The organism is Rhodococcus sp. NPDC060090, assembly GCF_042729855.1.
GTDB lineage: Bacteria > Actinomycetota > Actinomycetes > Mycobacteriales > Mycobacteriaceae > Rhodococcus.
Genome location: NZ_JBHWXB010000015.1, coordinates 57,672 through 114,739 on the forward strand (window position 1 = coordinate 57,672; position 57,068 = coordinate 114,739).

The 57,068-nt window shown below is 65.5% G+C and carries 53 protein-coding genes and 3 tRNA genes (2 of these 56 cut by a window edge); 28 read left to right on the forward strand and 28 right to left on the reverse strand.

The annotated features are described in order from the left end of the window. On the forward strand, positions 1-133 hold the final stretch of the coding sequence (locus ACFWCF_RS20240) for a L,D-transpeptidase family protein (protein ID WP_378565109.1). It extends 635 nt beyond the left edge of the window; 133 of the gene's 768 nt are visible here — the last part of the coding sequence; its start codon lies off the left edge, out of view; it ends in the stop codon at positions 131-133. A gap of 64 nt (positions 134-197) precedes the next feature. On the opposite strand, the gene ACFWCF_RS20245 is transcribed toward ACFWCF_RS20240, so the two are convergent. Continuing rightward, positions 198-270: transfer RNA gene (locus ACFWCF_RS20245), tRNA-Lys, on the reverse strand. Between the two features lie 324 nt (positions 271-594). Between ACFWCF_RS20245 and ACFWCF_RS20250 the strand changes: the two genes are divergently transcribed. Together ACFWCF_RS20250 and ACFWCF_RS20255 are read left to right on the forward strand one after the other, a co-directional pair. After that, on the forward strand, positions 595-1,749 hold the full coding sequence (locus tag ACFWCF_RS20250) for an Ig-like domain-containing protein (protein ID WP_378565353.1): 1,155 nt from the start codon (positions 595-597) through the stop codon (positions 1,747-1,749). Between the two features lie 3 nt (positions 1,750-1,752). Then, a complete protein-coding gene (locus tag ACFWCF_RS20255) occupies positions 1,753-2,907 on the forward strand; it encodes an alpha/beta fold hydrolase (protein ID WP_378565112.1) in 1,155 nt (384 codons plus the stop codon). 74 nt (positions 2,908-2,981) lie between these two features. Here ACFWCF_RS20255 and ACFWCF_RS20260 read toward each other — a convergent pair. Next, positions 2,982-3,054, reverse strand: a tRNA-His gene (locus tag ACFWCF_RS20260). A gap of 85 nt (positions 3,055-3,139) precedes the next feature. Further along, the gene (orn, locus tag ACFWCF_RS20265) at positions 3,140-3,739 is read right to left on the reverse strand and encodes an oligoribonuclease (protein ID WP_378565115.1); all 600 of its coding nucleotides are present in this window, start codon (positions 3,737-3,739) and stop codon (positions 3,140-3,142) included. Positions 3,740-3,824: 85 nt separating this feature from the next. On the opposite strand from orn, the gene ACFWCF_RS20270 reads away from it, so the two are divergent. Next, positions 3,825-5,393, forward strand: coding sequence for a helicase HerA-like domain-containing protein (locus tag ACFWCF_RS20270; protein WP_378565118.1), 1,569 nt, complete (start codon positions 3,825-3,827; stop codon positions 5,391-5,393). Positions 5,394-5,396: 3 nt separating this feature from the next. Here the strand turns inward: ACFWCF_RS20270 and ACFWCF_RS20275 are convergent, their stop codons facing one another. The 8 genes from ACFWCF_RS20275 to ACFWCF_RS20310 form a co-directional block, all read right to left on the reverse strand. Next, positions 5,397-6,857: a flavin-containing monooxygenase gene (locus ACFWCF_RS20275; RefSeq protein WP_378565121.1), complete on the reverse strand. Its 1,461-nt coding sequence runs from the start codon at positions 6,855-6,857 to the stop codon at positions 5,397-5,399. A gap of 238 nt (positions 6,858-7,095) precedes the next feature. After that, a complete protein-coding gene (gene cmrA, locus ACFWCF_RS20280; RefSeq protein ID WP_378565124.1) occupies positions 7,096-7,899 on the reverse strand; it encodes a mycolate reductase in 804 nt (267 codons plus the stop codon). A gap of 61 nt (positions 7,900-7,960) precedes the next feature. Then, entirely contained in the window at positions 7,961-8,467 is a 507-nt protein-coding gene (locus tag ACFWCF_RS20285) for a hypothetical protein (RefSeq protein WP_378565127.1), read from the reverse strand. 171 nt (positions 8,468-8,638) lie between these two features. Further along, complete coding sequence (locus ACFWCF_RS20290; RefSeq protein WP_378565129.1) at positions 8,639-9,901, reverse strand: ABC transporter substrate-binding protein; 1,263 nt, start codon at positions 9,899-9,901, stop codon at positions 8,639-8,641. Further along, positions 9,898-11,010 (reverse strand): branched-chain amino acid ABC transporter permease, encoded by a 1,113-nt coding sequence (locus ACFWCF_RS20295; RefSeq protein WP_378565132.1) that lies wholly within the window; start codon positions 11,008-11,010, stop codon positions 9,898-9,900. Before ACFWCF_RS20295 ends, ACFWCF_RS20290 begins: the two co-directional genes overlap by 4 nt. Before the next feature lie 3 nt (positions 11,011-11,013). Then, positions 11,014-11,892, reverse strand: coding sequence for a branched-chain amino acid ABC transporter permease (locus tag ACFWCF_RS20300; RefSeq protein ID WP_378492956.1), 879 nt, complete (start codon positions 11,890-11,892; stop codon positions 11,014-11,016). A 9-nt stretch (positions 11,893-11,901) separates the two neighbouring features. Beyond that, positions 11,902-12,621, reverse strand: coding sequence for an ABC transporter ATP-binding protein (locus tag ACFWCF_RS20305; protein WP_378492955.1), 720 nt, complete (start codon positions 12,619-12,621; stop codon positions 11,902-11,904). After that, a complete protein-coding gene (locus ACFWCF_RS20310) occupies positions 12,618-13,430 on the reverse strand; it encodes an ABC transporter ATP-binding protein (RefSeq protein WP_378565135.1) in 813 nt (270 codons plus the stop codon). Before ACFWCF_RS20310 ends, ACFWCF_RS20305 begins: the two co-directional genes overlap by 4 nt. 229 nt (positions 13,431-13,659) lie before the next feature. Between ACFWCF_RS20310 and ACFWCF_RS20315 the strand changes: the two genes are divergently transcribed. Further along, a complete protein-coding gene (locus ACFWCF_RS20315; protein WP_378565138.1) occupies positions 13,660-14,271 on the forward strand; it encodes a TetR/AcrR family transcriptional regulator in 612 nt (203 codons plus the stop codon). A gap of 17 nt (positions 14,272-14,288) precedes the next feature. Here the strand turns inward: ACFWCF_RS20315 and ACFWCF_RS20320 are convergent, their stop codons facing one another. The 3 genes from ACFWCF_RS20320 to ACFWCF_RS20330 all read right to left on the reverse strand — a co-directional run bounded on the left by ACFWCF_RS20320 (position 14,289) and on the right by ACFWCF_RS20330 (position 17,340). Further along, entirely contained in the window at positions 14,289-15,119 is an 831-nt protein-coding gene (locus tag ACFWCF_RS20320) for an SDR family oxidoreductase (RefSeq protein ID WP_378565141.1), read from the reverse strand. After that, positions 15,116-16,252, reverse strand: a complete 1,137-nt coding sequence (locus tag ACFWCF_RS20325) for a hypothetical protein (protein ID WP_378565144.1) — start codon at positions 16,250-16,252, stop codon at positions 15,116-15,118. The genes ACFWCF_RS20320 and ACFWCF_RS20325 overlap by 4 nt, the downstream gene beginning before the upstream one ends. A 65-nt stretch (positions 16,253-16,317) precedes the next feature. Then, positions 16,318-17,340, reverse strand: coding sequence for an AraC family transcriptional regulator (locus ACFWCF_RS20330; RefSeq protein WP_378565147.1), 1,023 nt, complete (start codon positions 17,338-17,340; stop codon positions 16,318-16,320). Positions 17,341-17,406: 66 nt separating this feature from the next. Here ACFWCF_RS20330 and ACFWCF_RS20335 point away from each other — a divergent pair, with 66 nt between their 5' ends. Further along, complete coding sequence (locus ACFWCF_RS20335) at positions 17,407-18,738, forward strand: MFS transporter (RefSeq protein ID WP_378565150.1); 1,332 nt, start codon at positions 17,407-17,409, stop codon at positions 18,736-18,738. On the opposite strand, the gene ACFWCF_RS20340 is transcribed toward ACFWCF_RS20335, so the two are convergent. The 5 genes from ACFWCF_RS20340 to ACFWCF_RS20360 all read right to left on the reverse strand — a co-directional run bounded on the left by ACFWCF_RS20340 (position 18,724) and on the right by ACFWCF_RS20360 (position 22,469). Then, positions 18,724-19,539: an SGNH/GDSL hydrolase family protein gene (locus tag ACFWCF_RS20340; protein WP_378565153.1), complete on the reverse strand. Its 816-nt coding sequence runs from the start codon at positions 19,537-19,539 to the stop codon at positions 18,724-18,726. The genes ACFWCF_RS20335 and ACFWCF_RS20340 overlap by 15 nt on opposite strands. 132 nt (positions 19,540-19,671) lie before the next feature. Further along, positions 19,672-20,493: an acyl-CoA thioesterase gene (locus tag ACFWCF_RS20345; protein ID WP_378565156.1), complete on the reverse strand. Its 822-nt coding sequence runs from the start codon at positions 20,491-20,493 to the stop codon at positions 19,672-19,674. Between the two features lie 75 nt (positions 20,494-20,568). Next, on the reverse strand, positions 20,569-21,009 hold the full coding sequence (locus ACFWCF_RS20350) for a hypothetical protein (RefSeq protein WP_378565159.1): 441 nt from the start codon (positions 21,007-21,009) through the stop codon (positions 20,569-20,571). A 13-nt stretch (positions 21,010-21,022) separates the two neighbouring features. After that, positions 21,023-21,715 carry an alpha/beta fold hydrolase gene (locus tag ACFWCF_RS20355; protein WP_378565356.1) on the reverse strand — a complete coding sequence of 231 codons (693 nt, stop codon included), beginning with the start codon at positions 21,713-21,715 and terminating at the stop codon, positions 21,023-21,025. A gap of 115 nt (positions 21,716-21,830) precedes the next feature. After that, a complete protein-coding gene (locus tag ACFWCF_RS20360) occupies positions 21,831-22,469 on the reverse strand; it encodes a TetR family transcriptional regulator (protein ID WP_378565162.1) in 639 nt (212 codons plus the stop codon). Positions 22,470-22,634: 165 nt separating this feature from the next. Here ACFWCF_RS20360 and ACFWCF_RS20365 point away from each other — a divergent pair, with 165 nt between their 5' ends. From ACFWCF_RS20365 to ACFWCF_RS20375, 3 genes are read left to right on the forward strand one after another with little or no spacing between them, the layout of a single operon-like run. After that, positions 22,635-23,741, forward strand: a complete 1,107-nt coding sequence (locus ACFWCF_RS20365; RefSeq protein ID WP_378565165.1) for a ferredoxin reductase — start codon at positions 22,635-22,637, stop codon at positions 23,739-23,741. Between the two features lie 39 nt (positions 23,742-23,780). After that, positions 23,781-24,998 (forward strand): fatty acid desaturase family protein, encoded by a 1,218-nt coding sequence (locus tag ACFWCF_RS20370; protein WP_378565168.1) that lies wholly within the window; start codon positions 23,781-23,783, stop codon positions 24,996-24,998. A 13-nt stretch (positions 24,999-25,011) separates the two neighbouring features. Then, positions 25,012-25,236, forward strand: a complete 225-nt coding sequence (locus ACFWCF_RS20375) for a hypothetical protein (protein WP_378565170.1) — start codon at positions 25,012-25,014, stop codon at positions 25,234-25,236. A gap of 76 nt (positions 25,237-25,312) precedes the next feature. Here the strand turns inward: ACFWCF_RS20375 and gdhA are convergent, their stop codons facing one another. From gdhA to ACFWCF_RS20395, 4 genes are all read right to left on the reverse strand, one after another. Then, entirely contained in the window at positions 25,313-26,656 is a 1,344-nt protein-coding gene (gene gdhA / locus ACFWCF_RS20380) for an NADP-specific glutamate dehydrogenase (RefSeq protein ID WP_378489989.1), read from the reverse strand. Between the two features lie 290 nt (positions 26,657-26,946). Further along, entirely contained in the window at positions 26,947-27,375 is a 429-nt protein-coding gene (locus tag ACFWCF_RS20385; protein WP_378565173.1) for a DUF1801 domain-containing protein, read from the reverse strand. Between the two features lie 104 nt (positions 27,376-27,479). Then, positions 27,480-27,553 (reverse strand) — tRNA-Arg (locus ACFWCF_RS20390). Between the two features lie 49 nt (positions 27,554-27,602). Continuing rightward, positions 27,603-28,298 (reverse strand): DedA family protein, encoded by a 696-nt coding sequence (locus tag ACFWCF_RS20395; protein WP_378565176.1) that lies wholly within the window; start codon positions 28,296-28,298, stop codon positions 27,603-27,605. Between the two features lie 288 nt (positions 28,299-28,586). Here ACFWCF_RS20395 and ACFWCF_RS20400 point away from each other — a divergent pair, with 288 nt between their 5' ends. The 7 genes from ACFWCF_RS20400 to ACFWCF_RS20430 all read left to right on the forward strand — a co-directional run bounded on the left by ACFWCF_RS20400 (position 28,587) and on the right by ACFWCF_RS20430 (position 37,513). Continuing rightward, complete coding sequence (locus ACFWCF_RS20400; protein ID WP_378565179.1) at positions 28,587-29,477, forward strand: FAD binding domain-containing protein; 891 nt, start codon at positions 28,587-28,589, stop codon at positions 29,475-29,477. Beyond that, on the forward strand, positions 29,474-29,962 hold the full coding sequence (locus ACFWCF_RS20405; RefSeq protein ID WP_378565182.1) for a (2Fe-2S)-binding protein: 489 nt from the start codon (positions 29,474-29,476) through the stop codon (positions 29,960-29,962). Before ACFWCF_RS20400 ends, ACFWCF_RS20405 begins: the two co-directional genes overlap by 4 nt. Next, the gene (locus tag ACFWCF_RS20410; protein ID WP_378565185.1) at positions 29,959-32,370 is read left to right on the forward strand and encodes an aerobic carbon-monoxide dehydrogenase large subunit; all 2,412 of its coding nucleotides are present in this window, start codon (positions 29,959-29,961) and stop codon (positions 32,368-32,370) included. The genes ACFWCF_RS20405 and ACFWCF_RS20410 overlap by 4 nt, the downstream gene beginning before the upstream one ends. Positions 32,371-32,404: 34 nt before the next feature. Beyond that, positions 32,405-33,286 (forward strand): XdhC family protein, encoded by an 882-nt coding sequence (locus tag ACFWCF_RS20415; protein ID WP_378565188.1) that lies wholly within the window; start codon positions 32,405-32,407, stop codon positions 33,284-33,286. Then, positions 33,283-34,182 carry an AAA family ATPase gene (locus tag ACFWCF_RS20420; RefSeq protein WP_378565191.1) on the forward strand — a complete coding sequence of 300 codons (900 nt, stop codon included), beginning with the start codon at positions 33,283-33,285 and terminating at the stop codon, positions 34,180-34,182. The genes ACFWCF_RS20415 and ACFWCF_RS20420 overlap by 4 nt, the downstream gene beginning before the upstream one ends. Next, positions 34,176-35,384: a VWA domain-containing protein gene (locus ACFWCF_RS20425; protein WP_378565359.1), complete on the forward strand. Its 1,209-nt coding sequence runs from the start codon at positions 34,176-34,178 to the stop codon at positions 35,382-35,384. Before ACFWCF_RS20420 ends, ACFWCF_RS20425 begins: the two co-directional genes overlap by 7 nt. A 95-nt stretch (positions 35,385-35,479) precedes the next feature. After that, positions 35,480-37,513 (forward strand): cytochrome c oxidase assembly protein, encoded by a 2,034-nt coding sequence (locus tag ACFWCF_RS20430; RefSeq protein ID WP_378565194.1) that lies wholly within the window; start codon positions 35,480-35,482, stop codon positions 37,511-37,513. A gap of 67 nt (positions 37,514-37,580) precedes the next feature. Here ACFWCF_RS20430 and ACFWCF_RS20435 read toward each other — a convergent pair whose 3' ends face one another. Beyond that, complete coding sequence (locus ACFWCF_RS20435) at positions 37,581-38,417, reverse strand: tryptophan-rich sensory protein (RefSeq protein ID WP_378565197.1); 837 nt, start codon at positions 38,415-38,417, stop codon at positions 37,581-37,583. A gap of 155 nt (positions 38,418-38,572) precedes the next feature. On the opposite strand from ACFWCF_RS20435, the gene ACFWCF_RS20440 reads away from it, so the two are divergent. The 6 genes from ACFWCF_RS20440 (at position 38,573) to ACFWCF_RS20465 (ending at position 48,006) form a co-directional block, all read left to right on the forward strand. Then, positions 38,573-39,667: a lipase family protein gene (locus tag ACFWCF_RS20440; RefSeq protein ID WP_378565362.1), complete on the forward strand. Its 1,095-nt coding sequence runs from the start codon at positions 38,573-38,575 to the stop codon at positions 39,665-39,667. A gap of 129 nt (positions 39,668-39,796) precedes the next feature. Next, complete coding sequence (gene ettA, locus ACFWCF_RS20445) at positions 39,797-41,470, forward strand: energy-dependent translational throttle protein EttA (protein WP_378565200.1); 1,674 nt, start codon at positions 39,797-39,799, stop codon at positions 41,468-41,470. 79 nt (positions 41,471-41,549) lie between these two features. Then, entirely contained in the window at positions 41,550-41,930 is a 381-nt protein-coding gene (locus ACFWCF_RS20450; protein WP_378565365.1) for an acyl-CoA thioesterase, read from the forward strand. A gap of 125 nt (positions 41,931-42,055) precedes the next feature. Then, positions 42,056-46,846 (forward strand): NAD-glutamate dehydrogenase, encoded by a 4,791-nt coding sequence (locus tag ACFWCF_RS20455; protein WP_378565205.1) that lies wholly within the window; start codon positions 42,056-42,058, stop codon positions 46,844-46,846. 4 nt (positions 46,847-46,850) lie between these two features. After that, positions 46,851-47,285, forward strand: coding sequence for an acyl-CoA thioesterase (locus ACFWCF_RS20460; protein WP_378565208.1), 435 nt, complete (start codon positions 46,851-46,853; stop codon positions 47,283-47,285). Further along, on the forward strand, positions 47,278-48,006 hold the full coding sequence (locus ACFWCF_RS20465) for a hypothetical protein (RefSeq protein ID WP_378565211.1): 729 nt from the start codon (positions 47,278-47,280) through the stop codon (positions 48,004-48,006). The genes ACFWCF_RS20460 and ACFWCF_RS20465 overlap by 8 nt, the downstream gene beginning before the upstream one ends. Positions 48,007-48,027: 21 nt before the next feature. Here ACFWCF_RS20465 and ACFWCF_RS20470 read toward each other — a convergent pair whose 3' ends face one another. Continuing rightward, positions 48,028-48,420, reverse strand: a complete 393-nt coding sequence (locus ACFWCF_RS20470; RefSeq protein ID WP_378565214.1) for a globin — start codon at positions 48,418-48,420, stop codon at positions 48,028-48,030. A 181-nt stretch (positions 48,421-48,601) separates the two neighbouring features. Here ACFWCF_RS20470 and ACFWCF_RS20475 point away from each other — a divergent pair, with 181 nt between their 5' ends. The 3 genes from ACFWCF_RS20475 to ACFWCF_RS20485 all read left to right on the forward strand — a co-directional run bounded on the left by ACFWCF_RS20475 (position 48,602) and on the right by ACFWCF_RS20485 (position 50,039). Further along, the gene (locus tag ACFWCF_RS20475; RefSeq protein WP_378489973.1) at positions 48,602-49,228 is read left to right on the forward strand and encodes an HNH endonuclease; all 627 of its coding nucleotides are present in this window, start codon (positions 48,602-48,604) and stop codon (positions 49,226-49,228) included. Positions 49,229-49,315: 87 nt separating this feature from the next. After that, positions 49,316-49,582, forward strand: coding sequence for a hypothetical protein (locus ACFWCF_RS20480; RefSeq protein ID WP_378565217.1), 267 nt, complete (start codon positions 49,316-49,318; stop codon positions 49,580-49,582). After that, a complete protein-coding gene (locus tag ACFWCF_RS20485) occupies positions 49,569-50,039 on the forward strand; it encodes a DUF5130 family protein (protein ID WP_378565220.1) in 471 nt (156 codons plus the stop codon). Before ACFWCF_RS20480 ends, ACFWCF_RS20485 begins: the two co-directional genes overlap by 14 nt. 79 nt (positions 50,040-50,118) lie before the next feature. Here the strand turns inward: ACFWCF_RS20485 and pepN are convergent, their stop codons facing one another. Together pepN and ACFWCF_RS20495 are read right to left on the reverse strand one after the other, a co-directional pair. Further along, positions 50,119-52,701 (reverse strand): aminopeptidase N, encoded by a 2,583-nt coding sequence (gene pepN, locus ACFWCF_RS20490; RefSeq protein WP_378565223.1) that lies wholly within the window; start codon positions 52,699-52,701, stop codon positions 50,119-50,121. 62 nt (positions 52,702-52,763) lie between these two features. Continuing rightward, on the reverse strand, positions 52,764-54,005 hold the full coding sequence (locus tag ACFWCF_RS20495; RefSeq protein WP_378565226.1) for an NAD(P)/FAD-dependent oxidoreductase: 1,242 nt from the start codon (positions 54,003-54,005) through the stop codon (positions 52,764-52,766). A 158-nt stretch (positions 54,006-54,163) separates the two neighbouring features. Here ACFWCF_RS20495 and ACFWCF_RS20500 point away from each other — a divergent pair, with 158 nt between their 5' ends. Further along, complete coding sequence (locus ACFWCF_RS20500) at positions 54,164-54,793, forward strand: DsbA family protein (RefSeq protein WP_378565229.1); 630 nt, start codon at positions 54,164-54,166, stop codon at positions 54,791-54,793. 81 nt (positions 54,794-54,874) lie between these two features. Here ACFWCF_RS20500 and ACFWCF_RS20505 read toward each other — a convergent pair whose 3' ends face one another. Next, positions 54,875-55,831, reverse strand: a complete 957-nt coding sequence (locus tag ACFWCF_RS20505) for an ABC transporter substrate-binding protein (protein ID WP_378565232.1) — start codon at positions 55,829-55,831, stop codon at positions 54,875-54,877. Between the two features lie 98 nt (positions 55,832-55,929). On the opposite strand from ACFWCF_RS20505, the gene ACFWCF_RS20510 reads away from it, so the two are divergent. Further along, positions 55,930-56,406, forward strand: a complete 477-nt coding sequence (locus ACFWCF_RS20510; RefSeq protein WP_378489966.1) for a ribose-5-phosphate isomerase — start codon at positions 55,930-55,932, stop codon at positions 56,404-56,406. A gap of 3 nt (positions 56,407-56,409) precedes the next feature. Continuing rightward, a protein-coding gene (locus ACFWCF_RS20515; RefSeq protein ID WP_378565235.1) for an Fpg/Nei family DNA glycosylase crosses the window boundary here: on the forward strand, positions 56,410-57,068 show its 5' portion. Its footprint extends 139 nt past the window's final position; 659 of the gene's 798 nt are visible here — the first part of the coding sequence; the start codon lies at positions 56,410-56,412; its stop codon lies beyond the right edge, outside the window.

Genomic DNA, 57,068 nt, shown 5'->3' on the forward strand with positions numbered 1-57,068 from the left:
CGCCGCGCCGTGGTCGGTGGATTCGCAGGGATACGCGAACGTCAGCCACGGCTGCATCAACCTCAGCACCGAGAACGCCGGCTGGTACTACGGGAACGTCAAGCTCGGGGATCCCGTGATCGTGGAAGGGTGATTCTTTCTACAGTGCCGAAAAAGCCCCACCCCGGTAGTGTTTCCCGGTGTGAGGCTCTTCGCTGTGCGCCATCAGGGACTCGAACCCCGAACCCGCTGATTAAGAGTCAGCTGCTCTGCCAATTGAGCTAATGGCGCTTGGTGTTTCTGTCTCCGGGCTTGTTGTCTCGGCGACGAAGAGAAGATTACACACCTTCGAAGATCGCGCCAAATCGCCTGGTCAGCCTCGATTTGGGCTGCTTCAGCTGTAACGGGCGGGCGGGCAGAGGCGATTCGGTATTCGAACGTTACCGGCGTCGGGGGGCGTCGAGAAGCCTGTTCGAAATACAGGCTGGCAAAATCGTTTTGCATAGGTTACCTGCAGTTTTGGCGTCTGCGGGGAGGCAGGAGCGGAGAGTGGCAGTGCAAAAAGAACAAGTGGTCGGTCCGCGTCGTCGGCGGACCGGGACTGTGCTGGGGTTGATGATCGTCGGATTTATGGCCTTCGTCACTGCCTGCTCGCCCGGCTCGGGCGGCGGGGCGGACGAGGTGCCGATCGACTCGAATCCGCTCGCAGCACTCATCAAGCCGACCGTGTCGGCCAGCGTGGAGGACGGCGGCGTCGGCTTCTCACCGATCGATCCGGTGACGGTCTCGGTGGTCAACGGCAAGCTCGAATCGGTGACCCTGCTCAATCCCGCTGGGGAACCGGTCGGCGGCGTGATCGAGGACGACGACGCAACCTGGGTCAACACCGAGCCGCTCGGGTACAACCGTCAGTACGTACTCGAAGCCGTCGCTTACGGACTCGGAGGTGCCACCACCTCGACCCTGTCGTTCACGACCTCGTCTCCTTCCAACCTCACCCAGCCGTACGTGATGCCCGGCGAAGGTTCGGTCGTCGGTATCGGTCAGCCGGTCGCGGTGCAGTTCGACGAGAACATCCCGAACCGTCTTGCCGCCGAGGAAGCGATCACGATCACGACGAACCCTCCGGTGGAGGGTGCGTTCTACTGGGTCAACAACAGAGAGGTGCGTTGGCGGCCCGAACACTATTGGGCTCCCGGCACCACCGTCTCCGTCGACGTGAAGGCGTACGGCAAGGACATGGGCGACGGCCTGTTCGGTCAGTCCGACGTCAACACCTCGTTCACGATCGGCGACTCGGTGATCATTCGGGTCGACGACAACACCAAGCAGGTGGTCGTCAACCGCAACGGTGCCGACGTGATCACGATGCCCACGTCGATGGGTAAGAACGACACGCCCACGCCCAACGGCGTCTACACGATCGGCGACCGGTTCGATCACATGGTCATGGACTCGTCGACGTACGGGGTGGCCGTGGACTCGTCGGAGGGTTACCGCACACCGGTGGACTGGGCGACCCGCATGTCCTACAGCGGCATCTTCTTCCACTCGGCTCCGTGGTCGCTCGGCGACCAGGGCTACCGCAACACCAGCCACGGCTGCCTGAATCTGAGTCCCGCGAACGCCAAGTGGATCTTCGACAACACCAAGCGCGGCGACATCGTCATCGTGAGCAACACGGTCGGCGGGGTCCTGTCCGGCACCGATGGGCTCGGTGACTGGAACATTCCATGGTCAACCTGGAAAGCCGGTAATGCGAATGCATAGCCGGTGAGCCGTCTTCGAACGTGGCTCAGCGCCGTCGTGGCGCTGGGCCTCGTTGCTCCGCAGCTGATCGGGTCGCAGACCGCGGCCGCCGCGCCCGCCCCGGGCGCGTCCGTGGGATCGGATCCGGGCACCCTCGTGGCGGTCGAATCGCTTCCCGCTGAGCTTTCCCTTCCCGGCGTGGCCGTCGCCGAGAAGATCGAATACCGCACCCAGTGGCGCTCCGGTGAACCCACGGTCGCGACCGGTGCGCTGTTCGTGCCGGAAGGCGACGTACCCGACGGTGGCTGGCCGGTCGTCGCGTGGGCCCACGGGACCACAGGAGTTGGCGACGACTGTTCGCTGACGACACGCACCCCGCGGTCCGACGTCGAGAAGATGTATCTCGGACACTGGCTCGAGCAGGGCTATGCCGTGGTGGCAGCCGACTATCCGGGGCTCGGTTCGGAGGGGCTCCACCGCTATCTCGACGGTCAGAGCGCCGCGAACAGCGTCGTCGACAGCGTCCGCGCCGGCCGTGCCGCCGACCCGTCCCTGTCTGATCGATGGGTGGTGATCGGGCACTCCCAGGGCGGTCACGCGGCCCTGCACACCGCCGATATCGCTACCTCCCGCGCGCCGGAACTCGACTTCCGGGGCACTGTCGCAACCGGAGCACCGGCCAACCTCGAGTCGGCATTCACGCTCGGCGTTCCTGGACTCCCGGATCCGGGCCTGTGGGGGCTCGTGGCGTTCAGTGGCTACCTGTTCTCCGGAGTGCGCGATGCGTATCCCGATGTCGATATCGACAGCTATTTCACTCCCGCAGGCAGGGAGATCCTGGATCAGGCAGAGCAACTCTGCTACGACGACCTCGATGACGTCGCGCGGAGCGTGCCTGTCGGGGAACTCCCGGCACGTCCGATGTTCGAGGGCCAGTTGCCTGCCGTCCTCGCCGACTACCTGGCTGTCCCCACCTCCGGCTACGACCGACCGATCTTTCTCGGCCACGGCGTGCACGATGTGATGGTGCCGATCCCGTTGTCGGCGAAACTGGCGGCGGACATGACGGCGTCGGGTACCGATGTGGACTATCGCGTGTACATGGCGGGGCACTTCACCAGCATCGAACGGTCGATGCCCGACACGACACCGTTCGTGGCACGGCTCTTCACGCACTAGAGCGACGTGTGAGTGCAGTAAGGACGACAGACGAGTAAGGCCCCGACCGGAATCTGGTCGGGGCCTTACTTCGGGGTGAGTGACGGGACTCGAACCCGCGACAGCCAGGATCACAACCTGGTGCTCTACCAACTGAACTACACTCACCATCGCATTCGCGTACGGTCTTCGACCGCGTGCGCCTGCGGTACAGATACTAGCGTGACTTTGATGGAAAAGCCGAATCGCCTGGTCAGGCGGGTCCGAGGTCCTTCACGGTGGCGGCGATATCGGCCGACGACGGTCCGGGTTCGGCGACGAACACCGTGCGCCGGTAGTAGCGCAATTCGCGGATCGATTCCTTGATATCGGCCAGCGCACGGTGCGACAGGCCCTTCTCCGGCTGGCCGAAGTAGATCCGCGGGAACCAGCGGCGGGTCAGTTCCTTGATCGAGCTGACATCCACCATGCGGTAGTGCAGGAAGCTGTCGAGTTCGGGCATGTCCCTGGCGATGAAAGTGCGATCGGTTCCGATCGAGTTGCCCGCCAGGGGCGCGGTGCCCGGTTCGGTGACATGCTCACGGATGTAATCGAGCACCAGTTTCTCTGCTTCGGCGAGGCTGACGGTCGAGCGTCGCACCTCCTCGGTGAGTCCGGACTTCGCGTGCATCTGCTGCACCACGTCCGGCATGGAGGCCAGCGCCTCATCGTCGGCATGGATGACGATGTCCACTCCGTCGCCGAGCACATTGAGGTCGCTATCGGTGACCAGCGCAGCAATCTCGATCAGCTTGTCGCTGCCGATCCGTAGCCCGGTCATCTCACAATCGATCCATACGAGTTTGTCCTGCACGACACACAGAGTAGCCAGACACTGGAACGGTTAAGGTCGTCGGTGGGTGCGCCGAGGTCTGTCACACGTCGATAGGGGAGATCGCATGGCCGAAACTTCGCGACCGAGTACGACCATTGCCGACGGATATGCCGTCGCAGGGAACGCCCTGGAACTGGGGGCCGTCCTGCACGACGGCACGGTCGATCCGGCGGCCCACGTCCGGATACCTCTGGCGACTCTGAACCGGCACGGCCTGGTCGCCGGTGCTACCGGCACCGGCAAGACCAAGACGATCCAGCTCATTGCGGAACAACTCTCCTCCGCGGGAGTGCCGGTTGTCGTGGCCGACGTGAAGGGCGACCTGTCGGGTCTGTCGGCGGCAGGGGAGGTCGACGATGCGCTCGCGGCCCGTGCGGTGGAGACCGGCGACGACGACTGGGATCCGACCGGCTTTCCCGTACGTTTCTATTCGCTGGGCACCGAGGGGGTAGGTATCCCCGTTCGCGCGACCGTCACCGCGTTCGGCCCTATCCTGTTGAGCAAGGTGCTCGAACTCAACGCGACCCAGGAATCCACGCTGGGGCTGATCTTCCACTGGGCCGACAAGAACGGTCTCGCGTTACTCGACCTGAAGGATCTCCGCCAGACCATCGCGCACCTGACCAGCGACGAGGGGCAGGCGGAACTCCAGGGAATCGGCGGAGTCTCCAAGGCAACAGCAGGTGTCATCCTGCGGGCGATCGTCAACTTGGAAGCCGCGGGCGGCGACACGTTCTTCGGAGAGCCCGAGCTCGAAACCGAGGATCTGCTCGAAGTCATCGGGGGGCACGGGATGCTCAATCTGATCGAGCTCGGCGATCAGGCGATGCGCCCACAGTTGTTCTCCACGTTCCTGATGTGGTTGTTGGCAGACCTGTTCCAGGCACTTCCGGAGGTCGGCGACCTCGACGAACCGAAGCTGGTGTTCCTCTTCGACGAGGCCCACCTGCTGTTCGCGGATGCGTCGAAGGCGTTCCTGCAGCAGATCGAACAGACGGTGAAGTTGATCAGATCGAAGGGTGTCGGCGTGATCTTCTGCACCCAGCTACCGACCGATATTCCGAACGCGGTGCTCTCACAGCTCGGCGCACGCGTCCAGCATGCACTGCGCGCGTTCACCCCCGACGACCAGAAGGCGCTCACGAAGACAGTTCGTACCTACCCGACGACTGAGTTCTACGACCTCGAGGAAGCCCTCACGACATTGGGGACGGGCGAGGCGATCGTGACGGTGTTGTCCGAAATGGGGGCTCCCACGCCGGTCGCGTGGACGCGGATGCGCCCGCCGAGGTCGCTGATGAACACGGTCGGCGAGAACGCAATGCGTGCGTCCGCGCAGGCGAGCCCGATGTACGGGAAGTACGGCCGCACCATCGATCGGGAGTCGGCATACGAAAAGCTCACCGCCACGGTGTCGGGTGCACCGAACAATGATCCGGAATTCGAGGTGCCTCCGCTGCCGGAGCGCCCCGGCGAGCAGGCACCGGCGGCGCCGGCCGAGGACGGGGCGACCCTCGTCGAGCAGGTGCTCGGCAACAGTGCAGTGAAGGGGTTCCTGCGTTCGGCAGCGTCGGCCGCCGGTCGTGAGATCTCGCGAAGCATCTTCGGGACCGGCCGCCGACGCCGCAGGTAGCTCCTAGACCTTCGCGGCGACGCGGGGAGCTGCGGATCGTGGCTTGCTGGAAGCCCGCGGACGATCGGGCCGCTCGACAACGATCTTCTCGTCGGAACCGCCGCTCGGAGTCGTCTCGAAATCGTTGCGCAGGAACGATTCCCGGGAGTCGTCCAGGATCTCCATCCACGGTGCGGGGAGCGGCGGGGCGGTGGTTCCGGTGAGGGTCGAGGCGTAGCTGCGGTTCCGGTAGCCCATGATGTCGTTCTTCTTGTCCTTCTTCCACTGCTTGAACACCTCGCCCTGGCGCTCGACGTGGAATTCGGGGTAGTCCGTCCGATCGACGAGGTCGCGGATGTACGCGGCCTGGAAGTCGATGTCGTCGATCGGAGTGCTCAGGGCTTCTTCGCGGGTCCGCCACGACTCGATGTCCGCGTCGCGTGCGTCGAAGTCGGGCAACGAGATCCGCCCCAGTATCACGTCGCGTGCGTACCAGGCCTGCGCGTCGAACATGTTGAAGGTGAAGTACTGGTCCTGCATCCCGAGGTACATCAGACGCGGGTTGTCCTGGAAGAAGATGCCCTTGTAGATATTTCGCGGGTAGAGCCGGTTGTTGGTGCGCAGTTGCAGGTCGTCGGGCAGGAATGGGAAATGGTGCTGATAGCCGGTGCAGAGCACGATGGCGTCGACCTCGCGGGTGCTGCCGTCCTTGAAGTGCGCGGTGTTGCCGTCCACGTGGGTGAGGAGCGGAACTTCGGAGAACGCTTCGGGCCAGTTGTGTCCCATCGGCCCGGAGCGGTAACTGAAGGTGATCTCCTTCGCGCCGTACTTGTAGCACTGCGTTCCGATGTCCTCGGCCGAGTAGCTGCTTCCGACGAGAAGCAGTCGCTTGCCTTCGAATTCGGAGGCGTCGCGGAAATCGTGCGCGTGCAGGATACGGCCGGGGAATCGGTCGAGGCCGTCGAAATCCGGCACGTTCGGAGTCGAAAAGTGTCCGGTGGCAACGACGACGTGGTCGAATTCGTCCGATTCGAGTGTGCCTTTGTCGTGGTCCATCACGGTGACGGTGAACTTCTCGCTCTGCTCGGAGTAGTCGACCCACCGGACCGTTGTGTTGAACCGGACGTACTTGCGCACATCGCTTTTCTCGACCCGACCCATGATGTAGTCGAGGAGGACCGCGCGCGGCGGATACGAGGGGATGGGTCGCCCGAAATGCTCCTCGAAGGAGTAGTCGGCGAACTCGAGGCATTCCTTGGGTCCGTTGGACCACAGGTACCGGTACATACTCGCGTGAACGGGCTCGCCGTGGGCGTCGAGGCCGGTGCGCCACGTGTAGTTCCACATTCCGCCCCAGTCCGCCTGCTTCTCGTAGCAGACGATGTCGGGGATGTCGTCGAGACCGGCTTTCCGTGCTGCCTCGAAGGCGCGCAGCTGCGCGAGCCCACTCGGTCCTGCTCCCAGAATTGCGATCTTCGACGACAAGTTGTTTCTCCCGTGTTTGTGAAAATTTTCCCGTGATCCATTGCTAGCACACGTGTCGGCAGCGAAAATTTCTGGCACGGTATGCCAATCGTCGACATTCTGAAGGGAAACGCCAGGTGGGAGCAGGTAGATCGGTGTGAAGCCAGTGCCACTGCGATGTGTCTGGGATCACCGTAATAGGACAGAACCGGCGACCGATGCGTGTGCATCGATCGCCGGTTCGCGAGAGGACCGACCGTCAGCCTCCGAGCTTCTTGTAGAACGCACCCGCGATAGGGGCGGAGATGGACCGGGGGGAGAACTGACCCGCTGCCGACATCGCCTTCGAGATCAGACCGGGAACGATCCGCATCCGGTTCTGTGCGAGCGCGTCCAGCGACACCTTCGCGGTGTGCTCACTCGAGATCCACAGGAAGTCGGGAACGATCCGATCGACGATCGACGCTTCGGACGGATCCGGGAGCTCGGTGCGCACGGGCCCCGGAGCGAGCAGAGTGACGTTCACGCCGCTGCCCTTGAGCTCGCCCCGAAGCGACTCGGAGAAGGTGTTCACGAACGCCTTCGTCGCCGCGTAGGTCGCGTTGTTGGGGATCGCCATGTTGCCTGCCGCGGAACCGACCATCAGGATCGCACCGGACTTGCGCTCCACCATCCCGGGAAGCACCGCCAGCGTCAGATCATGCACGGCAACCGCATTGAGCTCGACCTGTGCCCGTTCGTAGGACGGATCCAGCTCGGCCACCGCCCCGAATGTGGCAATACCTGCGTTGTTGCACAGAACGCTGATCCGCCGCGTGGACAACTCGTCGACGAGGCCGGTGCGGGAATCGCGGTCGGACAGGTCGCATGCGCGAACCTCGACCTCGACGCGATGTGCGGACCGGAGCTCGGTCGCGAGCTTCTCCATGACGTCGCCTCGTCGCGCGACGAGGATCAGCGAATGCCCGCGCACCGCGAGCTCGGTGGCCAGGGCCTCGCCGATACCGGAGGAGGCTCCGGTGACGACGGCACGTGCATCGGGGTGGGGGTTCGGCAGAGTCACGGTGTGTCAGCTTAGCGGGGCCTCGGCGACTCGTCGCCCGACCGGCCGACCCCACCGCCGGTCACGCGTTCTTCTTGTCCTTCTTCGCTTGACGACGAGCACCCTTTGCGATGGACGATGCCTCGTATTTCTTGCGGCCGGAAGAATCGCGAGTCGAATCGGCGCGGGCCTTCCCGGCCGATTTCACCTTGCCCTTGCCCTCAGTGCCGGCAGGTGATACGGGGGAGTCGCTCCGGGCGAGTGCCAATCGCTCCTCTTTGAGCTCCAGGGCAGACTGTCGCGCCACCGTGGCCAGTCGACGACTGACCCGCGCGAGTGCATCCTCGAACACCTCCGCCTTACCGGCATTGCGCTGGTTCGCTGCCCGGCCCGATGCGCGGGACTTCTTCTTCTCGACCTTGTCGGCGCCGCTTCTGCGGTAGAGCTTGACGTACTTGTTGCGCGCCCGACGGGTCCGGGTGTGCAGGTCGATCAGATCGTCCTCGGTGAGTTCGGTGATCTGCGATTTCTTCGTTTCCTGAACGAGAACGAATTCGTCCTCGGACAAGGTGTTCACGAGCTTCGCCATATCGATTCCGATCGTCGCGATATTTCGCTGCCACGCAGCAGAATATCGGAAGGGGCAGGTCGGCGACGGTGTTCGACGAGTCCGATCGGGAATTTCGGTGGGACGAGAGATGGGTCGGTCGTCCCCCCATGACGACCGACCCTGCACCCGGAGATGTGCTCCGGGCGAGACCTATCCCGCTGCGTACTCCACAACGGGGTCGCCGGGAGCGTCCGTGGTGGTGTAGGACGGCCCGAAGTACTCCTGGATTCCGCCTCGGACCTGGTTCACGCGCGCGCCACCCGCGCCGGAGTGGTCGTCGTCGGAGAAGCGGAACGGAACCAGATTGGGGCCCTGGAAACCGTTCTCCGTGATTGCGGCGACGATCGATTCTCGGGTCGGGTTCTCACCGGCCGCTTCGAGCGCCTGCACGAACAGATACGCCATCGACATTCCGTAGACGATGTTGCCGTCGAACTCGGCCCCGCCGTTGTGCTTGTCGTTGATCTCCCGGAACTGGGCGGTCCATTCGTCGTTCTCGCTGAAGTGCGACGGCAGATAGTTGGTGCTCAGCAGGCCTTCTGCCAGGGGCGCGGCTTCCCCGAGTGTTTTGGACAATGTCACGAGATCGCCACCGACCGACGCGGTGGTCCACTGCGGAGCGAACCCCAGACGGCCTGCGGTGCCGATCGCCAGTGCGGTGAATCCTGGGATCGTGGCGAGCATGACCACCTCGCAGCCCGCCGCCTGAAGCGCTCCTATCTGGGGTGCGACGTTGGTGTTGCTCGTGGAGTACGTCTGGCGTTCGGCGACGTTCTCGGCGCCGACGATCTGTTCGACCCCGACGAGGTAGTCGGCTCCGAAGTCGTCGTCCTGACCGAAGGTGCAGATCTTCTTCCCCGGCAGGTTCTTCTGGACGTGGTCGGTCATGACCTTCGCTTCGACCGTGTAGTCGGCGTTGTATCCGAAGGTCAGCGGATACTTGTCGGGCTGGTTCCAGGTTCGCGATCCGGATGCGACGAACAGGTCGGGCACGCCGTTGGTATTGAGGAAGTCGAGCACACCCGAGTGGGTGGGTGTGCCCAGTCCGCCCAGAATTGCGAACACCTGGTCTTGCAGGACCAGTTCGCGGACCACCTGCTGGGTGTTCGCCGGGTTGTACCCGTCGTCGTGCACCTTGTATTCGATGGTGCGGCCGTGCACGCCGCCCTGTTCGTTGACGTGATCGAAGTACGCCTGGGTCGCGGCGGGGATCTTCGAGTAGCCGGCCGCGGCGGGTCCGGTCATCGGCATGTGGGTGCCGATGAGGACGGAGGTGTCGGTGACGCCGGTGGTATCACCCTCGCCGGAGGAACCGCCTGTCGTGCTGGTACCGCTGCCGCATCCGGCTGCGGTGAGAGCCACGGTCGCCGCGAGTGCGACGAGCGGGATCAGGTGTCGCCGAGATCTGATCATCGGTGTGCCTCTGCTTTCGGTGTGGTGGAGACAGGAGCGGGTGCGGGAACCGAACCCGATCGGTGGCGCGGGGAGCGCCCGCGCGGCGACACGGCGTGCACAGCGCGAGAGAACAGGCCCTGGAGGCCTGACGGAGCAACGAGAACGACGGCGATCACGGCAATGCCGAACAGTGCGACTGCGAGATTGCCGTCGAGGCGTTCGGCGAGCGCCGGGGACATCTGCAGGGAATCGGTGGCTGCTGCGACGAGCGCGGGCAACACGACCAGCAGCACCGCACCCCACACTGCGCCGAGGAGGGAACCGAGACCGCCCACGACCACACCCATGAGCAGGAACAGGGAGAACGTCACACCGAATGCGCCGGGGGACGCGCTCTGCGTCACCATCGCCAGAACGCCGCCGCCGAGTCCTGCGGCTCCCGAGCTCACCACGAAGGTGGCGATCTTGGTGCGGGTGACGTCGATTCCGGCGAGGCGGGCGGCGATCTCGTCGTCGCGCACGGCCTGCATACGTCGCCCGAACTCACCGGAGATCAGGTTGGCGAGCGCAAGGACGGTCACGGCGGCAGCGAGAACAGCGACGGTGGCGTGCCATTGTTCGACGGTGAACAGCGCGGAGATCCCGCTCGGGGGGCCTTCGACGTACGCCCACAGCCCCTGGTCTCCGCCGAGAAGCCCTGAGAACGTAGTGGTGATCGACGGGATCGCGACGACGAGGGCGAGGGTGAGACCGGCGAGGTAAGGGCCGTGCAACCGTGCGGCCGCCGCACCGACGATCACTCCCACGACCGATGTGAACACGACTGCCGCGGCCAAGGGGACGAGCAGTACCGCGATGCCGGTGGCTCCCGCGTCGCCCATTTCGTTGGCGGTGAGCGCGAATGTGTAGGCCCCGCAGGCCATCAGCGCTCCGTGTCCGAGTGACAGCTGGCCGTTGCGTCCGATGAGTACCGTCAATCCGGCTGTGGCGCACACGTACGCGGCGATGGTGGCGAGTTGGTAGTTCCGGAACGGTGGCAGGACGAAGATCGCGACGATCACCACCGCGGTCGCCCCGACGATCCACGCCGTGCGGCTCACGGATGCGGCGAGTTGTGTCGACTTCATGTGTCAGACCTGCCTTGTCGCTGTGCCGGAGAAGATGCCCTGCGGCCGGATCAGGAGGACGCCGAGCAACGCCAGGAGCACTGCGATCGGCGCGATACTCCCACTGAGGTAACCGCTGACGTACCCGAGCAGCAGACCGGTGACCAGGCCGCCGATGACCGCGCCGACCGGGCTGTCGAGACCGCCGATCACCGCCGCCGTGAACGCGAAGATGAACACGAGGTCGACCGCGTGCGGGTTGAGTCCGAGCTCGGTCGGTACCACCAGGAGCGCTGCCAGAGCTCCGACGGCGCCGGCGAGAGCCCAACCGAGGGTGAGCATCGCCGAGACCTTCACACCCAGAAGACGCGACACGTCCGGTGAGAACGCCGACGCGCGCATCTTCAGGCCGACGTCGGTGCGTGTGAACAAGTACGCCAGTGCAATGACCACGAGACCGACTGTGGCGAACACGAAGAGGTCGTACGGGGAGAGCAGTGCCACGTCTCCCAGCCGGAGAGGTTCCCGGCTGAAGGGCAACTGCATCGGTCTGAAGTCGTTACCGAAGAGCATGCCGAGTACGGCGTGCAGCACCAGCACCAGGCCCAGCGCGACGATGACCGCGGCCAGAGGACGGTTCGGGTCGAGACGGCGCATCAGTACTCGTTCGACGAGTGCGCCGAGAACGAAACCGCCGGCGACAGCGGCGATGAGCCCGTACCAATACGACCCCGTCGCCGAGGTCACCGAATAGGCGATGTACGTGGTGGCTGCTGCCATCGCACCCTGCGCGAAGTTGATCACCCGGGTACCGCGCCAGATGAGGACGAGTGCGAGCGCGAACGCGGCGAAGACGGCTCCGCGGGCGAGGCCATCGACGGTGAGGAACAGGAATCTGTCCATGGTGCCTCCTCAGAAACCCAGGTATGTGGTGCGGAACTCGGGGTCCTCTGCGAGTTCTGCGGCGGATGTGGCGACGACGACGCGTCCGAGCGACAGCACGATTGCCTGATCGGAGATGGGCAGTGCGCTGTGTACGTTCTGTTCGACGAGCACGACCGTGAGCCCGGTGCGGTCGCGCAGGTCGCGAAGGGTGGTCATGATCAGGTCGACGATGCGCGGGGCCAGCCCCAGCGAGGGTTCGTCGAGCAGTAGCAGCGTCGGTCGTGCGACGAGGGCACGGCCGATCGCGAGCATCTGCCGTTCCCCGCCGGAGAGTTGGTGTCCCGAGCTGTCGCGGCGTCTGGCGAGCGGCTCGAACATCTCGTACATCTCGGCGACGGCGCGCTTGGCGTCGGCGCGATCCTTTCGCCACAGGCCGCCGAGTCGGAGATTCTCGTCGACGGTCAGTTCGCCGATCACGCCGCGTCCTTCGGGGACATGGGCGACGCCGTGGTGCACCAACTTCTCGGTGGGCACCCCGCGGAGCGAGGTACCGGAGACGTTGATGGTGCCCTGGATCGACGGTAGCGACCCGGACAGTGCGCGCAGCAGGGTCGTCTTACCTGCGCCGTTCGGGCCGACCACGGCCGCGATCGTGCCTGCCGTGACTTCGAACCCGACGTCTTGGAGCACGGGGGCGGGGCCGTAACCCGCAGTGAGATTGTCGACCTGAAGCAGGGGCGCGTTCACGAGGCCTCCCGGTCGCCCAGGTAGGCCTGAGCAACGACGGGATCGGCTTTGATCTCATCGGGTGAGCCCTGCGAGATCACGCGTCCGAAATCGAGAACGACGATGTGGTCGCACACCGACATGATCAGGTCGACGTTGTGCTCGACCAACATCACCGAGACGGTGCCGCCCGCCCGGCGCGGAAGTGCGCCGATGAGTTCGCGCAGGTCGTCGATATCTGCCTGGTCGAGTCCGCCGGCGGGTTCGTCGAGAAGCACCAGGGTGGGGTCGGAGATCAGTGCGCGCGCCAGCGCGACCTTCTTCGCGACGGGGTAGGGCAGTGCGGAGGGGAGGGCGTGCGCATAGCTGCCGATACCGAACTCGTCGAGGAGCGCCGCGGCATCGGCGACAGCCAGCCGGTTGCTGCGGGCTGCCGGCGGGAGCCCGAGCAGGCCGGCGGCGAAGGGGGCGCGGTGTCGTCCGGAGGCGCCTGCGGTGACGTTCTCGAGCGCTGTCAGTCCGTTGAACAGTCCGAGCCCCTGCAGCGTCCGGGCGACACCGCGGGCCGCGAGGCGGTGGGGGACGGGGGCGAACGGTTCTCCGTCGAACGACATGGAGCCGCTACCCGGGCGGATGAATCCGCAGATGACGTTGAACAGGGTGGTCTTCCCCGCGCCGTTCGGCCCCATGATTCCGACGACCGATCCGGCGGGGACCTGTAGGCAGACGTCGTCGAGTGCGACGATGCCGCCGAATCGGACGCCGATGCCGGCCAGTTCGAGTCGTGAAGTTTCAGCAGCGTCGGTGCTGGAAGTGTTCTGTACCTGCACTAAAGATGCACCTTCTGGTTCGTGATTCGGTGGAAATGACACCGAAGCGTAGTTGAAGTTGAGATCGACATCACTTTTGGCGATAGGTTACAACACTGTCGGTGTAGATTCCTACCGTCCGAGCGAAAGTTCTTCGAGGAAGCGATGCGCTCGGACCTGAAGTACCCGATCGCCTGCGGTATCGCTGGCAGACTGAGGTCGGGCAGTGCTACGAAAGAAACGGGGAAGTGTGGGGACGAACGGCTCCGACGGTCGGACGGCGCGTGCGGAGCGCACCCGCAGATCCGTGATCGAGGCGCACATTCGGCTCATCGAGAGCGGCGAACTGAAACCGACAGGCGCGCAGATCGCCGACGCAGCGGGGGTTTCGTTGCGTGCGTTGTGGGCCAACTTCAACGACCTCGAAACGTTGTTCGCTGCGACGGGAGCCGAAGTCCTGAGTCGCCAGGACGAGCAATTCGTGCCGGTGTCGCCGGAGTTGCCCCTCCCGGACCGCATCGAACGGTTCTGCGCCCAACGGGCGCGGCTCCTCGAATTGGTTGCCCAGCAGGCGCGTGCTGCGTCGCTCCGCGAATCCGTTTCGCCCCAGCTCCGCACGAATCGGCAGCTGCACATCAAGCGTGTGACCGACGAGATCGAGATCCTGTTCGTGCACGAGCTCATCGGGTTGACCCGTACCCGTCGCACTCAGGTGGTGCAGGCGCTCGGAATCGCTTCCACGTGGGCGTCCTGGTCGGTGCTCCGCGACGAGTACGCACTCCCGGTGGACGAGGCAGTGGCGGTCATGCGCCAATCTGTCTCCGCGCTCCTCGCGTCGGCTGTACACGTCGCACTGGGCTGAACTTCAGTCGGCATGGCCTAGGACGTACGCGGTCCGCCGGTGGACTTCAGCTTCGTCTGGACGCGGCGGCCCTGCGCGACCATGAGCGGTACGGCCTTCAGGCCGAACCGAGGGAGCATATCTCCCACGCGAACCATGAGACCGCGCCAGCGGGGGATCGTGGTGACCAATCGAGGCCTGTCGAGTACTTTCCGGACCGCGCCGACGACCTCGTCGGGCCCGAGCAGCTTGCCGGAGAACGACAGTGCCGAGGCCGGATCATCGAGTTTGTCGTACAGCATCGGTGTCCAGATGCCGTCGGGGCAGATACACGAGATGTCGATGTTCGTGATGCCCGCGAGCCGCAGATCGGCGATCGTGCTCAGACTGAAGCCGATTGCCGCGTGTTTGGACGCTGCGTAGACCGCCTCACCGGGTACGGCGGTCAGGCCGGCGAGCGACACGATGTTGACCACGTGACCTCCGCCGTCGCGCATCCCCTCGAGCGCGGCAACAGTGCCGTTGATCGTGCCGAGAGCGTTCACCTCGATCATCAGCCTGCGGGTCGGCTCGTCTTGTTCCCAGACCGGGCCGGTGATCAGCACTCCGGCGTTGTTCACCCACAGATCGAGACGCCCCGCTCGTTCGATGATCGCATCCCGGGCGGCTTCCACCTGAGCGTATTCACGGACGTCGACTGCCAGTGAGGTTGCACCGCCGCCGAGTTCGTCGGCCGTGACCTGTGCTGCTGCGGCGTCCACGTCGGTGACGAGAACGCGGTACCCGCGCTCGACGAGAAGCGCGGCGATCTGCTTGCCGAGACCGCGCCCGGCGCCGGTCACGACCGCTCCCGCAGGTGTACGGGTCATCGAAGGTCCGCTTCGATCTCGCCGTACTCGATTCCGCCGTGCGCGTAGGTCGGGACGACCGGCCACTGTCGTTTCCGCGGAGCGAGCTCGCTCGACGGCAGGATCTGGAGCCAGCGCGGATCGGCCTTGCAGGGATCGGCCAAGGTCTTCTCCTTGATCATCGAATCGTACTGATCGAGAGAATCTTCCAGCGTATTGGCATTCGGGCAGATTTCGCGTCCGAATTTCTCGTGGTACTTCCACACGCCGGGGATCCTCGAGAGTTCGGGCTGCCAGTTATCCAGGGAGATACCGTTTTCCGAGGATACCCAGACGCCGTCCGGGGTGTTCACGACGAGCGAATGGTTGCCATCGGTGTGACCGGGCGTCCACAACAACGCGATTCCCTGGCCGAGTTCGATGTCGCCGTCGAATGTCACGAACTTCTCCGGAGCCACCCCGCCGAGACCGCCGTCGACGTACCACGCCCACTGCATGGGATGCAGCGACTGCAGGGTGGCGAGCTCGCGGCTGTGTACCAGCATCTTCGCGTCACCGAACAGCGCTCGGCGTGGCCCGGTTTCGCCTGCGATGACCTCGGAGGAGCCCAGGATCATCCGAGGATCTTGCACGTGCAGGTGGTCGAAGGTGCAGAAGTCGATGTCGCCCGGCTCCAGCCCGAGTTGTGCGAGCACATCGCCTGGCTCGTTGTAGTAGCTCAGGACGAGTTTCTCCACGAGATGACCGCCGGGAATCCTGTCGATGAGGGTGCGCAGGTTGCGGTAGAACGGAGCTTCGGCCGAACCGTCGGGCACAGTCGGTTCGAACACCAGCGTGCGAGGAGTGCCATTCCAGTCGTCGTACTGGACGACGATCATCCGGTTGATCATCGAGATCAGTGGTAGTGCCGGCACCGAGACGGCATCGTGGAAGGCGTACTTGACCGGGTAGGGCGCGGCAGCGATGTCCACAGACTTGATCGCACGGACCTGCCCCTGCGTCGTGAAGCGCTTCTTGTACGCCTCTGCGGCGCGACGCACCGCTGTCAGGCGCTCGCCCCGAGGCCAGACCTCATGTACGCCGTCGAATTCCGGGATCGGGCGTGCGCCGATCTCCGTGAGCTTCGCGTCGCTTCGTCCTGCCTGCTTCACCATGAGACTGCTCCTCGCGCCCGTGTCGTCTGTTTCAGCGTGCAAGGTTTGCTGGAGGAAAACTTGTTTCAGCGCGACAATCTCGGGTCGGTGGTGCGCCGGAGCTCTCGGGGGCTCGTCCCGTACCAGCGTCTGACCGCGTGGCTCAGGGTGGCCTGCTCGGTGAATCCGACCAGTTCGGCCACCCGCGAGAACGGCAGGTCGCCGGTAGTGATCAGGCGGTGTGCGGTGTCGCGGCGGAGGTCGTCGAGAACCGTGTCGAACGTGGTGCCTTCCTCGGCGAGCCGTCGCTGCAGTGTCCGGGGGTGTGTCGCGAGGAGGCGTGCGACGTCGGCCAATGCAGGCGGCGCGGCCAGCGTCGTCGCGACGATGCTGCGCACCTGAGTGCGGACCTTTTTTCCGGGGTCGGCGAAGTTGTCTGCCAGGAACTGGATTGCGACTTGCCGAATGGTCTCGTCGGCGTCCTCGAAGCGGTCGTCGAGGATCCGCCGGTCGATGCAGATGGCGGCCACGGCGCGGTCGAACTTCACATCGCTGCCGAAGAAGTCGGTGTATCTGTGCACAGGCGACAGGGGCCGGTGTGGGATCTCGATCGATCGCACGCCCACTCGCCCACCGACGAGGAGCACCGCGATGCGGAAGAAGAGCCCGAGACCCAGCTCGATTCCCTGCCTCGAATACGACGATTCGCGTAGATCCTTGCAGTACGTCAGCGCGACGACGCCGCGCCGATCGTACGGGTCGGGCTCGACGTCCACCCGGAGAGCAGGACTGTGGACGAACAAGAACTGTGTCGAACACCGAAGCGCGTCGGCCACGGTCGAGGATTGCTGGATCGCGAGCGCGAGCGGACCGAGGATGCTCAGGTCCTGCACACCGGCGAGTCGCAGGCCGAGGTCGGGGCAATCCAACTCGGCGGCCGCGGCGTCGAGCATCCGGTCGTGGGCCTCGATCGGGATGAGGTCGTCGTCGTGGTCGATCGACTTTCTGGACAGCGCGAATCGCTCCAGCAGCCCGTCCGGGTCTCCGCCGAGCTCCTCGACCAACGGTGCGAATCCGCGAAGACTCGCAGCGCGGATCATCGGGACCATGAGAGCAAAGACTATCCGTGATGCGCGCAGTCGCATCGGCGACCGGGCGCTCATAAGCTGCGGGACATGAACGCACACACGGACGTGAGACCCGCCGCCGGTGCCGACGCGACACGTCGGCAGGTTTTCGCGTGGGGCCTGTGGGACTGGGGCTCGGCAGCATTCAACGCGGTGATCCTCACGTTCGTGTTCTCGGTGTACCTGACCGATGCCGTCGGAGACGATCTACCCGGGTCGATGTCCGCGAGCACCTGGCTCGGTTGGTCGCTCGGTATCGCCGGTTTCGCCATCGCGGTTCTCGCCCCGGTCTCGGGGCAGAAGTACGACGCGAACGGGCGCCGAAAGCGCTCATTGGGGATCTTGACCTTCGCGACCGTCGTGTTGATGGCCGGGATGTTCTTCGTCCGCGACGACTATCAGTACCTGTGGCTCGGGCTCGTCCTGCTCGGTGCAGGCTCGGTGATCTTCGAACTTGCGAACATTCCGTACAACGCGATGCTCCGCCAGGTGTCCACCGAGGAGAACATCGGCAAGGTCTCCGGATTCGGCTGGTCGATGGGATATTTCGGTGGCATCGTGCTGCTGTTGCTGTGCTACACGGGTTTCATCGCGGGTGACGGAGACACCCGCGGGTTCCTGTCGATCACCACCGGCGACGGCCTCAACATCCGGTTCGTCGCGTTGCTCGCTGCGGTGTGGTTCGCGGTATTCGCGTTGCCGGTGTTGTTCACCGTGCCCGAGAAGCCACACCAACGCGCCGACGACGAACGGCGGGTCGGGTTCTTCGAGTCCTACCGGGTGCTGTGGCACGACCTGAAGGAACTGTGGAATGACGACCGGCGCACCGTCGCATACCTCGGTGCCTCCGCACTGTTCCGCGACGGACTCGCCGGCGTGTTCACCTTCGGTGCCGTCCTTGCGGTGACCGTCTACGAGATCAGCGCCGCCGACGTGTTGCTGTTCGGTGTGGCTGCGAACGTGGTGTCGGCACTCGGCGCGCTCGCCGCAGGCCGCGTCGACGACAGGGTCGGGCCGAAGGCGGTCATCGTCGTCTCATTGGTGTCGATGATCTTGGTGGGAGCGGTGCTGCTCGTGGTGTCCGGGCCGTTGATGTTCTGGATCTTCGGCCTTCTGCTGTGCCTTTTCGTCGGCCCCGCGCAGTCGTCGGCGCGTACCTTCCTGGCGCGCATCACTCCGATCGGCCGCGAGGGACAGATGTTCGGTCTCTACGCCACCACGGGGCGCGCGGTGTCGTTCCTGGCGCCCACCTTGTTCGGTTTCTTCGCGTGGTGGTTCGGTGCGGACCGGGCCGGCATCGTGGGTCTGCTCCTGGTACTGGCGTTGGGTCTGGCCGCGTTGCTGGCGGTGCGTGCGCCGGAACGTTCAGCTGTTCGGTGAGAGCACACCGACCACTTGCTCGTTTGCATTGCGGTGCCCCGCCGCGTTGGGATGGAGCGGGATACCCGGCGATGTCGGAACGATCCCTTCCATCCACCGCTGCTCAGGGGCAGCGCACGCGTCGTGTCCGATCGTCGATTCACGAAGATCGACGAACTCGGCTCCGGCCGCACGTACCTGCTGTTCCATCACTGCGTTGAGCCGGTCGATCTTGGACTGCAAGTACGTGGCGTCCTGCGGCCATATCCGTTGCTCCGGAAAGCATCCGTCATCTCGGATTCCCGTCGGGTAGCCGACGAACAGGATGCGCGCGTGCGGTGACCGTGTCCGGACTTCGTCAGTGATCGCGCTGTACACGGGCGCGAACGCATCGATGGCGGTATCGAACGAATCGACTTCGCCGGTCGCGGTCTCCGAGCAGGACACACCCGACGGGGCAGCGGCGAGATTGATGCACGAGATCGCCAATTGCACGAGTCCGATGTCGTTTCCGCCGATGCCCACCGTGACCAGGTCGGTGTCGGCCCGAAGCGCGTCGTACTGCGGTGGTACAGCAGTACGACCGAAGGGAGAGATCTGTTCGCCGGTGAGGTCGCGAGAGACGGCGCCGCCACACGACGCGTCGACGAAGTCACGTACGCCGAGCGCGTCCGCAACAAGGCTCGGGTAATTCACATCGGAACGTCCACAGCCGTCCGACGTGGACTGCGGTGGGATTCCCGGCCCGGCGACGAACGAATCGCCCAGGGCGACATACGAGTGGTAGGCCGGCTGAGCCGAAGCCGGTGCTATCGCTCCCACAGCAGCGGCCGTGGCTGCTACGGAAGCAGTAGCAGCGAAGCGAAACCAAATCGATGACCAGCGCACGTGTCCCCCGTCGTCCGATCGGTCCATCATGACCGTGCGGAACGGGGGTTGTCACGGAAATCGCCGTTACGCCTTGAAATACACCAATTGATGCGCGGTGGCGAGCAGTGTGTCGTTCGTGCTCCACAGGTGTGCGGTCTGGTCGAAGTAGTTCTGTCCGAACCGGTTGCTGCGGGCGGTCGCGAGGATCGGTCGATCACGCTGTGTTTCGATCTCGGTTGCGTCCGCATGGAAGTAGATCGTCAATGTCACCGTGCCCGCGGGAAGAGCGTGGCCGCGCCGCAGGAATGCGCGGGGATAGAACACATCGCACAGAGCGGTCAGCGAGGTGAAGTCGAGGGGCCGTGCCGGTTGGTCGCGAACCCAGAGCGTCGAGATGGAATCAGGGTACGGGGCCGCGTCGAGGCCGGGAATCGGCCCCTCGACGAAACGCATCTCGTAGTTCTTGCCCCACTCCACGAAGTCCGGGAAAGGAGTCACTGCTGTCTCGTGCTCGGGCAGCGCAGCGGGTGCGGCCAGTTCGGTGGACGCCCAGGTGTCCCTACGGTTGCCGAACACCGCGGTCGCGGTGGTGGTGACAGAACCGTCCTGGGACAATTCGATCGCCCAGTGCTGGCTCGAACGATTGGTGCGCACCGGCCGGGCGACCACCTCGAACTCGCCGTACTGGATCGCAGCCGCGTAGTTGACCGTGAGCGACAGCGGAGTACCGAAGACCTCGGGATGCAGCTGGATGGCCCGCAGCATCGTTGCAGCCGTGACACCTCCGAACGGCCCGACCATGTTCGCGTACGCGGGGTGGGTGTTTCCGGTGTAGCGGCCCGCATCGATGGCGGTGAGCTCGACAGCGGCGTCGAAGACGTGGACGGCGTTCTCGGTTTCGGGCATGAGGTCATGAAACCAGAGTCCGCGACCCGCTTCGATTACCGCCCGGGTAGGGGCGGTCGGATGAGGTACGTGGACTCACTGCCAGGGGGATTCGCACAGGTCCTGACGTGCTTTGTTCCAGAACGGAGTCAGCTCGACGGGGCCGGCGTCCGGGTGTGCGCCCCGGCCCAGCTCGACGAACTCGAGGACTGTTTTTCCCGCCGTACGCGAGTACACGCACGCCTGCAGGGTCAGTTCGGCCGCGTCGGCGAACGGCAGGGAGTTGCCCCACGGGCCGAGATCGGTCGAGTTCACGAACGTGTCGAGATCCGCGCCCCGGCGGTTGTACTCGAGCTGGAGTTCGTAACCGCAGGGCTCGCGGAACAAGGCGGTACAGGTCGTGGATCGCCCGTCGAGGACGAACGCGCTGTCGTCGAGGGTGCGCCGAGCCGGATCTTCTGGGCTCTCCCACGCCATGAAGAATGCCGCCACAGCGGCCGCGATCAACACGACCAGCAACACCACGCCGCGTTTCATGGGAATCGGCTCCTCATCGGCATCGTCTCATCCGCGCGCCGATGGCGGCCGCAGCATCATCGGTGCTCCAGATGTATGTGGTGGGGACCTTCACCGGTGGGAGATCTCCGGTGTCGCGGGTCATGGCCCGATACCAGTTGAGAGCGGCGGTGAGCGCGCCCGGTTCGCGCAGTACGCGAATGTATTCGTCGATTGCGTCGGTCGCTACTGTGTCGCCGAACATGACACGGAGTCGGCGCGCGTCCTCCGCGAGGAGGACACGTTCCGCGGTGCCGTCCTCACGGAACAGGGCGAAGTACGTCGAGCGTGCCTTCTGGTCGTCGTCCTCGCGCAACGCGCGACCGAACGCAGCCAGGTGCGGGATCGACAGCGCAGTCAGTGATCGCACCCGCTCCCGGTGGTGTGCGGCCACGTGCCAGGCGACCGAGGCGCCCCAGTCGTGTCCGACGATGTGTGCGTCGTCGACTCCGAATGCATCGAGAATTCCGAGGACATCCGCGCGCAGCGCGTCGATCCTGTAGTCCGCGACTTCACGTGGGCGGGCGCCGGGGGAGTAGCCGCGTTGATCGGGCAGCAGTACCCGCATTCCGTCGCGGCCAAGTTCGGCTGCCACCGCGTTCCAGCAGCGCGACGTCTGGGGAAAGCCGTGCAGCAGAACGATCGGTGGTCCGTCGGTCGGCCCCGCGACCCGGACGTCGAAGGTCAGATCGCCGAGCGTGACGGCAGCGGAGTCGAAACCCGCCGAATCGGGCCGTCCTGAATCGGGCCTTCCTGAATCGAACGCTGCGGTTTCGGGCACCATCCAACGGTACGTCCCGAAGTCAGTCGTGGAGTGGGTTCCACGCCGCCATTCCGAGCATGATCAGACGCATCTGTTTTTCGCCTCGGCCGAGAACCTCGGCCTCAGCGGGGCGACCGGGTTCGATGGCGAGCAGGTCGAGCACCACTTCGAACATGGCGGTGACGAGTAGATCGGCGGCCATCTCGAGGTCGTCGGCCTCCCATGCGGTGAGCTGCGGGATGCGAGCTAGGTCGATCGCGAGTTCGCGTGTGAGCAAGCGGAGTTCGACGGTGAAGGCCCGCGCCACTTCTGGGTGACCGCCGTGACGTTCGCGTGCGAGGAACCGGAATGCGAGCTCATGGTCGCGGACCTGACGGAGCAGTGCGGTCAGTGATGCCTGGGCGTTGGAAGGTCCAGGGTTGCGGCGTGCGTCGCGCAGAACCCAGCGCAGCAGTCGCATCGTGTCGCCGGCGAGTGCAACGCCGAGCTCTTCCATCGAGGCGAAATGCCGATAGAACGCCGTGGGCACGATGCCGACCGCTCGCGCGACCTCGCGCAGGCTCACACTCGCGAAACTGCGATCCGAGGACAGCTCGAGCGCGGCGTCGAGGATCGCCTGACGGGTGCGTTCTTTGCGTTCGGCCCGGCTGGTCGGTTCTGGGGCGGGGGCTACGGGCACGTTCCGAGTGTAGGCAGACGGTGCGCGGTGCGGGCGTGTCGCCCCCTGGGCCCGTGTTACCGCCGTCACAAGAGGGTTGACAGCGCACTGTGCGGGCCTGGCACACTGTATTCAGTGTACGCATGTGCACTGAACCGCTGCCTCTGCATCGGAAGGTTGGAAGCCATGACTGTGAGCCCCGCTCCGAGCCGTGTCCCACTCCGGGTCGGAGTCAGAAAACTCCTGTTCGGAGCACTCGGTGCACTCTCGACACCGCACCATCCGGACCGCTACCTCGAGCTCGCCGACCCACTCCTCGCGACCGCGGCCAACCGCGCCCGGATTGTACGTATCGATACAAGTGTGCACGGATCGACCACGGTGATCCTGCGTCCGGCGCGACCCTGCCGATTCGAGCCGGGGCAGCACATTCGGCTCGCCGTGGTGATCGAGGGAGTCCGGTACGTGCGCATGTTCTCGCCTGCGATCGTGCCCGGGACACGCGACGTGGTGCTCACCGTCGGCGATCGGCCCGGAGGGCTGGTCTCCGGACACCTCGCGGAGCGCGCACGGGTGGGGGACGTCGTCGAGGTCAGTGACGGCGAGGGGGACTTCGTGCTCCCCGAGTCGCGTCCGCCGCGCCTGTTGATGATCAGTGGCGGTTCCGGTATCACTCCGGTGTTGTCGATGCTCGGAGCGCTCGCTTCCGAAAAGGGCACGAGTGCAGTGACGTTCGTGTACTACGCACGCACTGCGGCGCACGTACCCCGCAGAGCGGAGCTCGAGGCATTGGCGGCACTACCCAACGTCGAGCTCGTGTTCGTCCATACCCGTGGCGAGGGTGGACACCTGCGCGGCCGATTCGACCGCGCACATCTCGACGCAGTCGCGCCGTGGTTCGCCGAAACCCCGACCTACGTGTGCGGCCCGTCCGGTCTGGTCGAGGGCGTACGAAACCTCTACCACGAGAACGGATCCACCGACCTGTTGCGCACCGAAGAATTCACGCTGCCCGCATACGCCGTCGACCCGGGCGATGCGTCGGGATCGGTGTCGTTCGCCGAGTCGGGAATCGTCGCCCCCAACAATGGCGCCACCGTACTCGAGCAGGCCGAAAATGCCGGACTCGCTCCGGAACACGGGTGCCGCATGGGGATCTGCCATACCTGCACCGCGGTCCGGTCATCCGGCTGCACACGTGATGTGCGGACGGGCGAGACCGATTCCGAACCGGGCACTCGTATCCAGATCTGTATCAGCGCACCGGTCGGCAACGTCACCGTCGAACTCTGACGGCAGTCACTCTCCGAGTCGAAGAAATTGGAGGACAGCATGTTCGGCTTGACTCTTCCATCGATCCCGTTCCTGTCGGGTGGTCGTACGAAACCCGCCGCAGCGGATCCGATCGTGCTCAGTCGCGATCAGGTCGACGAAATCGGCGGCGAGCTGGATGCGCTTCGGGAACGTACCGTCGCTTCCCTCGGTGCCAACGACCGCGACTATATCTACCGAATCATCAAGGCCCAGCGTAGGTTCGAGGTGGCCGGTCGTGGCCTGCTGTTCCTCGGCTTCTTCCCCCCGGCGTGGGTGGCAGGGGTGGCTTCACTCAGCGTGTCGAAGATCCTCGACAACATGGAGATCGGCCACAACGTCATGCACGGCCAATACGACTGGATGCGCGAACCGTCGCTCAACTCCCGCACATTCGAGTGGGACACGGTGTGCCCGTCGGATCAGTGGCGGCATTCGCACAACTACATGCACCACACCTACACCAACATCCTCGGGATGGATCGCGACATCGGGTACGGGGTCCTTCGTATGGACCCGGCGCAGAAGTGGCATCCGTACTATCTCGGCAACCCGGTGTACGCAACGGCATTGATGCTGCTGTTCGAATGGGGTGTCATGTTCCACGACGCGGAAGTCGAGCGGATCGTCTCGCGCGAGCGGAGCTGGCGGGACGTGATCCCGCTGGCGAAAGGCTGGTGGCGTAAGGCCCGGCGTCAGTTGATCAAGGATTACGTCGCGTTCCCGCTGTTGAGCGGTCCCATGCTCGTTCCCACTCTGGTGGGTAACGCGACCGCCAACCTGGTCCGGAACGTGTGGACGTTCTCGATCATCTTCTGCGGTCATTTCCCGTCGGGTGTGCAGTCGTTCTCGAAGGAGGAGACCTCGAACGAGACGCGCGGCGAATGGTACGTGCGCCAGATGCTCGGGAGTGCGAACATCAGCGGCACCCCGCTGTTCCACATCATGTCCGGCAACCTGTCACACCAGATCGAACACCACCTGTTCCCGGACCTGCCGGCACACCGTTACCCGGATCTGGCACCGCAGGTGCAGGCGCTGTGCGAGAAGCACGGATTGCCCTACAACACCGGTGGCCTGTTCGCGCAGGTCTCGTCCGTCTGGAAGAAGATCTTCCGGTTCGCTCTTCCGCCTGCCCTGGTGTCGCCGGAGCCGGAGACAGCGGTGCTCATCGACCGTCCATCGAGTTCCGGGCGCGGCTCGGAGACGGCGGGTACTCTCGCGCGGGAGAACGTATGAGGGGGGATCGGGCATGGTTGGAAGGTTCGAGCGGAACAAGGACGTCATTCAGGAAGTGACCGAATCGACGGCGACACATGTCGGCGCGATCGCGAGCATCATTGCCGGAGCGGTCCGCGACGTGACCCGCGAAATCGGTGACCTGATCACCGAAGGAATCGAAATGCGCGAGGCCTCGAAGAAGGCACGCAGCGATCACCGCGGTGACGAAGGCGCCGACGAGAAGGACGAGAAGTAGGCAGACCGACAAAAGCTCGCAGCCCTGGTGGATGACCACCAGGGCTGCGAGCTCTACATCAGGTCTGCGAGCGTCGTCAGATGACGCCGAGCGCGAACATCGCGTCGGCGACCTTCACGAAGCCGGCGATATTCGCGCCGTGCACGTAGTCGCCCGGCTTGCCGTACTCGGCAGCGGTCTCGATGCAGCGCCCGTGGATGTCGCGCATAATGCCCGCGAGGCGCTCATCGGTGTAGTCGAAGTGCCACGAATCGCGCGACGCATTCTGCTGCATCTCGAGTGCGGAGGTAGCGACGCCACCGGCGTTGGCTGCCTTGCCGGGAGCGAAACGAACGCCTGCCTCGCGGAACACCGCCACACCGCCGGGGGTGGTCGGCATGTTCGCGCCTTCGGCGACGACCTTGACACCGTTCTTGACGAGGGTCTTGGCGGCGTCCTCGTCGAGTTCGTTCTGGGTGGCGCAGGGGAGCGCGATGTCGCACGGCACCGTCCAGATGTTGCCGTCGGCGAAGAACTCTGCGTCGGTACGTTCCTCTGCGTATTCGCAGATGCGGCCGCGACGGATCTCCTTGATCTCCTTGAGGAGACTGCAGTCGATGCCGTTCTTGTCGTAGATGTAACCCGAGGAGTCCGATACCGCGACGACCTTGCCGCCGAGCTTGTGGATCTTCTCGATCGCGTAGATCGCGACGTTGCCCGAGCCCGACACCACTGCGGTCGATCCCTCGATGGAGTAACCGCGGGCCTTGGCCATCTCAGCGACGAAGTATGCGACACCGTAGCCGGTGGCTTCCTTGCGGACCTGCGATCCGCCCCAGGTGAGACCCTTGCCCGTGAGGACACCGGACTCGTAGGAGTTCGTCAGACGCTTGTACTGGCCGAACAGGTAGCCGATCTCGCGGCCGCCGACGCCGATATCACCCGCGGGGACGTCGGTGTACTCACCGATGTGGCGCTGCAGTTCGGTCATGAACGACTGGCAGAAGCGCATGATCTCCTGCTCGGAACGGCCCTTGGGGTCGAAGTCCGAGCCGCCCTTGCCGCCACCGATAGGCAGGCCGGTGAGTGCGTTCTTGAAGATCTGCTCGAAGCCGAGGAACTTCACGATGCCGAGATTTACACTCGGATGGAAGCGCAGGCCACCCTTGTAGGGGCCGAGCACGCTGTTGTACTGCACGCGGAAACCGCGGTTGACGTGCACCTGGCCGTGGTCGTCGATCCACGGCACGCGGAAGATGATCTGCCGCTCGGGCTCACAGAGACGCTCGATGAGCCCGGAGTCGAAGTAGGAGGGGTGCCGTTCGAGCACTACGTGCAGAGACTCGAATACCTCGGCCGCAGCCTGATGGAACTCGGGCTCGCCCGCGTTGCGGGCCTTCACCTGTTCATAGATCTCTGCGATGCGGTCCGAGGTCGACACGCCCACCTACCTGACTGTGAGAAGACTGTTACACCGTATTTACGTCGTGAACTATAGGGGCCGAGTACTGCTCTCTGGTAATCCGGTGCCCTCGTGCGACAAGGAACACAGGTGTCGCGGCGCGTGAATACGTGCGTGCCGGGGTTGCCGAAACAGAACATTCGGAGACTGTGGATCCGACGCGATTCGTGCCCTGCATGCCGCGTGCTCGTCGCGGTCGGTCTACCGAGGTGAACGCAGAGATGTAGGGCTGCTGCACGGGACGAGATACGGCGGTGACCAGCGTGGATTCACATGTTCTCGCCCGGGAGGCGACTGGCCTGCTCGATCCACGAGCGAAGCCGGTCCTCGTCCAGTTCCTCGTCCTCGTGGATGTCGAGGTAGCGCACCTCGTCGTGCTTGGAGGCCTTCGGCGGGACGGGGTCGAGTGACGTCCCTCGGAAGAACTGCACCTGCACATACTTCGTGTAGCAACGGAACGAGAGAAACCAGCCGTCCTCTTCGAAGCCGTAGAACGGCTGGTTCCACTTGACTGCCTTGTGTACATCCGGAACCACGTCGACGACGAGTGCGTCGAGGCGCTCGCCGATATCGCGTTTCCACTCGGGCATAGCGGTGATATACGCCGCGACAGGGACGTTTCCCTCACCCTTGGGGATCTGAGGATTGCCACCCGAGAGCAACTTCGGCCCCGCGTCGTTCTTCTTGTGGCCGGTCATCGGCGACCTCCTGGAGCAGAGTTCGTGCACAGGATTGCAGTGCACATACAACGACATCGATTGTATTGGCGATCTGCGCCGAGGTCGGTGATTGCGAAAGTGGGTGCCCCCGGCAGGACTCGAACCTGCGACCTAGAGATTAGAAGGCTCTTGCTCTATCCAGCTGAGCTACGGGGGCGCGGCCAAAATCTTAACGGGGCCGCGTCGTCGGGCGCGGAGAGGGTCTCTCACACGGTGCGGGCGGGACCGGGGTCTCCGGTATCCTCGGTGTTCGCCTCGATGGTGTCGTCCGACGGCGACGCGGAGTCCGATTCGTCGACCGCGTCCGCCTTGCCTGTGTGCAACCTCTGCATCACGTGGTCGACCCCGATGCCCAGCAATACGGCGACGCAGATCGAGACGACGGCGCCGAGGAGCGGCTGGTCGTGGAAGAACCCGCCCACGAGTCGTCCCATCATCGACGAGTACACCGCCCAGGTGAGCCCTCCGATGATCGTCAGCGGCACGAACTTCTTCCGCGGGTAGCGCGTAGCTCCGGCGGTCATGTTCACGGCGATCCGGCCGATGGGTATGTACCGTGCGGTGATGATGATCGCCGCGCCGCGCTTGTCCAGACCGTGACGCGCCCAGGCGAACGCCTTGCGCGCCCGGGGCTTGCGCATCCATGCGAAGCGTTCGGTGCCGACCTTCCGTCCGATCGTGTAGGCGATGTTGTCGCCGATGATCGCACCTAGTGCTGCGAGCGGAATGACCAGCCAGAGGTACGGCTTTCCGGTCGAGCCCGAGAGTGACGCGAGGGTGACGAGGATGGTCTCGCTCGGTACCGGGGGGAAGAAGCCGTCGAGGATGCACACGAAGAACAGAAGAGGATAGACCCACAGGGCTGCTGCCTGGCCGATGATGAGGTCGTTGATCACGTCCATGGGGGCGGTGGTGCTCCTGTCGGGTCACAGCGGTTACTACTTCTACGGTATTCGCAGTCGAGTGGGAGCACATCAGGGTGACTCCCGATCCGGGCCCCAGGAGCCGTCTCGATCGCGCATGCGATGTGTTCGCGCCTGCCCGTTTCGGGCATCGAACTGGGGGTTGGTCGCAATAGTCCGGTTTCGACACCGGAATGCGACGTCGGCACTACCCTGAGCAGCGCGGGGGATGGGGATACATGCGGTGTGTTCGGTGTGGTGGGATTCACCCTAGGCGGGGAGTGAAACATGCAGGTTCCGGGCCCCTTCGGCTACGAGCGCGCCACAGATGTGGAACACGCGATAGCTCTGCTCGAACGGTTGGGTGAGGAGTCCCGAGTCATTGCCGGAGGGCACAGTCTGCTGCCCATGATGAAACTCAGGCTCGCCGATCCCGAGCATCTGATCGATATCAACGATCTCGGCGACGAACTCGCCTACATCGAGATCGAGCCGGAGACGGTCCGTATCGGAGCATTGACCCGTCACCGCACACTGCTCGAGTTCGAGGGCCTCGAAGCCGTGTTCCCGATCTTCCGGGACGCAGAGAAGGTCATCGCCGATCCGGTGGTGCGCAACCGCGGCACGATCGGCGGCTCGCTGTGTCAGGCAGACCCCGCGGAAGACCTCTCGACGGTGTGCTCGGTGCTCGATGCCACGTGTGTCCTCCGCGGTCCGTCGGGGGTGCGCGAGTTGTCGTTCACCGAGTTCCACCTCGGGCCCTATGAAACAGCGGTTGCCTCCGATGAGCTTCTCGTGGAGGTCCGCCTGCCACGCAGGGGCGCCGGTTCGAGTGCCTACGCGGAGGTGGAGCGCCGCGCAGGCGACTGGGCAGTCGCAGCGGCAGGCGCCGCAGTGTGGATGTCCGGTGATGCGATCACAGACGCCCGTGTCGGCCTCACCGCTGTCCGGGCCGATACGGAGGCACTCGCGGCGATCACGGATCTGCTCCGCGGTGAGGCTCCGTCGGAGGAGCTGTTCCGCGAGGCCGGAGCGATCGCATCGGCCGCGTGCTCACCGGAATCCGACCAGCGTGGTACCGCCGAATACAAGCGCCACCTCGCCTCGGAACTGACCGTGCGGACGCTGCGCCGCGCGGTCGAACGACTCGGCTCGCTCGAAGGGAATCGACCTCGATGAAGATCTCGATGACGGTCAACGGTGAAGACGTCGAGTCCGACGTCGAACCGCGTACGCTGCTCGTCCATTTCCTCCGCGACCATCTGCAGCTGACCGGAACCCACTGGGGTTGCGACACCAGCAATTGCGGGACGTGCGTCGTCTCGATCGACGGCGAACCCGTCAAGTCGTGCACGACGCTCGCTGTGATGACCGCAGGCCACGAGGTGCGGACCGTCGAGGGCCTCGAGAAAGACGGCGTCCTCGATCCGGTGCAGGAAGGCTTCATGCGCTGCCACGGACTCCAGTGCGGATTCTGCACACCGGGCATGATGATCACCGCTCGCGCGCTGCTCGACCGAGATCCGGACCCGGACGACGCGACGATCCGTGAAGCGATCTCCGGTCAGATCTGCCGGTGCACCGGTTACACCACGATCGTGCGCTCGGTGCGCTGGGCGGCCGAGCACTCGAACTCCGACAAGGATGTGGAGGCCACGTCATGACCGCTGTCGAATCAGACCGCGAAGTCCAGGAAACAGGAGATCCGGCAGCTGCGGACAACGACTGTAAGCCGTGCGGTCACGGTCGCATGCTCCGCAAGGAGGATCCCCGGTTCATCCGCGGGCAGGGCCAGTACGTCGACGACATCCAGCTGCCCGGCATGTTGCACATGTCGATACTGCGTTCTCCGGTCGCGCATGCTCGGATCCTCGGCATCGACACCTCTGCGGCGTTGGCGCACCCGAGGGTCAAGGCCGTCATCACCGGCGCCGACCTGGCGGAGAAGGGTCTGGCGTGGATGCCGACCCTGTCCAACGACGTGCAAGCCGTGCTCGCCACCGACAAGGTGCGGTTCCACGGTCAGGAGGTCGCGTTCGTCGTGGCGGAGGACCACTACTCGGCACGCGACGCGCTCGAACTCATCGATGTCGATTACGACATCCTCGAACCCGTCGTGGACGTCCGCACCGCCCTCTCGCCCGAGGCGCCCATCATCCGCACCGACCTCGAGGGCAAGACCGACAACCACTGCTTCGACTGGGAAGCCGGCGATGCAGCGGCGACCGACGCGGTGTTCGCGCGCGCCGACGTCGTCACCCGCCAGGAGATCGTCTACCCGCGGGTGCACCCCGCACCCATGGAGACCTGTGGAGCGGTCGCAGACTACAACCGGGTCACCGGCAAGCTCACGCTGTGGTCGACGACGCAGGCACCTCACGCGCACCGAACGTTGTACGCGCTGGTCGCGGGTCTGCCCGAACACAAGATCCAGGTGATCTCACCCGACATCGGCGGCGGATTCGGCAACAAGGTTCCGATCTACCCCGGTTACGTGGGGGCGATCGTCGCGTCCCTCGTGATCGGCAAGCCTGTCAAATGGATGGAAGATCGCAGCGAGAACCTGATGAGCACAGGTTTCGCACGCGACTACATCATGGTCGGCGAGGTCGCGGCGACCCAGGAAGGCAAGATCCTCGCGATCCGGACGCAGGTCCTTGCAGACCACGGCGCATTCAATGCCACCGCCGCGCCTGTGAAGTACCCGGCCGGGTTCTTCGGTGTGTTCACCGGCAGCTACGACATCGAGGCCGCCTACTGCCACATGACGGCCGTCCACACGAACAAGGCGCCCGGCGGCGTCGCGTACGCGTGCTCGTTCCGGATCACCGAGGCCGTGTACCTCGTCGAGCGGCTCGTCGACTGCCTCGCATTCGATCTCGAGATGGACCCGGCGGAGCTGCGGCTGAAGAACCTGCTGCGACCCGACCAGTTCCCGTACACCAGCCAGACGGGTTGGAAGTACGATTCGGGCGACTACGAGACCACCATGCGCAAGGCCATGGGCATGATCGGCTACGACGATCTGCGCCGCGAACAGGCCGAGCGCCGGACCCGCGGTGAGCTGATGGGCATCGGCATGGCGTTCTTCACCGAAGCGGTCGGGGCGGGCCCCCGCAAAGACATGGACATCCTCGGTCTCGGCATGGCCGACGGTTGCGAACTCCGTGTGCACCCGACCGGCAAAGCGGTGGTCAGACTGTCGGTACAGAGCCAGGGACAGGGGCACGAGACGACGTTCGCGCAGATCGTCGCCGAGGAGATCGGTATCCCGCCCGACGACATCGATGTCGTGCACGGCGACACCGACAACACCCCGTTCGGTCTCGGCACCTACGGCAGCAGGTCGACGCCGGTGTCGGGCGCGGCGGCAGCTCTCGTCGCACGTAAGGTGCGCGACAAGGCGAAGATCATCGCTTCGGGGATGCTCGAAGTCTCGGTCGCCGACCTGGAATGGAACAAGGGCTCCTTCCATGTCAAGGGCGATCCGTCCGCGGCTGTGACGATCCAGGACATCGCGATGCGCGCACACGGTGCCGGCGACCTCCCGGAAGGGCTCGAAGGGGGTCTCGAAGCCCAGATCTGTTACAACCCGGAGAATCTCACCTATCCGTACGGTGCATACTTCTGTGTCGTCGACATCGACCCCGGTACCGCCGAGGTGAAGGTCCGTCGATTCCTCGCGGTCGACGACTGCGGCACCCGGATCAACCCGATGATCATCGAAGGCCAGGTGCACGGTGGCATCGTCGACGGCATCGGCATGGCCCTCATGGAGATGATCTCGTTCGACGAGAACGGCACATGCCTCGGCGGCTCGTTCATGGACTACCTGATCCCCACAGCGCTCGAGGTGCCGACGTTGGAGACCGGACACACGGTCACCCCGTCGCCACACCACCCGATCGGCGCGAAGGGAATCGGTGAATCCGCCACGGTCGGCTCACCGCCCGCCATCGTCAACGCGGTGCTGGATGCGTTGAAGCCGCTCGGGATCAGGCACGCCGACATGCCGCTGACCCCGTCTCGGGTATGGGAAGCAATGCAGGGCCGGGCGACACCCCCGATCTGATGAACCGAATCGAACGGCGAGAGGGGGAGCAGGCATGGATCTGAGCATCCGTGAGACACAGCTACGCGAAGACCGGTTGCCGTTCGTGCGGGCGACGGTGGTCCGTGCTCAAGCACCCACGTCCGCTCACTCCGGCGACAACGCACTCGTGCTCATCGACGGCACGATCGAAGGATTCGTGGGTGGGCAGTGCACCGAAACCTCGGTGCGCGCGGCAGCACAGCAGGCGCTCGACCGGGGCGAAGGTGTGCTGCTGCGGGTCCTGCCCGCGGAATCCGACGGCTTCCCCGAGACACCGGGTGCAACGATCGCTGTCAACCCCTGCATGTCGGGAGGAGCAATGGAGATCTTCCTCGAACCACAGTTGCCGCCCACACTCGTTGCGGTGTCGGGCACCTCGCCGATCGCGCAGGCGGTCGCCGACTTCGCCCGCAGGGTCGACTACCTGGTCGAACAGATCAGCGGATCCGAGATCCCGGCCGGCGCGTCCGCAGTGATCATCGCGACGCACGGCGGCGACGAAGCCGCGGTGATCCGGGCAGCGCTCGATGCGGGTGTCGGCTACGTCGGTCTCGTTGCAAGCCCCCGGCGCGGCCGTTCTGTCCTCGAAGGGATCGAGTCGAGCGTTGAGGAACGCGCGCGCGTGCACACCCCGGCAGGACTCGACGTCGGGGCGCGGACGGCGGCGGAGATCGGGTTGTCGATCGTCGCCGACATCGTGCGAGCAGTGCGAAGCGGTGAACTTTCGAAAACGCCCCGAGTATCGCGTCCGGTGTCGCGGACCGCTGTCGACCCGGTGTGCGGCATGACCGTGACGGTGACGGAATCGACGCCGCACCTCGTCGTTGCAGGCGTCGACGTGTGGTTCTGCTGCCCCGGATGCCGACGCGCCTACCAGAAGGAACACGCGGCGTGAGCGACTCGACCCGATCGTGGTCCTTCACCGACGTCGCGGAGGTGCTCGCGCGGTTCGACTCCCGCGACCACCTCCTCGACGAAGGCACCGCAAGCGCGATATATCTGGCCGCCGAACTGGGTCGGCCGCTGCTCCTCGAAGGAGAACCCGGTGTCGGTAAGACCACCGCGGCGAAAGTGCTTGCAGATGTCCTCGGGAGCAAGCTGATCCGATTGCAGTGCTACGAGGGGCTGTCGACCTCGGAGGCGTTGTACGACTGGAACTATCAGCGTCAACTGCTCGCCATCCGGCTCGCCGAAGTTCACGGAAACACCCCGAAGGAGGACGGCCTCTACACCGAGGAATACCTGCTCGAACGTCCGATTCTCGAGTGCGTCCGGCATCGGGGCGATGCTCCGGCCGTCCTCCTGGTCGACGAAATCGACCGTGCCGACGACGAATTCGAGGCTCTCCTGCTTGAGTTCCTCGGTGAATTCAGCGTCACCGTCCCCGAACTCGGAACACTCACTGCCGCACAGCGACCCGTCGTGGTCCTGACGTCCAACCGTAGCCGCGATCTGCACGACGCATTGCGTCGGCGTTGCCTCTACCACTGGATCGACTACCCCGACCGTGAACGCGCCGTCGCGATTCTGCGGCGCACGGTGCCGGAGGCGAACGCGGCGCTCGTCGCGCGGGCCACCGATTTCGTGGCCGCGGTACGCGGACTCGACCTCGACAAGGCCCCCGGCATCGCGGAAACCATCGACTGGGTGTCCGCGCTTTCGGCGCTCGGCGTCTCCGACCTCGCGCGTCCCGGTGCCGGTGTGTCGTTGGCGGCGCTCGCCAAGACCCCCGACGACCGCGATGCAGTGGGGGAGGCCTTCACCGATTTCGTAGTGGCAGGTTCATCGTGACGGCCCTACTGCTTCCCGGTATCGACCTGGCGGCGTTCGCGGTCGGTCTCGCCGATCGGCTTCGTCGCTCCGGAATCGCCGTGACGGTCGACGGCGCCGCGACACTGACCCGGGCGCTGCGCCTGCAATCACCGCGCACCCGCTCACAGCTGTATTGGGCGGCCCGGCTCACCCTCGTCGACCGACACGAGAACCTCGAGAAGTTCGACGTCGTGTTCTCGGCAGTGTTCGACCACGGCATGGTACCGATGGACCCGCATGCTCGCCGCGCCGGACTTCACCACGGTGGGCACGATCGGCCATCGACGAATTCCTCGACCATCGGCGGCCGCCGCTTCGAGACGGGCGGCGATGTGCCGTGGGTGACGCGCACCGTCACCGGTACTCTCAGCGAACGGTCGTCGGAGGACAGTCCCAGACCCGGCGACCGGATTCCCAGCGCCCTCGAAGCTGTCGCCGATCAGCGGTTCTCCGACCTCGATCCCGCACGCCTGGCCGAGATCTCCTCGTGGCTCGAGCATGCCGCGATGACGTGGCCGACCCGGGTCGGCCGCCGACGCGAATCGCATCACACTGGACGGCTCGATCTGCGTGCGAGTATCGCGGCATCGCGACACACGGGGTACGAACCGGTACGACTCGTCCACACCCGATCTGCGCGGCGTCGACGTCGACTCGTGCTGTTCTGCGACGTAAGCCGCTCGATGCGCGCCTTTGTCGACATCTATCTACTTTTGATGCGCGCTGTCGTGCGCACCGGAGATGCCGAGGTCTTCGCATTCTCGACCACGGCGGCACGTTTGACACCGACGTTGAAGAACCGGTCCGTCGAGCAGGCGATCGACGCCGTCAACGACCACGTCGAGACGCGTTTCGGCGGTACCCGGATTGCAGGATCACTCTCCTCTGTTCTGCGTTCTCACCGTGGTCAGTCGTTGCGCGGCGCGATCGTCGTGATCGCATCGGACGGGTGGGACAGCGACGATCCGGACGACCTGGCTCGGGTCATGACACAGATCCGGCGACGCGCGCACCGGGTGGTGTGGCTCAACCCGCGCGCCGGTCTGCGCGACTTCGCACCGTCGACCGGTTCGATGGCGGCGGCCTTGCCTCACTGCGACGTGCTGCTTCCCGCCGACACGCTCGCCGCTCTGCGCGACGCGATCGATGTGGTGCTTGCCCCGACCTACCGCTATGCATAGTTGCCTGCCCACAAGTTCGCCGTGCTCCTCGGTGGTGACACGAGTCTCCGACACGGCGTCGTAGCCGGATTCTGTGAAGTCCTACCCTGGTAGGCATGGCAACACCCGATCTCGAGCGGGAGGCACCGCAGCCCGCTCCCACACCTGCGCGCGGCAACCCCTCTGCGCTGTTCGTCCTCTTCGGCGTCGTCGCGGCCATCGTCGCGGCGATAGTCGTGGGCCTGTCGGCAGCGCAGGCGCTGGTCATGCTCGGCATTCCCGACCCCGGTCCGCTCACCACCTACGGCCTTCCGATGGTGCGTGCGGTGTCGGAGATCGCGACGGTTCTGACCATCGGGTCGTTGTTCTTCGCGGCGTTCCTCGTTCCTCCGCAAGCCGACGGGGTCCTGGACGTCGGCGGCTATCGCGCGGTGCGGACCGCAGGTGTCGCCGCGGTGGTGTGGGCGGTCACGGCTGCACTGATGGTGCCGTTGACACTGTCGGACACCTCGGGTCAGCCGCTGACCGAGGCGATCAAACCGGAGAATCTGTTCGCGGCCCTCGGGCAGGTCGAGACGGCACTCGCGTGGGCCTGGACCACCGTCCTCGCGTTGATCACAGCGATCGTGACCCGGCTGGCTCTGCGCTGGTCGTGGACGCCCTATCTGCTGTTGCTCTCCCTCGTGGCGTTGATGCCGATCGCGCTGACCGGACATTCGTCCACCGGCGGCTCCCACGACATGGCCACCAACAGCCTGGTACTGCACCTGGTGGCGGCGTCGGTGTGGGCGGGCGGATTGTTCGCGGTACTCGCTCACGCGTGGCGGCGAGGCGAGCACTCCGACCTGGCGGCCCGCAGATTCTCGTTCGTCGCGAGCATCGCGTTCGTGGTGATGGCGATCAGCGGCGTGATCAACTCGGCGGTGCGGGTGCCCTTCGACGATCTGTTCACCACCACGTACGGCCGGCTGGTGGTCGCGAAGACAGTGGCCTTGATCGTGCTCGGCATCTTCGGGTGGGCGCAGCGCCGGCGTGCGCTGCCCGACCTCGAAGCCGATCCGACGAACCGCGGAGCGTTCGTGCGGTTCGCGGCGGTCGAGTCCCTGATTCTCGCGGCGACCGTGGGCCTGGCGGTGGGGCTCGGACGCACACCGCCACCACCACCGGCGACGTCACCCTCGGTGCTCGAAGTGGAGCTCGGCTACAACCTCGATGCGCCGCCTACTTTCATGAACCTGTTCTTCGGCGAGTGGCGGTTCGACCTGATCTTCGGCACGGCGGCTCTGGTGCTCGCAGCCGGGTACGCCATCGGGCTGTGGACGCTGCGCAAGCGCGGCGACACGTGGCCTCTCGGTCGGTCCATCGCGTGGTTCTCGGGATGCTTCGTCCTGCTGGTGACGACCAGCTCCGGTGTCGGGATGTACTCGCCCGCCATGTTCAGCGTGCACATGGGTGCCCACATGGCGATGTCGATGCTCACCCCGGTACTGCTCGCCCTCGGCGGAGCGATGACCCTGGCGTTGCGCGCGTTCAGACCCGCCGGACGCGGCGCCCCGCCCGGTCCGCGCGAATGGATCCTCGAGTTCCTGCACAGCCCCCCGTCACGCCTCTTGACGCACCCGATCGTCGCGTCGGTGATGTTCGTCGGCGGGTTCTATGCGTTGTACCTGGGCGGGATCTTCACCACGTTCGCCGACAGTCACACCGCGCACGTGCTGATGAATCTGCATTTCCTGTTGAGTGGCTATCTCTTCTACTGGGTGGTCATCGGTGTCGACCCGTCACCGCGCGACGTGCAGCCCGTGACCAAGCTGGCGATGGTGTTCGGTTCGCTGCCCTTCCACGCCTTCTTCGGCGTGACCCTGATGAGCATGGGATCGGTGATGGCGGAGCCCTACTATCGCAGCCTCGCATTGCCGTGGAACGCCGATCTGTTCTCCGACCAGAAAGTCGGTGGCAGCATCGCGTGGTCGGCCGGTGAGATCCCGCTCGTACTCGTGATGATCGCGCTGGTGGTGCAGTGGTCGCGCAGTGACGAACGCGTTGCCCGCCGCGTCGACCGGGCCGCCGATCGCGACGACGACGCCGATCTGGCCGCGCACAACGCGATGTTCGCGGAGTTGGCGCGACGGGATCACGAAGAGCGATAGCGGTCACGATGCCTGGCGGTCACGATGCCTGGCGGTCACGATGCCTGGCGGTCACGATGCCTGGCGGTCACGATGCCTGGCGGTCTCGTGCCCAGAGCCGGACCGCCACGGCGGATACCACTGCGACCGCTGCCGCGACCGATGCGGCCACCGCGGCAGGCGTCGACATCAGCCCGCCGTCCTGCGTGCGTGCGATCGCGATCCAGATCAGTCCCCACGCGATTCCGGCCGCGACGGCCAGTCGTCCGCGGCCCGCGAACGCCACCAGCACCGACACCGCCGCGACCACCGCAAGCACAATGACGGCCCATGCGTCCGCGCCCCACCCGAACGGATCGAGATCGGCAGACTCGAGGGCGGCCGCAGTATTGGCGACGGTCGCGACCATGACCCAGCCCAAGTACAGGAACATCGTGCCGTCCACGACGACCGCTTCGAGCGTGGTCGACGGCCTCGAGCGGCTCAGCCCCAGGAAAATGCGAACCAGCACGCCGAGCAGAACCGCAATCACGGCAACACTCACCGCGAGAAGGTCGAACTGGATCGCCAGGATCCACGCGGCGTTGAGAATCATCGACACAGCGATCCACCACCCCAGGGCCCGCTGGCGGGAGTCGGCGTGGTGCGACGGTAGCGCCTGCCACACGGCGAGCGCGAGAAGACCGATATAGATGAGTGTCCAGATCGAGAAGGCGGCGCCGCCGGGGGCAACGGCCGTGGCGTCGGATCCCAGCGCGCCGCCTGCGGCCTCCGATACCGGTGTGCCTGCCACAGCGCCGGAGCCGAAGAATGACCCGACCACGGCGACAACCGAGCTCACCGCCACCACGACGACACGTGGGTAATCGGTGCGGTGCATCGGATTTTCCGGCGGTGTGGGCGTGAGGGAAGGCGGCTGCGTCATGCACGCTGACTACCCATAACCCGGAGGCCTCAATCGGGACGCGTTCGGACGAGTCGGCCTGTGTAGCACGTATTGTGCTCGGCGTGTCGAGCAGAAATGGGATGAGCGCACCTGCTGTGCGCAGGCGAGTGGCGCCGAGCGTCACCGGCGTCGTGATGGGTGTTCTGCTGGTCGTCGCCGTGGTAGTTGCACCACCGGCACAGGCGCAGGAGGCGCCCGGCGCCGTGGTCTCCGTCGAATCGCTGGCAGACGAACTGTCGGTGCCCGGTGCCTCGAGCACTCGGAAGATCACCTACCGGACGCAATGGCGTTCCGGGGCGGACACGGTCGGTACCGGTGTGCTGTTCCTGCCGCCCGGCGAGGCACCCGAGGGCGGGTGGCCGATGCTCGCGTGGGCGCACGGCACGACCGGGCTGTCGGATTCCTGTGCCCCATCGCGTAATCCGCGCAGTGCCCGCGACACCGCCTACCTCGACCACTGGCTGGGGCAGGGCTACGCGGTGGTGGCAGCCGATTACCCAGGGCTGGGCAGTGAAGGACTGCACCGTTACCTGGACGGACAGAGCGCCGCGAACAGCATCGTCGATCTCGTTCGCGCCGGCCGCGCCGCCGAACCGAACCTGTCCGGCGAGTGGGTCGTGGTCGGACAGTCACAAGGTGGCCACGCCGCGCTCCACACAGCGCACCTCGCGACCACACGTGCGCCCGAACTCGACTTCCGTGGCACGGTGACCACCGGTGCACCGTCCAATCTCGAACTGGTCTTCCCTCTCGGTTTCCCGGGATTACCGAACCTCGGTCTCGACGGCCTCACCACGTTCAGCGCCTACATCTTCGCCGGGCTCCGTGACGCGGATCCGGCCTTGGATCTCGACAGCTACCTCACCGATGCCGGTCGTGAGGTGCTCGCCGCTGCCGAGGACCTCTGTTACGACGAGCTGACCGAGCGCTATGCAGGCGTGGGCATCGGCGATCTGCTGACGCGACCCCTCTCCGACGACCGGTTCCGTGCCGCGTTCACCGATTACCTGAGAGTTCCCGTCACAGGATTCGACCGGCCGATGTTCCTCGCCCAGGGACTACGCGACACGATGGTGCCGGCTCCGTTGTCGTTCAAGCTTGCCGCCGATCTGACTGCCGGGGGCGCTGCACCGCTGTTCCGGACCTATCCGACGGGGCATTCGGAGACGATGGCTGTGTCGCTGCCCGACACCACACCGTTCGTCGCGGGCCTGTTCACCGCACCCTGACCTACAGCGTCATGGCCCGATGTCACCTCGGGCGCGCTGAACTGCATGAATGTCGCCTTCGGTCACAGCGGGGTGGTGGCAGAACCGCAGGATATGGGATCTGCGCGCTTGGCGGATACGCTGGTCTTCATGGCGGAGTTCATATACACGATGAAGAAGGTGCGCAAGGCGCACGGTGACAAGGTGATTCTCGACGACGTCACCATGAGCTTCTACCCGGGCGCGAAGATCGGTGTCGTCGGCCCCAACGGCGCGGGTAAGTCGTCGATCCTCAAGATCATGGCGGGTATGGACCAGCCCAGCAACGGCGAGGCGTTCCTCGATCCGGACGCCACGGTCGGGATCCTGCTGCAGGAGCCCCCGCTCAACGAGGAGAAGACGGTTCGGCAGAACGTCGAGGAGGGCCTCGGCGAGATCAAGGTCAAGCTCGACCGGTTCAACGAGATCGCCGAGCTCATGGCCACCGATTACTCGGACGAGCTCATGGACGAGATGGGCAAGCTGCAGGAGGAGCTCGACCATGCCAACGCGTGGGACGTCGACTCCCAGCTCGAGCAGGCGATGGACGCGCTGCGCTGCCCGCCGCCGGACGAGCCCGTCACCCACCTCTCCGGAGGTGAGCGTCGCCGTGTCGCGCTGTGCAAGCTGCTGCTGAGCAAGCCCGACCTGCTGCTCCTCGACGAGCCCACCAACCACCTCGACGCCGAGTCGGTGCTGTGGCTCGAGCAGTTCCTCGCATCGTATCCCGGCGCAGTCCTCGCCGTGACCCACGATCGGTACTTCCTCGACCACGTCGCCCAGTGGATCTGTGAGGTCGACCGCGGCAAGCTGCACCCGTACGAGGGCAACTACTCGACCTACTTGGAGAAGAAGGCCGAGCGCCTCGAGGTTCAGGGTAAGAAGGACCAGAAGCTGCAGAAGCGCCTCAGGGAGGAGCTCGAGTGGGTCCGGTCCGGCTCCAAGGCTCGGCAGACGAAGAGCAAGGCGCGTCTGGGACGCTACGAGGAGATGGCTGCGGAGGCCGAGAAGCACCGCAAGCTCGACTTCGAAGAGATCCAGATCCCGACGCCTCCGCGTCTGGGCAATGTCGTCGTCGAGGTCGACCACCTCGACAAGGGCTTCGACGGCCGTGTCCTGATCAAGGACCTGTCCTTCACGCTCCCGCGCAACGGCATCGTCGGTGTCATCGGTCCCAACGGCGTGGGTAAGACCACGCTGTTCAAGACCATCGTCGGCCTCGAAGAGCCCGACAGCGGCACCGTCAAGGTCGGCGATACGGTCAAGCTCAGCTACGTCGATCAGAACCGCGCCAACATCGATCCCACGAAGAACGTGTGGGAGGTCGTGTCCGGCGGCATGGACTACATCGAGGTCGGACAGAACGAGATGCCGTCCCGCGCGTACGTCAGTGCGTTCGGCTTCAAGGGCCCGGATCAGCAGAAGAAGTCCGGGGTGCTCTCCGGTGGTGAGCGCAACCGCCTGAACCTCGCGCTGACCCTCAAAGAGGGCGGCAACCTGATCCTGCTCGACGAGCCGACCAACGACCTCGACGTCGAAACCTTGAGCTCGCTCGAAAACGCGCTGCAGCAGTTCCCGGGCTGCGCCGTCGTGATCTCCCACGACCGCTGGTTCCTCGACCGCACCTGTACCCACATCCTCGCGTGGGAAGGCAACGTCGAAGAGGGCAAGTGGTTCTGGTTCGAAGGCAACTTCGAGGCGTACGAGGCGAACAAGGTCGAGCGTCTCGGCGCCGACGCGGCTCGCCCGCATCGGGTCACCCACCGGAAGCTGACTCGTGACTGATCAGTCGGTATCCACGACTCGGTCGGTAGCCACGACTCGGTCGGTATCCACGGCCTCGGTCGAGCCCTATCGGGCTCGGATCGAGGTGCGTTGGGCGGATTCGGACAGGCTCGGGCATGTGAACAACACCAAGGTCGTCGAGTACATGCAGGAGGGGCGAATCAAGTTCCTCCAGTCCGGTGAACTGAGGCGCGGCGCGATTGCGGTGCGAAAGATGGACGTCGAGTTCCTACGACCCATCAAGGACGAGTCAGGGCCCGTCACGGTCGAGATCGTCGTCCTGCACGTGGGGAACACCTCCTACACGCTCAGACACACGGTGCGCGACCGCGACGGTGCGGTGTGTGCTCACGGCGACGCGGTCCTCGTCGGTTTCGACACGCAGACCGAGCGTCCGCGACCCATCACCGACGGTGAACGCGACGTACTCGCCCGGTATCGGGTCGCTGCGACGACCTGACAGCAGGATCGGATCGGTGACTGCTCACGCTTTCGCCTCCTGACATCGGACGCCGCGGATAGGCTCGGCAACGGGCCCGTCCGCGGCGTCCGCGGTTTCGGCGGCAAGCGAGGGGAGTGATGTTGATGTCGGAATCGGCGGCGTCGCGCGATATTTCGTCTACTGTGCGAGTCCTGGAACGTGCGTATGTGCAGTCCGCGGACGGAATAGACGATCCCGAGGCTGCCGCAGCTGCCCATCTGGAGCTCGGCATCGACCGCCCCGCAGACACGGCCACGATCCGTGTCTACCGGCCGGACGACACGGTCGGTGCCGCCGTACAGATCGTCACCGACGACATGCCGCTGCTGGTGGAGTCCGTCACGGCGCTGCTCTCCCGTGTCGGTGCGGTGATCGCCGCGCTGGTGCACCCGGTCTTCGCGGTCCACCGCGACCCCGTCGGCGCGCTTCTCGACATGGCCCCGTACGGCGCGCTGCAGGGCGACGAGCTCGCAGAATCGTGGATACACATCCAGTTGCATCCGACCACGCCCTCGGACGTCCTCGCAGGGATCGAGCGTGAAATCGGCGGCGTACTCGACGATGTGCGGCAGGTCGTCATCGACACCGATGCCATGCGAGCCTTGCAGAACCGGCTCGCCGAGGAACTCGACGCACTCGCTGCGGCCACAGGCTCCGTCAACTCGACGGCCGACCTCACCGAAACAGCCGAGCTGCTGCGGTGGCTGGCTCGCGGAAACTACGCAATGCTCGGGTATCGCTGCTACGAATTCGACGAGCGCGACAGCGACGGCGTGAGCCGTTCGCGTGCGATCCCGCACAGCGGCCTCGGTGTGCTGCGCACGGTGTCCGAGACGGCAGATCCGATCGACCTGCCCTCCGAAGTCCATCCCGAACGCCGGCCACTGCTCGTGCTCACTCAAGGTGCTCGTCCGGCGACCGTGCACCGCTCGGTGTATCCGTACTTCGTCGGAGTCGGCATCCTCGATGACGAGGGGCGCACCGTCGGCGAGCATCGCTTCCTCGGTGTCCTCACCGTGACGGCGATGCACGAGAACATCCTCGACATCCCGCTCCTCCGACGACGTGCACGCGGCGTCATCGCCCGTGCGGGCGTCGAACTGTCGTCGTACGGCGGCCAGGCGATGCTCGAGATCATGCAGACGCTGCCGCGCGCGGAATTGCTGTCGATGGACCCCGAGACCCTCTACACGACGGTGACATCCGTGGTCGAGATCCGTCGGCAGGTGCGGCTCTTCGTTCGGGTCGACACGTACGGGCGATACGTGTCGTGCCTGGTGTACCTTCCCCGCGACCGGTACACGACGAAGGTCCGGATCAGGATGCAGAACATCCTGCTCCACGAATTCGGCGGTGGCACACTCGATTACACTGCACGGGTGTCCGAGGGCGACCTGGCGCTACTGCACGTCACCGTACGGTTCCCCGACCACGTGCGTCCCCGCATCGAGACCTCCGAGAGCGACAGGAAACGCATCCAGACGCTCCTCGCGAAGGCCAGTCGCAGCTGGGAGGACCGGCTCGCCGAGGTGGCCGGTTCCGATCCGAGTGTCGATCCCGCGCTGGTCCAGCGGTACGTCGACGCCGCCCCCGAGGCGTACAAGGAGGATTTCAGCTCCGAACGCGCGCTCGCCGACCTGATCCGTCTCGAAGCGCTCGGCCCCGGCGACTTCGACACGCTCGTGTACCGGTCCGACACCGATGACCGCCTGAGTTGGCGCTTCACGCTCTACATCGGATCGGAACCTGTGACGCTCGGCCGGGTCCTTCCGGTGTTGCAGAGCCTCGGTGTGGAGGTCGTCGACGAGCGGCCCTACCTGCTGCCCAGATCCGACGGTGTCGACTGCTGGATCTACGATTTCGGCCTGCACGTGCCGAACGACCTCGACCCCGGGCTGTTCGACACCGACCCCACTCTCGCGGGCCGTATCACCGACATGTTCGCTGCGGCGTGGCGTGGTCATGCCGAGACAGACCGTTTCAACGAACTCGTGCTCCGTGCCGGACTCACCTGGCGGCAGGCCACGATGCTCCGCGCGTACGCGAAATACCTTCGGCAGACCGGGTTTCCGTACAGCCAGTACAACATCGAAGGTGTCCTGCTCGGCGCACCCGGTACGAGCGCGTTACTCGTGGAACTGTTTGCGGCCCGATTCGACCCGGATCACGCATCCGACGTCCGCGAGCAGATCATGACCGACGAACTGCTCGAGAAGATCGACGCCGTCACCGGGCTCGTCACCGATCGAATCCTGCGTGCTCTGCTGTCGTTGATCCGATCCACGTTGCGTACCAACTTCTTCGTGCCTGCCACCGACGACGAGGCGCGCGGTCGAACCCTGGCGTTCAAGTTCGATCCCAGCGGCATCTCGGAACTGCCGGAACCCCGGCCGATGTTCGAGGTGTTCGTGTACTCGCTGGACGTCGAGGGCGTGCACATGCGCTTCGGTGCGGTCGCCCGAGGCGGACTCCGCTGGTCCGACCGCCACGAGGACTTCCGCACCGAGATCCTCGGCCTGGTGAAGGCGCAGGCCGTGAAGAACGCGGTGATCGTTCCGGTCGGCGCGAAAGGCGGGTTCGTCGTCAAACGCCCACCGCCGCTCACCGGCGACGCCGCCGCGGACAGGCAGGCCACACGCGCATCCGGCGAAGCCTGCTACCGCCGGTTCATCGCTGCCCTGCTCGGCCTCACCGACAACCTCGACCGAGCGAGTGGCACAGCGATTCCGCCGCGGCGAGTGGTACGGCACGACGATGACGACACCTACCTCGTGGTCGCTGCGGACAAGGGCACCGCCACCTTCTCCGATCTCGCCAACTCGGTCGCCGCCGAATACGAGTACTGGCTCGGCGACGCATTCGCGTCCGGAGGATCGGCCGGATACGACCACAAGGAAATGGGGATCACTGCCCGCGGCGCATGGGAGAGCGTCAAGCGGCACTTCCGTGAACTCGGGGTCGACACTCGGAGCCAGGACTTCACCGCGGTAGGCGTCGGCGACATGAGCGGCGATGTGTTCGGCAACGGAATGCTGCTCAGCGAACACATCCGGTTGGTCGCCGCGTTCGACCACCGCCACATCTTCCTCGACCCCGACCCAGGAGCGGCACCCTCGTTCGAGGAGCGCTGTCGGCTGTTCGAGATGCCCCGCTCGTCCTGGGCCGATTACAATCCGGCTCTCATCGGCGCCGGGGGCGGGGTGTGGGAACGCACCCGCAAATCGATCCCGATCAGCGAACAAGCCCGTGCGGCGCTCGGGTTGCCCGGTCACGTCACCGAACTCACTCCGCCCGAACTGATTCGCGCGATCCTGCGGGCACCCGTGGATCTGTTGTGGAACGGGGGCATCGGCACCTACGTCAAGGCGCGATCCGAATCGCATGCCGAAGTGGGGGACAAGGGCAACGACACGGTCCGCGTCGACGGCGCCGATCTGCGTGCCCGGGTGGTGGGGGAGGGCGGCAATCTCGGCGTCACCCAACTCGGCCGGATCGAATTCGCCCGCAACGGCGGAAAGATCAACACCGATGCCATCGACAACTCCGCCGGTGTCGACTGCTCCGATCACGAGGTCAACATCAAGATCCTGCTCGACTCGATGGTCACCTCCGGCGACCTCGCCGCCGAGGAACGAAACCCACTGCTCGCCTCGATGACCGACGACGTCGCTGAACTCGTGCTCGCCGACAATATCGACCAGAACGGAGTCCTGGGCCTGGAACGGGTGTCCGCACCCGCGCTGCTCGGCGTGCACCAACGGCTCATCGCCGAACTCGAGAAAGAGGGGCGACTCGACCGCATCCTCGATGCGCTCCCCGACGACACCGAGCTCGAACAGCGCGGCGCAGACGGAGAAGGCCTGAGTTCGCCGGAACTGTCGCAACTGCTCGCCCACGTCAAGCTTTCCCTCGTCGACGACCTGCTCGACACCGACCTCCCCGACAGCGACACGTTCGCTACGCGATTGCCCGACTACTTTCCGCGCGCGCTCCGCACCAGGTTCCGCGCGGGCATCAGAGCGCATCCACTGCGCAGGCAGATCGTCGCGACGATTCTCGCCAACGACACCGTCGACAACGGCGGAATCTCCTTCGTCTTCCGCCTCTGTGAGGAGACGGGGGCATCGCGCACCGATGCCGTCCGCGCGTTTGCTGCGGTCACCGAGATCTTCGGCCTGCGCGGGATCTGGGATCGGATCCGATCGGCCGACCTCCCCACAGGCATCGCGGACGATCTGTTGCTCGAATCCCGCCGCGTCCTCGATCGTGCGTCGCGGTGGCTGCTGTCGAGTCGGCCACAGCCGTTGGCGGTGGGCGCCGAGATCAGCCGCTACCGGCAGCTGTTCGCGAATCTTGCACCGCAGGTGGGTGAGTGGATGCGCGGTCACCACGTGCGGAACCTCGAGGAACGCACCGAGCACATCCTTGCGCAGCACGCGCCCCCGGACCTGGTCGCGATGGTCTACCGGCTTCTCGATCAGTTCCCGCTCCTCGACGTCGTCGACATCGCGGACATCGCGGAACGGGAGGAAGCGGAGGTCGCGGAACTGTATTACGCGATGGACGCGCACCTGGGCATCGACCGGTTGCTGTCGGCCGTCACCGAACTCGAACGTGGCGACCGATGGCACTCCCTTGCGCGCCTTGCCCTGCGCGACGAACTGTACGGATCGTTGCGCTCGCTCGTCCTCGATGTCCTCGCAGGCGCCGAGCCGGGGGAGATGTGTCCGGAGATGATCGAGGACTGGGAGATGTCGAACGGTTCGCGGCTCGTGCGGGCGAGGTCGGCCCTCGACGAGATCTTCGCGTCTGGGAGTCTGGACCTGGCCATCCTGTCGGTGGCAGCACGTCAGATCAGGAGCATGGTGCGCACCAGCGCACCCGATCGGAGGTAGACGCGTGAGCGATGCGGGCGAGCAATTCGGATTCCACACGGAAGTCACGGTGCGGTGGTCCGACATGGACGTCTTCCAGCACATCAACCACGCGCGGATGGTGACTCTGCTCGAAGAAGCCCGCATTCCGTGGTTGTTCGCCGACGGGCGACCGACCCAGAGCCTGCGCGAGGGCGCCGTGATCGCCGACCTCCACGTCCGTTACCGCGGGCAGTTGCGACACGACGACGGCCCCCTCGACGTCATGATGTGGACCGAGAAGGTGCGCGCGGTCGATTTCACGATCGGCTATGAGGTGCGGCCCGGCGGTGCACCCGCAGACGCGGTGCCGTCGATCATCGCGTCCACCCAGATCGCCGCATTCGACATCGATACGCAGCGACTCCGCCGGCTCACCGACGAGGAGCGCACCTACCTGCTGCGGTGGAAGCGTGACTGACAGGACGCCGGGATTCGGTGAGCGAGCGGTCGCGCTCGCCGGCGAGAGCGACCGCACCGACCTTGCCGCGTTCCTCACGCGCGCGCTGCGCCTCGACGAGGCGGCGGTCGTACGGTTGCGACGTCGGGGCGAAGGCGTTCTCGTTGCCTGGGTCCAGACGGGATTCGAGGTCCTCGCGACCCGTATCGTGCGAGGGACCGTCCAGCCCGCCGACCTCTGTGTCGCCGCAGATTCGCTGCGGGCCGCACTCACCGCGACGGCAGGCACCGCGAAGGCGATCGATCCGGGATGGGCGATGGACTCTGCGTGGCGGGGAGCATTACCGCCGGACGAGGGATTCGTCCATGTCGACGACGTGCCTGCCCGGGTCCTCGTCGAACTCGCCCAGCAGGGTGTGGCGCTGACCCGCGAGGCGGGAGCGCAGGGACCACCGGCGTCGCTGCTGGCGCAGGAAGTCCTCGAGGTCAGCGGAGGCGAGGCCCCAGGAGGGAATGAGACGACGGTCGGGGTGCCCATGCGGATGGTGTTCGCACTCGGGGCGATGGGATTCGTGCCCACCACCGGCCCCGACACGACGGCCGCGGGAGGGATCGATGCGGGGGCGATCGCGGCGGACGAGGTGGTGCGGGTACGCGCCTCGAACACTTGGATCCGGCTCGATGCCCGCTTCGGCTCGGTCTATCTGCGGAAAAGTGGAGGTCTCGGCCTGAGCGTCCTCTGACGAGCGCTCAGGCCGTGTCGGTCACACCGGCGAGTTCACCAGCGAGTCCGCCGCCATGTCGATGTAGTCGACGAGTTGACGACGATGCGCGGCGTCGAGCGTGCGATCGTCGATCGATGCGATCGCGGTGTGCATGCACCGCAACCAGGCGTCGCGCTCGAGCGGACCGATCTTGAACGGATGATGACGCATCCGCAGTCGTGGGTGACCGCGCTCGTCCGAGTAGGTGCGTGGACCACCCCAGTACTGCTCGAGGAACATCCGCATGCGGCGCTCCGCCGGGCCGAGATCCTCCTCCGGGTAGAGGGGGCGGACGATCTCGTCCTTCGCCACCTCTTCGTAGAAACGCGCGACGATCTTGCGGAAGGTCTCGGCGCCGCCGATCTCGTCGTAGAAGGTCTGCTGGTCGGTCATCGTTACCTCCCTCTCACCGGCCATTGTGCCCGCACCGGAGAAGGCATGCCTGTACGGGGTGGCGTACCCGCCGGTACCGACGACACAGGATGTTCACCGGTCGGCCCTTGATTCGTCCGCGGATTTCGGGTGCGATTCGGAGGTATCCGTGGTGCACTGTTTCCAGTCTTCCGGAGGTCGTATGAAGCACGGCAGCACAGCACATCGACAACTGTCGCCCGCGGACGCCCCGATCGGGGCGCCGGGGGCCACCACACTGCAGTTGGTACGCGACGACGTCGGTCTACCCGACTGGGTGAAACGTCGGGTCCTGCTGCTCAACGCCACCTACGAGCCGCTCACGGCGCTTCCCGCGCGACGCGCCGTGGTCCTCATGGCAGGTGGCAAGGCCGACACTGTGCACGACGACCCGCTCGCACCGATGGTTCGATCGGCAGAATGGTCGGTGCAGCTGCCGTCGGTGATCCGGCTGCGCACCTACGTGCGGGTGCCCTATCACGCGCGGGTGCCCATGACCCGGGCCGCGCTCATGCACCGCGACAGCAATCGCTGCGCGTACTGCGGCTCCAAGGCGGAAACCATCGATCACGTCATTCCCCGGAGTCGCGGTGGAGCGCATGCCTGGGAGAACTGCGTGGCGTGCTGCGCACCGTGCAACCACAAGAAGGCAGACAAACTGCTCAGCGAGCTCGGGTGGACGTTGCGTGCGTCCCTGGTGCCTCCGAAGGGTAGGCATTGGCGCCTGCTGGCCACCCTGCAGGACCTGCACCCGACGTGGCTTCCGTACCTCGGTGAGGGCGCTGCCTGACCGTCGCGAACAGGAAAACGTACTCGAGCAGGGACCAAATCCGGGGCATGTGAGGTCTTTCGTTGCCACCTGGGATACCTTCTCCCTGTGAGCATTCTCGAGACAACGCTGATATTCGTCGGCATCCCGCTGCTGATCGTTCTTGTCTTCGCGGCTTTCTCCTGGACGGCACCCCGCAAGCCCGGCCCGGCCGCGTCCGACAACCCGTACAGGCTCGGCGACGAGTGGCAGCACGGTGCCCTGCTGTGGAGCGCAACCGACGAGGTGACCCCGCACGGTCGCCACGCACATCACGGGCACGCAGCCGGTGCACCGGCAGACCTGATCGGAGGGACCGCAAGTGGCAAGTGGTGACGTGATTCATGCCCCGGCGCGCACCGACGCGCCCCTGCCGCACGCCGCGGCTCTGACGTCGAGCGGCCGGATCTCCGAGGCCCGTGCCGACGGTATCGAGTTCGCGGGCCCGCCGTTCGAGGACGACGACCTGATCGCCCTCGACGACACGCTCACGTCCGCGATCCGCGCCACCGGCGTGCGCTTCAACGTGTACATCGCCGATGCGCAGGATCCGGCTGCCGCCACCGACACGGTGTTCCCGTCGACGCCCGAGGCCGAGAACTCGGTGCTCATCGCCGTGTACCCGAACCAGAAGGCCGTCGAGGTCCGCAGCGGACGCGACGCCGCCCAGGTCACCGACCGGATCGCTCAGCTCGGCGTGACCGCGGCGGTAGGGCCGTTCGGTCAGGGTCAGCTCATCGACGGCATCATCAGTGCCGTCCGCGTGATCGCCAACGCGATCATCACCCAGTAGGACCCCGCTTCTTCGGCCCGATGTCACCTTCGGTCACTAGAGTGACCGAAGGTGACATCGGGCCGTTTGCGTTCCGTCGTCAGGACGCGTCGAACGCCTGTGCCCGCAGCGAGCGCACGATGCCCGCGCGTCCCTCCGTGATCAGGCGACGCAGTGCCGGCGGCCGATCACCGGCGAGGAATTCGTCGGCGGCCGCGACCGAAGCCTCGCTGATCGACCAGGACGGGTACAGGCCCACGACCACGGTCTGTGCGACCTCGCTGGACCTGCGCTCCCACACATCGGGCACCTCCGCGAAGTACCGGGCCACGTAAGGTTCGAGCAACTCCGACTGACCGGCGGGTGCGAAGCCGCCGATGATCGCGCGGGCCGTGATGTTCGGAACGGTGTCGTCGCCGACCACCGTCTGCCAGATCTGAGCTTTGACCGCCTCCTGCGGACGGGCCGCGCGTGCCGTCGCTGCCTGCCGGGCACCGGCTGCGGTCGGGTCACGCTCCGCTTCCGCATCGATGAACGGCGACTCGACCCCTTCGGCGTCGACCTCCCCGGCAGCTGCAAGTGCCTGCACCAGACGCCACCGCAGATCGGTGTCCACGACCAGACCGGGCAGACCGACCTCCGCCGGATCGCCGCCGAGCAGCTCCTCGAAGACCTCCGTGTGCCACGGCGACAACCTGGCCGTCGACAATGCGTTGACGAACGCGAGCTGATGGTCGGATGCCGGCTCGGCTTCACGTGCCAGTGCGAGCAATCGGTTCGTGTAGTCGCTCCAGCCCGACGTATCGGCCCACGCGGGATCGGCGTAGCTGCCGATTGCCGTGTGCGCTTGCATCAGAAGGCGCTGCACGACGCCCACCTCGGTCTCCGTGGCGATACCGCGCTGGATCAACGCTACGAAATCACGTGCCTTCAGTTCGGCCTGACGGGTCATCTCCCACGCCGCCGACCACACCAGCGTGCGCGGCAGTGACTCGGCGATGTCGCCGACTCGTTCGGTCACCGTGCGGAGCGACTCGTCGTCGAGCCGGACCGAGCAGTAGGTCAGGTCGTCGTCGTTGACGAGCACGAACTTGCCGCGGTCCACGCCGATGAGCTCGGGGACGTCGGTGCGCTCGGTTGCGTCGACGTCGATCTCGACGCGGTGGGTGCGGACGAGTGTGCCCGAGCCGTCGTCGTCGTAGACGCCGATCGCGAGACGATGCACCCGGTACTCACCGGCACCGGGCTGAGCACCCTCCTGCAGTACCGAGAAGCGGGTGAACTTCCCCTCGCCGTCGACCTCGAAGTCGGGACGCAGGATGTTCAGGCCCGTCGTCTTGAGCCACTGGGCGCCCCATCCCGACAGGTCGCGTCCCGACGACTTCTCGAGCGCGGCGAGCAGGTCGTCGAACGTCGCATTGTCGAAGGCGTGGTCGCGGAAGTACGCCCGCAGGCCTTCGAGGAAGGGTTCCTGCCCGACGTAGGCAACGAGCTGCTTGAGTACCGAGGCGCCCTTCGCGTACGTGATTCCGTCGAAGTTGACCTCGACCGCGGCGAGGTCGGGAATGTCCGCGGCGATCGGGTGCGTGGACGGAAGCTGGTCCTGCCGGTACGCCCACGACTTCTCGACGTTCGCGAACGTCGTCCATGCGTTGGTGTACTCGGTGGCCGAGGCCTGCGAGAGCACCGACGCGAACGTCGCGAAGGACTCGTTGAGCCACAGGTCGTCCCACCACCGCATGGTGACGAGGTCGCCGAACCACATGTGCGCCATCTCGTGCAGGATCGTCTCGGCGCGACGCTCGTAGGAGTAGCGGGTGACCTTGGACCGGAAGACGTAGTCCTCGAGGAAGGTCACGGCGCCGGCATTCTCCATTGCGCCCGCATTGAACTCCGGCACGAACAGCTGGTCGTACTTCCCGAAGGCGTACGGGATGCCGAAGTTCTCGTGGTAGAAACCGAAGCCCTGCTTCGTCTCCGTGAACAGACGTTCGGCGTCCATGAACTCGGCGAGGGACGCGCGGCAGTAGAGGCCGAGTGGGATCGTGCCGTGCTCGTCGGTATAGGTGTCGGTCCACTGGGCGTACGGACCCGCGATGAGCGCGACGAGGTAGGTGCTCATCCTCGGTGTGGTGCGGAAGATGTGCTGACCGGGCGATGCGGCGGTGGTCTGCACTGTCTCGGAGTTCGAGATGACCTGCCAGTCTGCGGGCGCGGTGACCGACAGATCGAAGGTGGCCTTGAGATCGGGCTGGTCGAAGCACGCGAACATCCGCTTGGCGTCGGCAGTCTCGAACTGTGAGTACAGGTACACCGCGTCGTCGGTCGGATCGACGAAGCGGTGGAGTCCCTCGCCGGTGTTCGTGTACAGGCAGTCGGCGTCGACGACGAGCTCGTTGTGCGCAGCGAGCCCGGTGAGCGCGATGCCGGTGTCCTCGCTGTATCCGGACACGTCCACGGGCGAGCCGTTGAGCGTGGCCGAATGCACGGTCTGCGCAATCAGATCGATGAAGGTGGACGCGCCCTCGGTCGCGTCGAACGTCACCGTGGTGACGGACCGGAACGTAGTGGCCCCCGGTGCTCCGGACCCGTCGGTGAGGTCGAGAACGATGGTGTAGTTGTCGACGCGCAGGACCGCTGCCCGCTCGGCGGCCTGCTCGCGGGTCAGGTTCGGTGGTGCCACAGGAAACTCCTTCTCACGACGGGATGTCGGTCGGAACCCATCCCATCATGGTCGGGTCGCGCTCAGGTGGCGACGCTCGACAACGGCACGCTCGTGTCCGCGAGGCGGGCAGGATCGACGGGTGAACCCGAGGAGACGAGTGCGCGGATGTCGTCGCCGGCGTCCCAGATGTTCACGTTCATGCCGGCCAGTACCTTGTTGTCGCCGTCGAGCCAGAATGCGAGGAACTCGCGCTTCGCGACGTCTCCGCGTGTGATCACCCGCGAATCGGGTGGGGCGAGCCCGACATATTCCATCCCGAGGTCGTACTGGTCGGTGAAGAAGTAGGGGAGGCGGTCGTAGGAGGCGTCGATGCCGAGCATCGTGGCAGCGGCAACGGCAGGTTGGTTGAGCGCGTTGGCCCAGTGCTCGACCCGGACGCGGCCACCGAGTGCGGGATGTTCGGCCGCTGCGATGTCGCCGACCGCGACGATGTCGGGATCACTTGTGGCCAGCGATGCGTCGACGAGAACCCCGCCGTCGACGGCCAGGCCCGCATCCTCGGCGAGTTCGACGTTCGGTGCCGCACCGACCGCGACGAGCACCGCATCGGCAGGCACCGTGCTGCCGTCCGCGAGAACGACCCCGGTGGCGCGGCCACCGTCGACGGCGATCTCACGCACCGAGGCACCGAGCCGCAGATCGACGTCGTGCGCCCGGTGCAGGTCGGCGAACACCGCGCCGATCTCCGGGCCCAGCGACCCGGACAGGGGTGTCTGTGCGGATTCGATCACCGTCACGTCGGCGCCGTACCCCCGCGCGCCTGCGGCGATCTCGAGTCCGATCCATCCTGCGCCGATGATCACGAGGCGCGCGGCGGTGCCGTCATCGCGCCGGATCGCAGCGAGCAGCTCGTCTGCCTCACCGACGGTGCGCAGGACGTGAACACCCGGCGCATCGGCCCCCGGGAGAGGCAGGCGCCGGGAGCGCGACCCGGTCGCGAGCGCCAACTTGTCGTAGTGCACGGTCGATCCGTCCGGCAGGACGACCGTGTGCGCGGCGGGGTCGATCGCAGTGACGGTCGTGCCGAGACGAAGGTCGACGCGATGATCTCGGTACCAGTCGCCGCGCTGCACGGTGAACTCGAGCAGTCGCTTGCCGCCCGCGAAGTATTCCTTCGACAGCGGCGGTCGTTCGTACGGCAGGTGTTCCTCCGCGCCGAACAACACCACGTGGCCGGGAAAATCGCGGGCCCGAAGTTCTTCTGCCACCTTCGCGCCCGCCAGGCCTGCACCGACGATCACGAACGTCTTCTCACCCGGCATCGCATGACCTCTCGTTCGTGTGCGTGCTCGACGCTGTACGTCCAGGTCCTCCCGTCCGACGGTACGGGGACGATGCGCCGGTGCGGCGACGATCGGGAAGAATGCCTCGCGAAACGGTGTTGCATTCCCTGTAACCCGACTTTCGTGAGGAGATCATCTTGAGCGACCCGACCACAGGTACCGCAGGCAAGGACACCGCAGACTTCTGGTTCGACCCGCTGTGCCCGTGGTGCTGGATCACCTCGCGATGGATCCTCGAAGTCACCGAGGTGCGCGACATCGAGGCACACTTCCACGTGATGAGCCTCGCCGTACTCAACGAAGGCCGCGACCTGCCCGACGAGTACGCCGAAATGATGAAGACGGCCTGGGGCCCTGTCCGCGTCGCGATCGCCGCGTCGCAGAAGTACGGCGACGAGATCCTCGAGAGTCTGTACACCGCGATGGGCACACGCATCCACAACGAGGGCAACAAGGACTTCACCGACGTCATCGCCGGTGCCCTCGCCGAACTCGACCTCGATCCCGCTCTCGCGCAGGCCGCCGACAGCCAGGACTACGACAAGGCGCTGCGGGAGAGCCACGCGGCCGGGATGGACGCCGTCGGTCCCGACGTGGGGACCCCCACGATCCACGTCAACGGTGTCGCGTTCTTCGGGCCGGTGCTGTCGAAGATCCCGCGCGGCGAAGAGGCAGGAAAGGTATGGGACGGAGTGGTCGCGCTCGCGTCGTACCCGCACTTCTTCGAACTCAAGCGCAGCCGCGACGAAGATCCGTCGTTCGACTGACGATCGATCGGATCGAGAGAAAAGGTGTCCCTCCGGCTCGGACGAGCCGGAGGAACGACTTGTGTGTCGTAGGGGAATGTGTCAGCCGAGGGTCTTCTCGAGGTCGTCGAGGATGGTGTTCGCGCCGACCACACCGATACCGACCATCCAGGTTTCGTCCTCGAACTCGTAGACCTTCCCGGCCTCGACCCCGGGCTGCGCGCCCCACAGGCCGGTGACCGCTGCCATGGTGGTCGCGGCTGGATTGCCTCCGGGATTGGTGAAGAAGACGACGTCGCCGTCGATCTCGGTGTAGTTCTCGGGGCTGAGCTCGAGCATCGAGTACTCGTTCCAGGCGCGATCCGCACCGAGGTCGTAGCCGACCTGGGTGAGGATGGTCCCCGAGAAGGTGTCGGGACCGTAGAGACGGAAGTTGTCGGGCCGGAACCGGACCATCGAGGCGGTCTGCCCCTCTGCGCCGATGTTCTTGCCGACCTGAACGGCGCGTTCCTCGACCCCGGTGAGCAGCGCTTCCATCTCGTCCGTCTCGCCCACCGCGGCGGCCGTGATGCGGGCCTGTTCTTCCCACTCGGTACCCGAGTTGACGGAGAAGACGGTCGGGGCGATCGCCGAGAGCTGCTGGTAGAGCGCTTCGTGCCGTACCTGCGCGCCGATGATCAGATCGGGGTTCAGGCTCGCGATGGCTTCGAGGTCGGGCTCCATCGTCGGGCCGACGGTTTCGATTCCCTCGAGTTCGTCGGCGAGGTACTCGGGGACACCGGTCGCCGCACCCGATTCGGTGGCGCCGACCGGCGTGATGCCGAGTGCGACGAGGGCGTCGAGATGCGGGGAATCGATGACGACGATGCGCTCGGGCGTGCCTTCGATCGTCGTCTCACCCATCGCGTGCTCGACGGTGTAGGACGCGTCGGTGGACGCCTCGTCCCCTGTAGTGGCCTCGTCGGACGAGGTCGACCCGCAGGCCGACAGAAGCATGGCCGTGGCGGCAGCGGCTGCGGTCAGGATGACGCGCGTCGAGCGCCCTTGTGCTGTGAACATTCGCTCAACTTAGCGGTTCGACTTAGGTGAGGAAAACCTCACTCCCGTCCGGTGTGAGCGGTTCACGTCCCGTCGGGTCGTCTCGCTAGACTCGCTCCATGCGCGTTTACCTGGGAGCCGATCACGCCGGCTTCGAACGGAAGAATCAGATCATCGAGCACCTGACGGCGAACGGCCACGAAGCCGTCGACTGCGGCGCCTTCGAATACGACGCACTCGACGACTACCCGGCGTTCTGCATCGAGGCCGCGCGTCGCACTGTTGCCGATCCGGGCAGTCTCGGACTCGTCCTCGGCGGCAGCGGCAACGGTGAGCAGATCGCCGCGAACAAGGTCCCCGGTGCGCGCTGCGCGTTGGCGTGGAGCGTCGAGACCGCGAAGCTCGCCCGCGAGCACAACAACGCCCAGCTGATCGGTATCGGCGGCCGGATGCATTCCCTCGAAGAGACGCTCGCGATCGTCGACGCCTTCCTCGCGGCAGAGTGGTCGAACGAGGAGCGGCACCAGCGTCGCATCGACATCCTCGCCGAGTACGAGACGTCCGGCGACGCACCTGCGGTACCGGGCGCGAACTGACCGGTGCCCGAAGGACACATCCTGCACCGGCTCGCCCGGTTGCACCACGCGTGGTACGCGGGTGCGCCGGTGCGGGTGTCCAGTCCTCAGGGGCGTTTCGACGAGGGCGCTGCGACGGTGAACGGGCGCGTTCTCACGCACGCCGACGCCTGGGGCAAACACCTGTTCCACCACTACGAGGGCGCGCTGACGGTGCACGTGCACCTCGGAATCTACGGGGCGTTCACCGATTCCGAACTTCCACTCGGTGAACCCACGGGGCAGGTCCGCATGCGGATGATCGGTTCCGGACACGGCAGCGACCTGCGAGGACCGGCCGCGTGCGAGATCCTCACGGAAGGCGAGGTCGACGCGATCGAAGCGCGTCTCGGTCCCGATCCGCTACGCGCCGACGCCGATCCGGAGCAGGCGTGGGCGAGGATCAGCCGTTCCCGCAGCCCGATCGGTGGCCTGCTCATGGATCAATCGGTGATCGCGGGAATCGGCAACGTCTACCGCGCCGAAGTGTTGTTCCGGCACGGAATCCATCCCGAACGACCCGGCAAGAATCTCTCACGCGCCGAATTCGACGCGATCTGGGCCGATCTCGTCGAGCTGATGCAGGTCGGAATGGCGCGTGGCCGTATGCATGTCGTACGCACTGAAGACGACCACGGCGCACC

Excerpts from the sequence above, each read along its gene's own strand:
- ACFWCF_RS20250 (WP_378565353.1), top strand. The coding sequence starts at position 595 with ATGATCGTCGGATTTATGGCCTTCGTCACTGCCTGCTCGCCCGGCTCG.
- ACFWCF_RS20270 (WP_378565118.1), top strand. The coding sequence starts at position 3,825 with ATGGCCGAAACTTCGCGACCGAGTACGACCATTGCCGACGGATATGCC.
- ACFWCF_RS20285 (WP_378565127.1), bottom strand. The coding sequence starts at position 8,467 with ATGGCGAAGCTCGTGAACACCTTGTCCGAGGACGAATTCGTTCTCGTT.
- ACFWCF_RS20290 (WP_378565129.1), bottom strand. The coding sequence starts at position 9,901 with ATGATCAGATCTCGGCGACACCTGATCCCGCTCGTCGCACTCGCGGCG.
- ACFWCF_RS20295 (WP_378565132.1), bottom strand. The coding sequence starts at position 11,010 with ATGAAGTCGACACAACTCGCCGCATCCGTGAGCCGCACGGCGTGGATC.
- ACFWCF_RS20300 (WP_378492956.1), bottom strand. The coding sequence starts at position 11,892 with ATGGACAGATTCCTGTTCCTCACCGTCGATGGCCTCGCCCGCGGAGCC.
- ACFWCF_RS20320 (WP_378565141.1), bottom strand. The coding sequence starts at position 15,119 with ATGACCCGTACACCTGCGGGAGCGGTCGTGACCGGCGCCGGGCGCGGT.
- ACFWCF_RS20325 (WP_378565144.1), bottom strand. The coding sequence starts at position 16,252 with ATGGTGAAGCAGGCAGGACGAAGCGACGCGAAGCTCACGGAGATCGGC.
- ACFWCF_RS20330 (WP_378565147.1), bottom strand. The coding sequence starts at position 17,340 with ATGGTCCCGATGATCCGCGCTGCGAGTCTTCGCGGATTCGCACCGTTG.
- ACFWCF_RS20335 (WP_378565150.1), top strand. The coding sequence starts at position 17,407 with ATGAACGCACACACGGACGTGAGACCCGCCGCCGGTGCCGACGCGACA.
- ACFWCF_RS20345 (WP_378565156.1), bottom strand. The coding sequence starts at position 20,493 with ATGCCCGAAACCGAGAACGCCGTCCACGTCTTCGACGCCGCTGTCGAG.
- ACFWCF_RS20350 (WP_378565159.1), bottom strand. The coding sequence starts at position 21,009 with ATGAAACGCGGCGTGGTGTTGCTGGTCGTGTTGATCGCGGCCGCTGTG.
- ACFWCF_RS20365 (WP_378565165.1), top strand. The coding sequence starts at position 22,635 with ATGACTGTGAGCCCCGCTCCGAGCCGTGTCCCACTCCGGGTCGGAGTC.
- ACFWCF_RS20370 (WP_378565168.1), top strand. The coding sequence starts at position 23,781 with ATGTTCGGCTTGACTCTTCCATCGATCCCGTTCCTGTCGGGTGGTCGT.
- ACFWCF_RS20375 (WP_378565170.1), top strand. The coding sequence starts at position 25,012 with ATGGTTGGAAGGTTCGAGCGGAACAAGGACGTCATTCAGGAAGTGACC.
- ACFWCF_RS20385 (WP_378565173.1), bottom strand. The coding sequence starts at position 27,375 with ATGACCGGCCACAAGAAGAACGACGCGGGGCCGAAGTTGCTCTCGGGT.
- ACFWCF_RS20395 (WP_378565176.1), bottom strand. The coding sequence starts at position 28,298 with ATGGACGTGATCAACGACCTCATCATCGGCCAGGCAGCAGCCCTGTGG.
- ACFWCF_RS20400 (WP_378565179.1), top strand. The coding sequence starts at position 28,587 with ATGCAGGTTCCGGGCCCCTTCGGCTACGAGCGCGCCACAGATGTGGAA.
- ACFWCF_RS20405 (WP_378565182.1), top strand. The coding sequence starts at position 29,474 with ATGAAGATCTCGATGACGGTCAACGGTGAAGACGTCGAGTCCGACGTC.
- ACFWCF_RS20410 (WP_378565185.1), top strand. The coding sequence starts at position 29,959 with ATGACCGCTGTCGAATCAGACCGCGAAGTCCAGGAAACAGGAGATCCG.
- ACFWCF_RS20415 (WP_378565188.1), top strand. The coding sequence starts at position 32,405 with ATGGATCTGAGCATCCGTGAGACACAGCTACGCGAAGACCGGTTGCCG.
- ACFWCF_RS20430 (WP_378565194.1), top strand. The coding sequence starts at position 35,480 with ATGGCAACACCCGATCTCGAGCGGGAGGCACCGCAGCCCGCTCCCACA.
- ACFWCF_RS20435 (WP_378565197.1), bottom strand. The coding sequence starts at position 38,417 with ATGACGCAGCCGCCTTCCCTCACGCCCACACCGCCGGAAAATCCGATG.
- ACFWCF_RS20440 (WP_378565362.1), top strand. The coding sequence starts at position 38,573 with ATGGGTGTTCTGCTGGTCGTCGCCGTGGTAGTTGCACCACCGGCACAG.
- ettA (WP_378565200.1), top strand. The coding sequence starts at position 39,797 with ATGGCGGAGTTCATATACACGATGAAGAAGGTGCGCAAGGCGCACGGT.
- ACFWCF_RS20455 (WP_378565205.1), top strand. The coding sequence starts at position 42,056 with ATGTCGGAATCGGCGGCGTCGCGCGATATTTCGTCTACTGTGCGAGTC.
- ACFWCF_RS20470 (WP_378565214.1), bottom strand. The coding sequence starts at position 48,420 with ATGACCGACCAGCAGACCTTCTACGACGAGATCGGCGGCGCCGAGACC.
- ACFWCF_RS20475 (WP_378489973.1), top strand. The coding sequence starts at position 48,602 with ATGAAGCACGGCAGCACAGCACATCGACAACTGTCGCCCGCGGACGCC.
- ACFWCF_RS20495 (WP_378565226.1), bottom strand. The coding sequence starts at position 54,005 with ATGCCGGGTGAGAAGACGTTCGTGATCGTCGGTGCAGGCCTGGCGGGC.
- ACFWCF_RS20505 (WP_378565232.1), bottom strand. The coding sequence starts at position 55,831 with ATGTTCACAGCACAAGGGCGCTCGACGCGCGTCATCCTGACCGCAGCC.
- ACFWCF_RS20510 (WP_378489966.1), top strand. The coding sequence starts at position 55,930 with ATGCGCGTTTACCTGGGAGCCGATCACGCCGGCTTCGAACGGAAGAAT.